Origin of the sequence: Lysinibacillus sp. NPDC056959 (assembly GCF_042674095.1) — a bacterium.
Taxonomy (GTDB): Bacteria; Bacillota; Bacilli; order Bacillales_A; family Planococcaceae; genus Lysinibacillus; species Lysinibacillus zambalensis.
Genome location: NZ_JBHURE010000031.1, coordinates 1 through 47006, shown reverse-complemented (window position 1 = coordinate 47006; position 47006 = coordinate 1). Strand labels below are relative to the sequence as shown.

The following is a 47006-nucleotide window of genomic DNA, read 5'->3' as shown; positions in this document are numbered from 1 at the left end:
ATATTACTTTAAAATAAATATTTGTATTTATGAGTTTTTGATGAAAATGGAGAGAATTAGGTAAATAAATACTTCTATATTTATCGTTATTTCATCTCCAACCAATAGCATATTTAATAGTTCTTTTTAATCTCAGAAAAGTGGATGCAAAAACAAAGAATTCTTTGTTTTTGTTTCTATTATGGCTACTATCTGATTTTTTAAATTTTTACTAATAAATGTTCTGCAATTACACTTTTAGTTATAATATTCTTTACTTGTTTTATTGATTTTGATTGCTTATAAATCTTTTGAAAAATAGTTTTGAAAAGAAACACCTGTATTTATAAACACCCTTTTAGGAAGGCATTGACGCTGTCGTTATTAACTTTCCTTTTATGTGAATTTTTTTGTAATGTTAAGTGTGCAATATGGCGACTGTACCCTATTAAAAAGAAGTGCTCCCTTTTAAACATTTCAATTCAACACTTCACACTCTTATTTGTTTTTTATTGCCAATCATGCATCGAAACTGATTAAGTATTTTATTGGTCAAATTCCAGCTGTCCATACTGATCAATCCAAATATCACCTGGGGAGGTCTCTGTAAATCCTAGAGCAACTCCAATGCTAGCGATTATGGAGTTGCGATAGTTTACCAGGCGATAATTTGTTTGTTATTTTATTCAAAGTATGTTTCTATTTTATGTGTTATAGTATTATAATATAACAAATAACACCATTTATAAAAAATATTGCCGTTTATGAAGGATTTGGGTTTTGCGGATGAAAAAAACGAAGAAAATTTACCTTGGTATTTGAGACAAAACCCTTCTATAGTTTTCGCTACTGTATCTCCACCAATAGCATATTTAATAGTTCTCTTTAATCTCAAAAAAATGGACGCGAAAACCAAGAAAGATCGTTTTGTTTTTGTTACCATTATGGCTGCTATTTGGTCTCTAAAGTTTTTACCGAGAAATGTTTTTGGAATTACATATATTGTTGTATTATATTTATTTTTTCTTTATGTAACGATTTGGGTAGTTTATAAATCTTTAAAAAAATAGCGTTTTGATGTTGTACGTTACAACATTTATTAATTTGATCTACAAATCATGAAAATACAGGCTGATGTTCTTGATAAAGAATTAAAAAAGGTCCTGGATGCAGAAGGATATTATTTTTACAATTACAGTGATGAAACTGCTATTCTAGTAGATGATAGAGGCTTTGAAAAAGAGCTGAATCCAGTCTTTGAAATTGTCAGTGGGTACGGGGATGTCAGTCGTTTAGCAGCAAAGTTATTGTTTGTTCGCAATATAGAAAATGAATACAGTACGGATATTGGAAGTATTAAGAAAGAAGATATCTTTAATTTTAGAATCAACTTAAAAATTAAATTGATTGGAATGCTTAATGCCAAGATAGAAAATTAGATATTGTCATGGTATTCAAACGGGTTATAATAGTTCATGAAGAAGATTTATCCAAACCAAGATTATGTGATGTACAATACCTGGATTGTTTCGAAATTGTTTTCTATCAGCCATATGATTTTTGTAGGTACAATAAACGTAGTCCCTACTAAAAATAACCTTAAAGAGTAAATTAAAAATTCATGATGAAAACCAAACGCTCACTTAGACGTTTGGTTTTTTGTTTTGTTGTATTTTAAAATCAGAAGTTACAAAAATGATATATTGAATATTAATAAAACCCAGCATTAAACTATTTTTTAAACACATTCTTCATCAATAATTATTTATACTTACAACTTGAATTACAAAAAAACTTATCTAAAATATATACATATACCACAAAGAAAAACATTTTATTCCAAATGGGTAGAGGAAAAGAATATGGCAGAAAACAAAAAAGCAATTATCGTAACGTTTGGTAATTTTAAAGGTGGGACAGGCAAAACGACGAATAGTACAATGATTGCGCATGCACTATCGTTGAAAGGATATAAGGTGTTTAAAACATTGGATAAATCGTTTTAAAGGCGTTGATACTAAATACCTCGATAATTACTTAGCGCGGTTTTTATTTGTAGATAGTCATAGCAATGAAAGCACAAAAAAATGACAGAAACATTATCGTAGTTTACGTCTGTCGAAGTTTATTATTTAGTAGTTCAATGACTATTGAAGATACTTTAAATAAAAATTAGAGCCACAGTTTAGTGACTCTAATTTTTATGTCTATTCTTTACAAAAATCTACAAATTTTTTTGCCTGTATTAAGGACATATCTGTTTGTTCTCTCACAAACTTCACCGCTTTAATTTCACCGACGGACTTTATTTTCTCTTTTACTAAGGCAATCAGTTCCTCATTATAGATTTTAGTATAATCCATTTTTCCGACCTCCTCTAATCTATAATACCTTTATACGGCTACTTTAACCATTTAGTTTCAATTAATACCACAAAAAGACCTTTGTGAAAATAAGGAAAAATCGATTGTGAGAGTTCATATTTACTAGATAAAAACAACATTTAAATTTAACAGAGCCTTATGTTTAAATAAGTTCTAAATATTTAAATTATCCAGTATGTCATGCCAATAGCTGTTAGAACAGCTATTCCAAAAGATCCCAGTACTAACCAGCGTGGAACATTATTAGTCTTCTTTATTGTCACATATTCTATCGCTCGAACTACTACGTAAATAAAAGCAGCCGGCATAATAAGTGTATCAAAAGTAATAGGTCCATTAAATGCAATCATTAAAGCAATAAATAGCATCCCATAAACTAATAGTGACATGAATCCATGACTAATTGAATCAAAAATTCCACTTGGCGAGGTCCTAGGGTTCTTCATTTAAACACCTCTCTTATTAAAAGCAATATGTTTTAACCCCATCGATACCTAAAATTTCAGCAGCCGCTCCTCCACCAATTGCTAACCAATCGCTAGTATTTGATGCCTTAGCTAATAATTGAACAGTAGATTTAACTCCGCCTAATGCTTTAATTGATTTATAGGCAGCCGCTCCTGGAACAAATACTGCCGTAATTGCAGCTCCACATTTAGCAACATCCCAAGTTTTACCAGCTACAGTCTTTATGTCGTCCCAAAGTTCTCCCCAAAAACCTAATGCCATAATTTCATTTTCCCCAGATATTGTAGTAGCAACTAAATCACCATTTTCCTCTACTATAACAGATTTGACATCTGATGAAAAATGAACAGGAGATCCAAGTTCTTCAAACATGTCATTTAAAACAGTAACTTCTTCAGCATTTTCTGCTAATACAATATTACTATCTAATTGATCTGTACTAAAATTAGGGTCATATAGTGCACCTAAAAAATCTTCTTGTTGTTTCTCAGTATCTAACCCTATTAATACTTCATTGATTGCTTGAAGTTGTGTAACCACTTCATCTGCATAATTTTGTTGTTCTGGTGTCAACTGTGAAATTTGACTAGCCTCTAAGTTAATATTATCCTTTTTCTCTGCGGCAAATGATGTTGATGTGCCTATTAAACCGAAAGTCATAACTGCGCATGAAACTGAAAGTACTAATTTCTTTAAAACCATGATATCAAACACCCTTCTAATTAAATTATAATAAAATAACGACAGAGTACTATAATATTAGTCTATTGATGTTTTTAGCCTGTCAACCAAATAACTAGACTATTAATATAATTACTTTCACTCGAGTTAAATCAAGATTATCATTATAACAACCGACACTACCACCGAAAATATATACGTCGGTGTCCGTCGGAAAGTCAAAAAAAAGAAACTGGTGTTTATTAATACGCAAGTAAACACCATCAGTAACCCATAACATTAAGTATGTAGTTACGATTACAGCAACTTCAAAAATTAACCGTTATAACCGTAGAGTTTTGATTTGCGTACCAATAATGGCTTTTTCATAATCATTTCCCCCCTTTGCATTTAAGGATGTAATTATAATAATACAAATATTGTAAAAAGACATTTCAATCTGAGATGAAAAATATAAAGATACTTATATTTACGCATTTATCCTTAGAAATGGTTAAGAATAGGATATATGAATGTTTCACTAGGAGGTATATGAATTATGAAGAGTTGGTAAATAAAAAAAAAGCTCCCCTTTTACCTGATTCATAGGGAAGCAATCTTTTTATACATATTATGTGAACAAGTGCCTTTGCTCATTGTAGACAATTTGATAATACAAAGAATTATTAAATAATTTAAAGAAGAATACTGCGTTCTTATAATGCGTGTTTATTAAATCCTTATTTTCCCCAACACGTTCATAACATTTTGCTAAATAATAATTATAGTGACCAAGAAAAGACATATTTTCTAATTTGACAGATCGTTTAATCCCTTCTTGTAGTAAATCTATTGCTTCCTTATAGCCCAGTCGGAACGGAAATCAACCACACGTTATGATTTGATGAATCAAAAAAAGTTGACACTGTACCCTCTTAGTATCCAAACCGTCTACTTTTCCCCGAAATTCCTTTATAAAAAAGCCAAGGAGCATCGGTGCTCGCTTGGCTTTTAACGATATATAGGCATACATCTAGACGTACTTGTGATGTCATAAGGGAAAGGGGGATAACCTTGCATCTTGTCAAGTCGATCGAGAGATGTGTCCCGAGTTTACGAATTATTTTGAACATGTTTTGATAAGTCATATGGGGAATGACTTAAAAATAGCTTGCCCAAATGATCGTTGCATTAATCATGTACCCTAAAATTAGAAATGTATGCTTATTCCCCAAAAAAATTTTTATTTATTTCCTTGCTCTGCTACCATAACTTGATTTCGCCCTGCTTGTTTTGCAAGATATAGCGCACTATCCGCTGCTTCAATTAACTTTTCTGTCGTGTCGGCCATTTGCGGATACACGGCAACGCCTGCCGATAATGTAACTGGACGACCACAAGGACTTATAGTATGCGCCAACATATCCCGTAATTGTTCTGCCACCTGTGCCGCTTCCTCAGCAGTAGTAGTTGGCAGTAACATGACAAATTCCTCACCACCGTAGCGACAGCAAACATCTCCCTCACGAGCAACAGCTTTCATATTTTGAGCTAAAAATTGTAAAACCTTATCACCTACTGCATGACCATACGTATCATTCACACTTTTAAAATGATCTAAATCAAGTAGAATGAGGGCATGTGGCAACTTGTTGTCAAGCCACTCCGTTAGCATCGCATCCATTGTGCGACGATTGGTTACACCTGTTAGCGGATCTGTCGTAGATTGATCTTTAAAAAACGACACCTGTCCCTGTAAAAATGTCAAACTCCGAATGAGAGCACTTTTAAGATAATGCGCTTCAAAATACCAACTACGTACAGATTTCAAGCCTTCTACATTTTTCGAATCCATGCTCTCCTCTGTTAAAGTAGCTAATTGCTGTAAGGGATTCGCAATACGTGCTGCCGCCCAAAGGACAATTAAAATTGAAAAGAGCATAAGCGGAATGGATTTTATAGCAACTTCCTGTACTCTATCAAATGAAGGAGCTAATGCTACATTTAACGGTCGTTGGGCAACTACTCCCCAGCCTGTTAAAGGTACGGTGCTATAACCGGCAAGCATTTCTACTCCTCTAGTATTCAATACTTGCTGAGCCCCATTTTTTCTAGAAATCACTGCTTGGACAACTTTATTATCGATAGCAATATCATTAACACGGCTTGGGTCCTGATGATAAATAACGCGCCCATCCGAATCGACTACATACACATATGACCCATCATGATAATAATGCTCCCCGAGTAATGCATTAAAAACATTTCGTTCTTTTAAATAAATTGTCCCAGCTACCATTCCTAAATATTCATTGGTCTCTGAAAATATAGGATACGATATAAAAATAAGGAGACGCCCTGTTATTCCCTTATAAGGCTTTGAGACAAGAGGTTCCTTTTTAGATAAAGCATCTTTCGCTCCAACAGATGTTAATACTTCGCCTAGTACCTCTTCAGATGGTGGTGAAATAGATAATACAAGACCTTCTGCATTTGTGATCAGCACAGAGTTAAACATGTCATTTTGCATTTTCAAACGTTCAGTTTCCTGAACCAATGCATTGTTATCATGCATTTTTGTTTTTATCGAACCGGCGCTATATCCTAATATCTGAAAAGATTCTTCAAGATAAGAACTAGCGGTTGTAGCTAGTTTTTGTGCATAGACTCGATTCGTTTCAAGCGTATTCTCTTTAATCGAGTCAACGTTCATTCGGTATCCACTCCAAATGCTACCAATACCAGTTAAGATAAAAGCAGCTATCGCAACGCCCATGATTAAATACTTTAGCTTTATCTGTTTTGATTTCATTTTCTATCTTTTACCCCTAATTTATAATTTCTTCTATTATTCTATTAAAACATAAAAAATTTCTTATTAAGAAAATTTCTTACGTCAAAAGTAAAATGTTTGTCAAAGTAGTCCTTCTCAAGGCCCTCTTATAACAAAAGTAATATAGTAGGCTACACCCCAAAACTAAAGATGACATTTGTTAAAACTTATACTTTGTATATTAGTTGATTGGAGTGGAGACTGGGCGACTCCTTGGGGATTAGCAATAGAGGAACGAAGGCTAAAAGCATCACATCCTGTGATTACGCCTTCGTGACCAACATCGTGCTGCTGCCGCTACGTTGCACTCACGCTTTCGCGCAAAAGACATCTGTTGGCCCGAGACCCTGCAGCTAAGCGAAGCGGCTCATCGGACGCCCCCAGGAAGCTCTGCTCTGCACGAAAACGAAGCGTCAGCGGCAAATGTTTTAACTGTGCGAAGCGAAGCGGCAGCAAATGTTTTATCTGTACGAAGCGAAGCGACAGTAACAACAAAGCGCCCAGTCGGAACGGAAATCAACCCTACGTTATGATAGCGAGCCATATAGTAGGGAAAGTTCCATAAATTTAGCATCGTTAACAGAACAAAAATATAGTAATTTATATCTATAAAACTTTTAGTAATTCAATAGACTTTTATTATAAATTCACTTTAAGAAGAGGGTTTTAATATGTTGTTACGTAAAGTAGCTCCAATAATGGTTGGTTTTAGTGCGGCTCTATGGACGAATACCTCTTTCAACCCAAATAAGTCAGCCCGTTCGAATATAACAAATACACAAAAATCTTTGTCACTATCCAGCTTTCAAAGTGACTATAAAATGAAATGGTATCGAGTAGCGACGGACTACGCTCCATTTTCCCTCGTAGGGAAACATAATTCTAATGAAGTTGGAGGATATGAAACACGTATTGGTCATAACGTATTTGGTATTCGTATCGGTGCTAATCGAATAGATGTAAATAGAAAATACGGTCTTCCGCTTAGTGCCATTCACTATGAAAATACAAGCTATTTGCTCAATTACAACGATCATGAAGGTAATACTACACACGGGACCTATTTCATTGATAATCACTACGTTACTTTTTTCTATGATTTACACAAAAACAATATAGTTCGTTCTATTATTTGGATACATGCTAAAACCGAATTAAGTAAACGTGGTTATTATGGTAAGCCATCCAATGAACTACGAACAGGACTTGAAGATTTAATGGTTGATCTTATTAACCATGAGCGAGTTATAGAAGGTTTGCAACCACTCATTTACGACAAAGGGGCTAACCCTATCGCTCGGCAACATAGTAGCAATATGATTACACATCAATTTTTTAGTCATGAAGATCATAAAGGTAGTCATTCCAACGACCGCCTCACTGCTGGGGGAGTTAATTACTATTGGTACGGCGAAAATATAGCGCAAGGTCAGCATAATAGTATATTTGCTCATGAAGCACTAATGAATTCAAAAGGACATCGTATAAATATTTTAAGGAAAGAGTTTACACATATTTTTGTTGGTGTTTGCTTTAAAGATAACGGTGCACCCTATTATACGGTTAACTTTTATTCTAAATAGTTGAACGGTTAAAGTTGATCAACGATATATACACGAAAATCTCTATGCAGAAATCTATAGCATAGAGATTTTTTACACTCTTATAACAACCGTTATCTGGAATATTCAACAAAAATTCTTCTGTAACCACAGAAAATACCTCTGCCCCACGCATCCAACCGGAAACAAGATCATCTCCTCGTTATAGTGATAATTCTATTTTCTGATTTTTTTTACTTTTATCGTTATTCTGACATATAATTTTTTGACTAATTATTTTATAATAAAATTTAACATAGTCAAGCTATCAATTCTTCTGTTATAATACTGATAATTTACATTCTAGCTGTATTAAAACAGACTGAATAAATGCTTTTCACAAAATGGGGATTATGAGAAAAGCGCTGCAATGCATCCTTGAATAGATGGCAATGTAGCCTACACAAAAAGGGGTTGGGAGATTTGGGTATTTTAAAGGGGTTAAAAATTCTCGATTTTTCTGCATTACTACCGGGGCCAATGGCGACAATGATATTTGCTGATTTAGGCGCAGAGGTTATTCACGTTGAATCCTCAAAACGCGTAGATTTAACGCGTATTATGCCTCCTTACGATGATGATCACGAGGCCTATATTCATCAACATTTAAATCGCTCTAAAAAGTCATTAACATTAAATTTAAAATCACCTGAAGCTATAGAAATTGTGAAGTCACTCGTTAAAGAGTACGACATAATAATCGAAGGATTTCGGCCTGGCGTCATGCAACGGCTTGGCATTGGCTACGAAGCTCTAAAAGAAGTAAATCCTGAGGTTATTTATTGTGCTATTACAGGCTATGGACAAACTGGACCATTTAGCAATCGACCAGGACATGACAATAACTATTTATCATTAGCTGGCTTACTCGATTATTCACGCCATAAAGATAAAAAACCTGTCTCCATGGGTGTTCAGCTAGCTGATATTGCTGGGGGCACGATGCATGCGGCAATTGGAGTACTCGCAGCTGCTTTACATCGTGAAAAAACAAGAGAAGGACAATATATTGATATCAGTATGACCGATGCTGTATTTTCGCTCAATGCTATGTATGGGTCTGCCTATATTGGCGGTGGTCGCGTACCTCAGCCCGAGCAAGAAATTTTAAACGGTGGCAGCTACTATGACTTTTACAAAACAAAGGATGGCCGATTTTTCTCAGTAGGAAGTCTTGAACCTCAATTCCGCAAATTGCTTTGTGAAGCGCTTGATATTCCCGAGCTCATTGATAATACGTTTAATGATTCATACTATACACAAATTCGTTTTAAAGAAGCCGTCCATGATGCATTCTTATCGAAGACTTACGAAGAATTGCTTGAAGTGTTTAACGAGGATTTCGAGGGATGTGTCGAACCAGTATTAACGTTTCCAGAAGCGTGCGAGCATCCTCAGCTCAAAGCTCGTGGCATGATTGTTGATATTCCTAAAAGCGACGGTACTACACAAAAGCAAATTGCATCAGCGTTTAAGTTTGACGGCGTTAAGCCGCAGTATAAGCATGTCGGTGCTAAGCTTGGAGAGCATAATGAGGAAGTGTTATCTTCACTTGGCTATAGCGTCGAGCAAATTGCAGACTTACAGAACAAAGGAGTTTTAGAATAAAAAATAAAAAAAGTGTCTAATGTTGTATTTATAACACATTAGACACTTTTTTTTGTTTGTATTTCTAATCAACTACGCCTCGGCATAATTGTGCCCTAAATCGGCTGATAAAAGTTAAACATATGCACTTATAAAGACCCGTAACTTTTCGAAATGATCATCTATGAGTAAATATTTTTTATATATTTCCATTAATTTTTCAAAAAGCTCGTACTGCTCCGTTACAAATAACACCTTTAAAATATTGAGCATATGCAAGGATGCGCTCATTGCCACCAAAGAGTAAGGCGTTTCTGGCTGACGATAATGCTGGCGCCACTCTTCAACAGACAAGCCAATATGCTGTAATGAATTATTTACATGGAGAGCGATATCCTGCTGAACTGACGCTTCAATCGCAATAAATTGCTCATTACTATAATTGTTCTGTACTAAAGCGGCATGTATTTTTTTATTAGACGCTAATACATGTTCCTTTAAAAGTTGAAGCCCCTCTTGATAACGCTCCATTTTTACGTAATGATCCAACAATACTGCATACAAGTTCTCTAAAAAGTTTAGTTCATAATTTTTAATAATTGCAGGAGGTGTTGGCTTACGATTCGGCAATAACTCCTTATATTCCAACAAAATCTCTATCGCGTAATTATTAAGTCGTTCATCTTCTAATAAATACTCACCGTAGTGAATAACAGTTTCAGGATTCTTCTCCTGGTGTGCTATATGAAACTGAAGATAGGCAATCAGAGCTTTTTCTTTCTCTGTCAATGCATACATCGAATAACGCCAATCCGCTTCAAAGGAAGTAATTAAAGCTTTAACGCATGAATAATCTCCTTCAGATAGACGATAATGCGTTACAATTTGGTAAAGATGTAACTGCTTTTTTGCTAAACAAGTAGAATTACAGTTATCCACGTAGGTTATACACTTATCCAGAGTTTTTTTATAATTATCCACAAAGTTATTCACATATCCACAGGTTTTTCTTGTAGATTGTTCAACATGACCCATCATTTCATGGATAAATGTGAATTGTTCTAATGGTTTGTGGATAAACAGTGAATAAACTTTTTTCATGAAAAGCCAATGCCAAAATTGAGTATCTTCTTTATAAATCATATGCACTAAATACTCATTTTCAAATTTATATAAAAATATTGTTTGTAGTTCGTTGACTGGCATTGTAATTTGCATTCGCTTTCCGAAAATTAGCCAGATTAATCGCTCTAAGTCCATTGTGTGCTGTGCAAAAAGTTGTTCAAAAAAGGTCTCCTTGCCTTTTTGCGTATAAAAAAAAGCATTGAGACGTTCATTCACAAATTTAGTATCCAAGCCATACTTGTTAAAAAAAGTTTGCATATCTATCGTCACACGACCCCAATATTTTCGCGCAGTTGAAAACGCAATATTCATCGCAGTTTCCTCATTCACTAAAAATAAGTTCGGTGAAAGTGCAGTACCTAGAATTTTCGGGTCTGCCGGTGAATCACTCTCTGCCTCTAACCATTTTGACAGTAATTTTTCAGCACCCTTTTCACCATTATGTTTATATGTCATGAATAACTGCTCATCACAATCCAACAGCATGCAACTGGAGCCCCCCATCAAATTCAACCAACAACGATCTTCCCCTATTCTGTAAAATACTTGCCAAACCTTTTAACTCTCTTTCTTCAATATAACAAATCTTATCAATCATATGCTAAAGAAATCGAAATATGCATAAAAGAAGATAACAAAAGTATTCGTGCAAAATTGACAACTTTGACTACAATCCCTAAAAAAACATCTAAAAGTCAAATACCTCAAAGATAGGAAAAGATTAATTTCGCAGTTTAAAAGAAGAGCAGCCAAAATAGTTACAAAAAAACATCCTTCAAATTATTGAAGGATGTTTTTGCATCGAAAGCGTAGCGACAATGTTTGTTTTTGCGAAGCACAACACATTTTCACAACTTGCTAAAATTTATTCCTCACCAAAATAAAGGATACTTCCGTGTTTCACGTAGATTATTTATCATAAGACCAAAAAATACGATAATGAGAGCACCAATAAGAACGGGCGTTACTAGATAGCTCCATCCATAGCCTCCTAAAATGATAATAATTGGATTCGCTCCTGCTGGCGGATGAATAATTCCTAAAAAGGCCATAAAAAAAATGGTTAAACCTACGCCAAGGCTAATTGAAACAATGCCCGTCCCTAATAGCGAATACACGGTTAAGCCGATAAAAGCTGAAATCAAATGACCTCCAATAATATTTCGAGGCTGGGACAACGGCGCATTCCAAACGACAAATACGAGTACACAGCTCCCACCAAGTGAAGCCATTAGCCATGGAGCACCTGTATAGTTCGTCAACCAAAGCAAAACAGAAATACATATTAATCCACCGATTGCACCTGTTATGGCATCAGCAAAATTTGTTCGTGAAGGAGCATGTTCCCCACCTTTCATCTTGAATATGTATGTTTTAATAGGTTTTGATTTCCCTTCGTCGTCCCGCAAGCGTATGAAATCTGCCATGAGTCACCTTCCTTTTACTCAAAATTCTATAGAAACCGTATCGATTATTGTTTATTCTAAGCTTGTTCTATTATAACAACTACTAAATAGAATTCAATTTCGCAATGTCAAATTTTGAATCTGCCTTCAGCCAAATAAAAGCTCAATAATTTTTGGCCTTATAACCAATAAAAAAGCAAACTATGAAATCCTCTAGTTTGCTTTCTTTTTGGTTTTTTCAGTATTCATTTAATCATATTGTTTTTTCACTGGTTTATAAATTCGTGCTTTTTTCAGTACTGTTTTAGGTACTTGGAAGGTTGCTGTTACGACACCTGGATGACGACCAATTTCAATCGATCCTGTAATCGTCGCTCGATTCATAACCTCTGGCTCGCTCATTTCAAAAAGCCTTGCAGCTCGGCTGATAGCATTAGTTGTTGCTTCATTTAATGATGTTCCTGAGCCAACAATCGATACCGGGAATGCTTCCTCCACTTGCTTAACGCCAAATTCCTCTGCAAGCTCACGTGCGCGACGTTTTTCTTCCTTTGTAAAAGGTTTAGCCGTATAAGGTAAATCCTCTGTATTTGGCAATAAAATAGGGCCATCCAAAGCTACTTTTTTCAACACACTTACCTGAAGCTGAACTATACCAGCAACATCCGTTGTATGTCCTGCAATTTCTCCGTCCCCTTGCATTGCGTGCATATCACCAATATACACACCACCACCTGGAACCTTTACTGGGCAAATAATGGTTGCCCCTTCACGAACACGACTTATATCCATATGTCCATCTGTACGGTGTGTATCTAATTCCGTCTGCGTAAATGAATATTCATGGGGTGCACCGATTAAAAACGAACCAAAATCACCCGCATTGTGGGAATCTGGCATTGCCTTTGAAGGCGTCGTTCCAAGCTGCCCTAGAAACGGTCGCATTCTTGCCATAACACCTATCAAATCACTTGGCGCTAACGCAACTACAGGATTTTGCACAGAGTTTTCAGGTGTACGCATATAATTTTTCGCATCAAGTGCAATACGGCGAGCCCCCTCTCGCCCAACCGTTACACCAATATTCCCCTTATGATCTAACGCCATCGTATAGCCATTCGTCATGTTAAATGGTGATGTTTCAGTATCACATGTCGAACAGCGAATAGCCTGCCGACCTATCCCTTTGACAACTGTATTCGGATGAAGCTTACCACAGCCTGGGCATTTTACTGATACGAATGGATCACCAATGAAACGATCTGTAATTACCTCATCATGCCCAGATGCTGTTGCTACAGATGTTACCTGTAGTGATTTAATCTTGATAACAATGGCGTCTCCTACCTCTGCACCTTCTACAAATACAGGCTTTGTTACTTCATGCCCACCACGAATCGTCGGTGTTAGCATCGGGCCCCAACATCCTGGTGTCGTATTAGCAATGATTGTTCCACCATCTTTGATAGGTCCAAGCATTTTCTGTTGTGGATCTAAAATACCATCTATGAACTCATTTACGAATAATGTTTCGACGGCTTGCGGCTGCTGTACAAGATCTTCATTTTGTATTACTTCTTTTTCTAGCACATGCAATTCATTTATCATTTTTTCGTCACACTCCTAGTTTTTATTTTATGTATATTGATTTTTGTTCAATTATGATCAGTATAATTCCGTGACACCCGCTAAAAGAAATTAAATTTGATTTCAACACTTTAAAAAACTCTTTGTAGTATATTGTCGATTGTAAAACTAAATTCGACATCAAGTTCGATAGTTCCTTCCATTTTGAGGGGAATATCAGGAATCGTATGTATTGAATAATTATAGTAGCGTTGAAATTCTTTTTTCTTCGGTCATGATTCCCCCTAATAAAATGGCTATTAGATATATGGAAAATTATGACGTTTATTTTACATATTTTCAACCTTTTATACATAAAAAAGCACAGACTCATACAAATGCATTGTAAAATTCTGTGCTTTTATTGTAATTACCTCGAGCACCTTCATTCCTTTTAGATGTAGGCAGTTTTAGGACTATAAAAATAAGCGTCGCAGTTAGTAAGAGCGCTAAAACAATATTGAAAGTATTAGGTGGACCAAGAACTCTGTGAAGTAATTTATCAAATGTTGGTATATCCAAGATAAGAACCCTAAAATAAAAGGCTTCTAATACTCCCGTAGCCCTTTATCACTTTAGTTATTAACATATAAATCAAAAACTTGAGAGAAATCTTCTTTTTTGTATTTGTCCTTATGATCGATCATCCAATCATTCGCAAAACGTGTAATCTCCTCGAATGATGCCGATGGTGTAACATTGTCATTACCGATACGACCAATGGATGAAGAAGCAATCGATAAACTCTTTTCTGCTACCTCTAGCTTGTATGCATTTTGCTTTTGCTCATAGCTAATAGCATGCAACGCTTTATACAAATCTTTAATATCATTAATAAAACGTTTATGAATGTCAATTGAAAATGGCGTATTGTCGATTGTAAATTTAATTTCAACATCAAGGTCAATAGTTCCTGCTGTTTCCAGGAACACTTCACTAATATTGTGCATTGAGTAGTCGTAACGACGTAATAATCGCTTCTTACTTATCGCACTTTCACCGTCTACATGAATAATTGCTCGATTTTAAAGCAATACTCGTCCGCCTTCGTCTTAATTAAGAAATAAATTTTCTCGTCAATTTCATGCAGGATGAAATCATCTGCATCTGCCTTATCATAGTCCTCACGAGCCACAACTACTCCAATATCTGAAAGTCCAAGCGCGTCTGCTGCTATTTTTTTGAACATCTTTTTCCCTCCTAGATGGTTTGATACTCTTATTACGCTTTCTATCTGTAAAAAGTTTCAAAAGAGACTGTTAATCGTGAAAGCTCGAGCGCTCAGTAATGGAACGCTATAGCTAGTTAGTACTCTAATGTAAAAGCTGCTTTGATATAGACTTTTCAAACAAGTATATAAAGTATTATTTTGGATCATCACCAAAAGTATCCACAACTTTTGGTTTTAATCCTAACTGATCGATATTTAAGTAATGTCTCAATTCCTTTTTTAAGCAAGTTTCATTTATAATAAGTCACATAAGACACTTCAATCGGTGGGCAAATCCCAAGCTATGCGACCATTATCTTGGCACTTCTGTTATTAACTGAATAAGGAAATGTTTATCGAGCTACTGCTAAACATATAGCCATACGCAAATCTTAAAATAATAAAGAGAAAGGACGAGTGAACCATGCAAGAACCAACTATTCTAGTGGTGGATGATGAGGCTGATTTAGCAAACCTTCTAAAAGTCAGCCTCCAAAAAGAAGGGTATAAACAAATTCATACAGCTGGCTCCATTCAAGAAGCCTGGACGAGCTTTCAACAAACACAACCCGATATTGTACTTCTTGATGTGATGCTTCCCGATGGCGAGGGCTATGATTTATGTCGGCGTATTCGAGAAGTATCGCATGTACCAGTACTTTTCATGTCAGCGAAAAATGATGAAATTGATAAAATTTTAGGACTTGCTATCGGAGGAGACGATTATATTACGAAACCTTTTAGTCCTAAAGAGGTTGCCTATCGCGTGAAGGCACAACTTCGCAGAGCTGGCTATCAAACGCAAGAAGTAGCACCAGTACCTTCCGAGAAGTCAATTCAAGTTGGCCCATTCTTACTTAATGGTGATGAAACGGAGGTACATAAGGACGGCGTTTTATTGGAGCTAACAGCGAAAGAGATCGGCTTGATGGCTTGCTTTATGAATAATCCTAATCGAATTTTAAGTAAAGAAACACTGTTTGAGCGTGTGTGGGGAGAGGACTTTTTCGGCTCAGACAATACCGTAATGGTGCATATTCGGCGTCTGCGTGAAAAGGTTGAAAATGATGCATCCAAGCCTGTGTATATTACAACTGTAAAAGGGCTTGGCTATAAATTTGTCGTTCCAAAAGAGGAGCAAGTATGAAATGGAAATTAACAGCTAGATTCCTTTTGTCTGTGCTGTCTATTGTTATTATTGTTATTTTCGTAAATACAGCCATTTTAATTGGGCTCCTCTCTTATCAGCTAGATCGGGGAATTGCATATACAGAAGAAATCTTTGTCCGGGACTTCCAGAAGTATATTGAAATCAGTAATGGTACGCCATCAGTAAGTGAAGAGGGACTTCAACGCTTACATCAGCGAAATGCTTGGATTCAATTGCTTGATGTTAATGGTCAGGTCCTTGAATCGCATTATGCACCAGATAAGGCTCAGTCGCATTATGCACCCATCGACTTAATTCAAGTATATAAATATCAAGAATTTGATGCTGATACTACGGTGTATGTAGGCAGTAAGGATGCTGTTAGTTATCTCGTTGGTATTAAGGGTAGCGATACTGCAAGATTAGTCATGCATTTTTCTGGCTCATCAGTATTACAGTTTATTGGCAAGTTTGGGTTATTCATTGTTATTGCCGACTTATTAGTAGCTACACTAGTTGGATGGCTTTTCGGTCGTACGTTGACCAAACCTCTACATGCAATAATCGAACGGATTCGTCATTTAAAAAATCATGAGCATATGCCTAATAAACTGCCTGGTGGTGTGTACAAACCAGTTTTTGAAAATTTAAATGAAGTATCAAGAGAACTAGCTGCACATGAGCAGGAACGTAAAAGATCAGAGGTGATGCGCGAGGAATGGATCAGCAATGTGTCACACGATATGAAAACGCCCCTTTCTTCGATTCGTGGTTATGCGGAGCTACTGAATGATGGAAAATTGACTACTGATGAACAAACAGACTACGCTCACATTATCGAAAAACAATCATTGCATATGCAAGATTTACTCGATGATTTAAATTTAACTATGCGCTTAAGACATCAGCAGCTTCCGCTCAGCTTAACCGAAGTAAATATGGTGCAATTTATTCGTGAAATCGTTATAGATACACTCAATACCCCTCAATATGAGGAAGCCAATATTGAGTTTAATGCAACTAACGCTGTCATCAAGCATCACATTGACGAGCATTTTATGCGACGAGCGATTATGAATTTTTTACACAATGCATTGCTCCATAATCCTTCTGATGTATCAGTTACTATTCTTGTAGAAGATCATTCCATTACGATTTCTGACAACGGTAACGGCATTTCTGCCGAAGATCTTGAACATATTTTCGAACGCTATTATCGAGGGACAAATACTGAGCAAACACACGGTACTGGTTTAGGTACTGCAATTGCTAGAGATATTATTGAAGCGCACGGAGGAACTGTAACAATTACCTCTAAAGAACAACAAGGTACAACTATCAGCATTCAATTTCATGAAGAAAAAAAGGAGTAGCCCGACACTAGGGACTACTCCTTCTTCTTATTTCTTCATTAGCTCCTGTACTTTTTTAGGTAGCTCATGGAATTTTACTTCATCATATGATGAAACTTCTGTTTCCTTTTTTACATAAAGCTTCAAGTATGCATCGTGACGTAAATTTTTCTGAGCTGAGAACTTCAATGTTTGCTCTTCACCATTCTCGTCATAAGCAGGTAGCTCGTACCAATATGACTTCCATATTTCTCCGTCACTTGCCTTAAATTCCTCCATTTCACCATCAGTAGTGATATGAACATAGTATGCTTCTTTATTTAAACGGTTAAAATCTACAGTCATCAGAACAACAAGACCTGCTACGAACAATAAAAACAATGCTCCTATACCTAAGAAAACTTTTTTCATCTTAATTCCCCTGTCTAACAATTTTATAGAATGAACGAACTGTAAAGATATAATATACGCCGTAAATTGCAGAATAAGCAATCATCCACAGTATTACTGGTTTCGTTATATCCATACCAAATAGTTGTGAAAAGGCTATCAGCGCAAATGCACTATGTGCGATACCAACAATGAGTGGTGCACTAAAGATCACGGCAACCTGCCCTGCAACTGTTTTTAATATCTGCTTTTTATTAACACCGATTTTATTTAAAATTGCATATTTAGACTGATCTTCCTCTGCCTCTGTTAAAATTTTAAAGTAAATAATACTTCCTGTCGCTGCTAAAAATACTAATCCTAAAAAGCTTCCTACAAACAATAGTGACCCTACAGTAGCTAAACTATCCTCATAACTTTGCGGAACACTTGAAAACCCTTCCTGCTGTTCAGTAGCTAGTTGATTGGAAATCTCTTTTGAAATCGCCTGTTGCTTCAAGTCATTATCCATACCAACTACTTGCATTTTAACATTTTCTGCATTTGTTGCAGCGAATACTTTATCATTCACAACGAGTACTGTACCGGCTGGAATAAAGTTTAATACACTCTCTGTATACATTTTATCAACATGGAATGATTCCCCGTTCTCCAATTTAAACTCCTCACCCGTAAAATCATGTGAGAAACGTTCATCAAAAGTTGCATCAAGTAACACTGTTGAACCATCTGCAATGTGCAGTTCTTCATCTTTCCCCTGCAATTTTGCTAAACGATTATAGTCGGATTCCTTTAATAATGTATATTCAAAAAACGAATATTCATTATCGACACGTAAATTTTTTACAGAAAGCTCTTCGTTGTATAAGACGTCTTCTTGTGAAAATTTTACTGTCTCACCCTTCCACATAAATGTGTTAGGCAGCATATGACGTACACTGGCTTCCGCATTGTAATACATACCAAAAACGCCGCCACCTGCTGTAATTGTTGTCGCACTTAAAATAGCGATGATCGAAAGCGATTTAGCATTTGCTCGAATACGGTACAATAATTGTGATACACCTATTAAATTTAAACCCTTCCATGACCAAGAAGTTGCTTTTTTCAACGCCGTTAACACAAATACGCTAACACTATGGAATAATAGGTATGTCCCTGCAATCGTTACACCTATTACCATTAGTGGAGTACCTAGCACTGTGAAAAATCGCCAAATCTTGCTCGTAAACATATCTTCAGACGCTGTGTAATAACCAAACGCAATTAGCGCTGTCCCAAGAATAGCTGCTAATAATGATGCACGTGGTATTTTCTCTCCTTGCTTCTCTGCATGGAACAAGTCAATTAGTTTAAATTGATAAATAACACGATAGCCCTGTAAAGATGTGAATAAAAATAGTAGCGCAAAAATGCCTGTTGTATTTACTAGAGCCTCTGAGGAAAAAGTTAAACTTCCTACAACCTCATAGCCCATTAAACGAACTAAAATCATTAATAACCCTTGTGACATAAAGAATCCAAGAACTATTCCTAATACTAGAGAGACAAGCCCAATTACTAAATTCTCGAAAAAGAGCATTAAGCCAATTTTTTGCTTACGCACACCTAGTAAAGAGTAAAGTGCTACTTCTTTTTTTCGTCTCTTCATAAAAAACGAATTGGAATACGCCATAAAGATGATGATAAAGAATAATAGCACAACGGATGATGCACTCATCAATCCTTTAATTTGCTGCGATGATTGTTTCAATGCTGAAAGATCATCATTATATTTCAATGTCACAAACGTAAAGTAGATGACGATACTAAAGACCATCGAAGCGATATATAAAAAGTAATTCGACAAATTGCGCTGAATATTTTTACGCGCTAAACTAAATAACGTCATTTACTCCACCTCCGATGCCGGCAAGCACCTGTAAAATCTCTTGGAAGAACTGCTTTCTTGTTTGAGTACCACGATGAATTTCCTTAGAAAGCTGTCCGTCCTGAATGAATAGAATGCGTTGGCAGAAGCTTGCTGCGAATGCATCGTGCGTAACCATCATAATAGTGGACGCTTGTGAATTATTTAAATCACTTAAACTTTCAAGCAAGTCTGTGGCTGATTTTGAATCAAGAGCACCTGTTGGCTCATCCGCAAAGATTAGTTTCGGCTCTGTAACTAACGCACGTGATGATGCTGTACGTTGCTTTTGCCCACCTGAAATTTGATATGGGTATTTATCGAGTAACTCTTTTATCCCAAACAGTGTTGCTATGCGTTCTACCCTTGCGTTAATTGCCTTTGTTGGCACTTTTGCAATCGCAAGAGGCAGTACGATATTTTCACGAACTGTTAAAGAATCGAGTAAGTTATAGTCTTGGAAGATAAAGCCTAGATTGTCGCGACGAAAATCTGCTAACTCTGCATCCTTCATGCGCGCTAAGTTTGTGTCACCAATAATAATTTCACCAGTCGTTGGCGTATCAATTGTGGCTAACACATTTAATAGCGTCGATTTCCCAGCCCCTGAAGGCCCCATTACACCAACAAACTCTCCTTTTTCTACTTCAAATGATATATTCGATAGCGCTGTAAATGTATTTGCGCCTTTGCCGTAAGTCTTTTCTACATTTTGTACCTTTAATAATGGCGTCATAAACGCTCACCTCTTCTTTCTGACTTTAGTATACGCCCTCAAACTTACAACAAATTTGTCCCAAGCTTACAACAACCTTAAATCAACCTATCCACATGACATACGTTTTAACAAAATGTCACCCAACTTTTTAGTTTTATCGATAAACTTTCAATTTTTATCGGCATCCACCTGCCTAAGAGCAAAAAAGGATTCACACACAAAACTGTGCGTGAATCCTTTCCTCCAACTTTATTATGCTAAAACTTCTTTAATATCGTCCTCAAAGCTACTTGGCTTATCGGCTGATCCATAGCGTCCAACAACATCACCATTACGATTCACAAGGAATTTTGTGAAATTCCACTTTACACTGTTGCCGAGAAAGCCTTTTGAATGCGATGTCAAATGCTCAAAAATAGAGTGTGCATCCTTACCATTGACTTTCACAATTTCATGCATAGGGAACGTCACCCCATATGTTAAACGACATTGGGACGCCGCTTCCTCAGCAGTCGCTACCTCTTGTTTAAACTGATTGGATGGGAAGCCAAGAACAACAAGACCTTCATCCTGATATTTTTTATATAGACCTTCTAATTCTTCAAACTGCGGTGTAAAACCACATTTGGAAGCCGTATTAACAATTAGCATTGCCTTACCCTTATAACGATCTAAGCTATATTCAGTACCATCTTCTAAAGCAACCTGAATATCGTAAATGCTCATTTCTAATAACCCCCTTCGTTATAAACGCGCATTTATTCTGGCCACCTGCTGTAGTGGATCCCAAACACCATTAAATGGAGGCGCGTAGGCTAAATCTAAATCTAGTAAATCTGGTAACGTCATTTTATTGTATAAGGCTGTCGCAAACACATCAATCCGTTTATCAACACCTGCCGGACCAACAATTTGTGCGCCCAAAAGCTGTTGATCTCGTTTACGAACAACAATTTTAATAAACATCCGTTGGGCACCTGGATAATATCCCGCAATATGGCGCGCAGACAATTTAAATGCCTCATATTCAAAACCTAGCTCTTTAGCATTGCGCTCATTAATACCAGTCGTGGCAATCGTTAAATTGAAAAACTTTAAGATCGACGTACCTACAATCCCACGAAACGGCGCGAACTTGCCCGACATATTGAGTCCCGCTAAACGACCTTGCTTATTAGCTGTCGTTCCAAGAGGTATATAATCTAGGCGTTCTTTCACAATATTAAAATGCGTCGCACAATCTCCCGCCGCATAAATATTTTCAACAGATGTCTCTAAATGTCGATTGACGATAACCGCACCATTTTTCTCTAATGCTATACCTGTACCTTCTAAAAATTGAGTATTTGGTTTAATCCCCGCAGCCATAATGACTAAATCCGTATTAAATACGCCATTGTCTGTTATAACACGCTCAACACGGTGATTCCCCTCAAATGCCTCTACTTTTGTATTTAACACAAGTTCGATATCATTCTTTTTCGCTTCTTCATGAACATGTTGTGCAAGCTCTTCATCTAGAATTCTTGCAACATAGCTACCTCGTTGAATCAATCTTACGTTTTTGCCGCAAGCATGGATCGTCTCAGCCATCTCTAGCCCAATATAACCTGCGCCTATAATTGTTACATTTTCTATATCAGACGTTAAATCGGCTAGTAAATCATCTAGCTGAGGTATTGTTTTCACCGTGTGTATACCCGCCAAATCCGAACCCTTCTCCACAGGCATAATAGGATCCGCGCCCGTTGCAATAAGTAGCTTATCATAAGGAATTTCAAATGATTCACCAGATGACTGCGTACCAAAAACAAGCTTCTTGTCTACATCAATTCCGTTAACCTCATGACCAACACGAGCATCAATACCGTACTTATCACGAAACGTTTCTACATCTCTTGCTATGAGACGCTTTGTCGATGAAATACGCCCATCTACAACATAAGGCAAGCCACACTGCCCATATGAATAAATTAATCCACGTTCTACCGATGTAATCGCTGCTCCTGGTACATTTCGATATATTTCCATTGCTGCTGACATACCCGCAGCATCTCCCCCGATGATTACGTATTTCATCCAATAATCCCCCTTATTTTTTTCTCGTTGCTAGTAAGCCTGCATAATAGTCCATAAATAAACGGCGTCTGCCTCCACTTGCGATGACACGTATTACATGAATAGCAATAACCATCATTAGAATAAAGTTCGCTATAAAGGCTAACAATGTAATAACAATTTGTAGTACATAAAATGGTGAATCCATATCTAATTTTATGTTCCCTATAATTGTTATAATCTCCGAAGTACAGACTATCACCAGAATAGCAACGCAACGGCGCCAAGATTGGCTGACAATACTTTTGCCGTTTTCACTGACCATTGTAAAGCGCATAAACTTCATCCCTAATGTTGCGCCGTTTGTAAGGCTTGGAACAACACCAAAGAGCAACATATATAAAGCAATTTTCACTAAAAACTCAAACATACCACTATATCCTGTTACAGCACTAATGATGAACAAAATGATTTGTACGATAAATAAATCTATTGCTAGTGCCAACAAAATTGATAATGGTTTGACAATATCTTTCTCGACCATTTCTGCTGCTTTAGCCGTCACCTTTTCATGAGAAGGAAACAGCGCCCACACAACAGGGGCTAAGAAGAACCCTAATAGCGCACCAACACTGTTAAGTATTAAATCATCCACATCAAAAATTCGATACGCACAATTAAAGATGCCATAAATTCCTGTATATTGGGTTACCTCATAAAACAATGTTAGCAAAAAGCTAAATAGAAATGCACGCTTCCAGTACTTTCTTTTTTTAAGGAAATAACGCAAGTACACGCCAAAAGGCATGAGCAGCAAGAAATTAAAAAATGCCTGAAAAAAAGCAGGCTGCTTCGGTATATAAATCCATGTTGATGGATTCGTCAAAACAATCCCACTATTCTTTAAAATATCCGTAACAAATTGAAAAGGATGTAAATTATAATGGACTGTATCTGGGGCTTGCAAAGAGCAAGTATCACGTGTTTCTGGGAAAGGCAATAAAACTAAGCATAATGCCGATAAAAAGTAAAAAATAAATGAGAACGTAATAATAGTTTTGGATACAGATAAGTAGCCATATTTCCGATACGTATAAATTAGCCAAGGTACAAATAGCATAAAGGATGAGAAAATTGTTATTAAAAAAGCTACCATTATTGAATGTGTATAAACTGACATAGAACACCTCTTCGTTTAAAAATCGGCTTTTCACCATAGGGTTGATTTCCGTTCCGGCTGGCCGCTTTCCTGGGGGCGTCCGATGAGCCGCTTTTGGTGCTGCCGCTACGTTACCACTACGCTTTCGCACAGAAAACACCCGCTTCGCTGCAGGGTCTCGGGCCAACACGATGTTGGTCACGAAGGCGTTATCACAGGATGTGATGCTCTTAGCCTACGTTCCCCTATCGCTAATCCCCAAGGAGTCGCCAACCTCCACTCCAATCAACTATATACATAGTATACGTCTAAAAAAATATCATCCCTTACTTTTGATGATAAACCTAAAAATACCCATTTTTTTATTTCATAAACATAGTTTAACCCTTAAACACAACACTAATATTTCACCAATCTTAAATAATCCTTAATTAGTGATATAACGATAAAATTCCGCTTAGACTCCCAGGAGACAAACAAGAGTACATCAATGTAACTAGTGCCTGTTCACAGAAAGCAAAGCGGAATATTATCGAATAAGAAACTATTTATTTTTGTTGGAAATGCTTTTACGCAGACCTACTACGCTTTTGCGATTTCCTCTTTGCAGAATGTTAAAATCTCTTCTAGCTCTTCATCCTCTAATGCAAAATCTAAATACTCACCTTCTGCTTTTTCCATGATGAAGTAATTTAAAACAAATAACTCTTCACCTTTTTCAGCGATTAGTACACGAATTTCAATTCCTGCTTCGTGATAAAGCTCATCTTCTTCATCAATATCTACATCTAAAATAAATTCGTAACGCTTGCCTTCAATAATGTTTGTTGGATCTAAAATTTCTTCCATTGAGAATTGTGTAATTTCCATTGTACGATCTCCTTTAAGTTAACCTGTTCTTATATATATTAAATCAAATTCAGCATGGGTCAAATAGAAAACTCGTATACACTTGAAAGTAATTATGCCACAATGAAAATAAATTAATCGAGAGACGTGATTCTCTTACATAAAGGAGGCTTTTTCTTGAAAGAGCTACTATATTATCAAGATGTTATGTTACGTGAATTTAATGCAGCAATTGTCAATAAAGGAACCGATGCAGATGGCCGTAACTACGTGGTGCTATCAAATACTGCTTTTTATCCAACAGGGGGCGGACAACCTCATGACACCGGTACTTTAAACGATATCGAGGTTATCGAGGTCGAGAAAATCAATGATGAAATTCGTCATTATATTCAAGGCGACTCTTCTAGCTTAGTTGGAGAAGTGCATGGACAATTGAATTGGCAACGACGATTTGATCATATGCAGCAGCATGCAGGTCAACATATTTTAACAGCGGCCTTTGTCGAGCTTTTTGATACACCAACTGTTAGCTTCCATTTAGGTAGTGAGCAAGTCACAATTGATATTGCCGTAGATGTCCTAACGGAAGAACAGCTTGTGGCCGCGGAAGCCCGTGCCAATGAAATTATTTTAGAGAACCGCCCAATTGAAACGACATGGATTACAGAAAAAGAATTAGAGAACTACAGCCTACGTAAAGATGTAGCCGTTACAGGAGATATTCGACTTGTTATTATTCCAGACTTTGATTACAACGGTTGTGGCGGTACACATCCAACATCAACAGGACAAGTCAGTGCAATAAAAATTCTTGGCACAGAAAAAATGAAGGGCAATATTCGTGTCTCCTTTGTATGTGGTCATCGAGTTTTAGCGGAGCTAGCCATGCGAAAGAAAGTTCTAGCTGACGTTGCAAGACAATTAAGTGTACCTGAAGTTGAAGCAGCTACAGCACTTACAAAAATCTTAACAACACAAAAAAGTACAGAAAAGGCACTTGTGGCGGCAAAAGAAGAGCTGTTAAATTATGAAGCAAAAGCGCTAGTTTCTAGTAAAGAACGTGTTATTACTGCCGTCTTTACTCAGCGTACTATGCAAGAGCTTCAAAAATTAGCTCGAACTGTTGTCACTGAGCAGGTAGAAGCTATCGTATTACTTGTTTCAGAAAATGAAGACAAGCTTCAGTTTGTCGCAGCACGTGGTGCAAAAGTTGAAAAGAGTATGAAGGACATTGCCGCAAAGGCACTGCCACTCATTAATGGAAAAGGCGGCGGCAGTGATCAGATGGTGCAAGGCGGTGGCGAGCATATCATCTCTACCGAGCAACTATTTGAAGCAGTACAAGAAGTACTAAACTGACCTTTTCGAAAATAAATTACAACAAAGGAGCTAATCCATTACTGAGGTAGCTCCTTTATTCATTTATGTACACCATCACTTGCTGCACACTCTATTGCTGCCATCTCCCCATCGATAATTATCCACAGACAATTACTCAGCTAAAGCAATCGATCCCTCAACAAATTATTTTTATCCACATATTATCCACAACTGATACACAAATTACCCACAAATCTTCTCTATTATATTTAATCGATTCACCAGTTCAACAGTTGAATTAAATTGAATAATTTTTCATAGATACCTGATTATAAAAACAGAATAGTTTCTAGTACCACTCGGACTACTCTTTGAATTCCCAATCGTAGTTCTCTTTTTATCGTCCATAGGCATCCTAACAGCCGTATCCATAAAAAAATACGAGGCTGGTCTTATATCGGGATGGGCATTGGTTCTGCTGTGATTACACCACCCAATTTTATTAGTCAGCTACTCGTATTCATTCCAATGATTATTTTATATGGAATACTCATTTATCTTGTTAAACGTATAGAGCGTAAACAAAAATAAGCACCGCGTAGCAAAGACGCAGTGCTTATTTTTTCTTTAATTCCATTACAAGAATTTCTGGTGGATTAAAAATTCGAATAGGTACTGTACTATTACCTAATCCTCGACTAACGGCCATAGTTGTTGTTCCTTCTTCAAAAACACCTGCCGTATACTTCGGAAGTATTCCCTGTCCTCGTGCGAAAAGACCACCAATACCAGGAATTCGAACTTGTCCACCATGTGCATGTCCTGCAAATACTAAATCAATTCCAAAGTCCACATACGTATTAAACACTTCTGGTCGATGCGCTAGTAAAATCGTTAATATATTTGGTGGAACATTTTTTGTTGCTATCTCTAGCATTTCTTTCGTTGTTCTACCCGATAACGGATCTTCGATGCCAACAATCGCCAAGCGCTCCCCGTCGCGCTCAATGACGGCCGATTCATTGGACAATACATGTACACCTAACGATGATAGCTCATTATAAATTACATTCACTTTATTCGTCGCTACTTCATGGTTTCCTAGTACATAATAGACATCCGCTAATTTAACTAATCCCCTAACAGCCTGCAAGCTTCGCTCCAAATTATAACGATTACTATCAACTAAATCACCTGTAATAAAAATCAGGTCAGGATTTGTTGCCTTCACCTTTGCTATGAGTTTCTCTTGATGTTCACCAAAGAGAGCATCCTGTAAATCTGTTATTTGCGTAATGCGTAGTCCATCAAAGCCGGCGGGCGCTTTTTCTGACTCGAATTCATACTTGCTTACAACCAGCCAATGATTGTTTACGTACAAAAAAATGACTATAAAAACAACAAAAAAAGCTACATATAATAATTTTTTCAATCGCAATCGCTCACTTTGTGGCTACTTTTTCATCAGATCAATTTCGCATTGGCGTAATTGTTGCTGTCGCTCCCACTGAAAAGGAACACATCCGCATTCATCTAACCACCTTCAGAGGTGGGAGCTTCTACTGAATGAAGATAAAAATCTGACCCTCCTATTATAAGCATAAAATAAAGTAATTGTAAGCACATACACATAAAATCATTAGATTGAACAAAAAGAGTAATTTAAAATGAAAATCTGACTAGCTACTTTTTCTACAGGCAGACCTCCATGGATGGATACATTAATAAATGAACTTAAGTAAACAAAAAACGCATTTAGACACTCCTTTAAAAGAGTCTAAATGCGTTTTATCACTTATAATACTTTTTCTAGAAAATCTTTCGCACGCTGTGTAGATGGTGATGAGAAGAACTGTTCTGGTGGTGCGTCCTCAATTAACTTTCCGCCATCAAGGAATAGTATACGGTCAGCCACTTCACGTGCAAAGCCCATCTCATGCGTTACGATTAACATCGTCATACCCGTATCAGCAAGATTTTTCATAACGGCTAATACCTCTTTTACCATTTCAGGGTCAAGAGCTGAAGTAGGCTCGTCAAATAAAATTACTTTTGGATCCATTGCTAGTGCTCGAGCAATAGCAACACGTTGCTTCTGTCCACCTGATAGACGACTTGGATATTCATTGCGCTTATCAAATAGGCCTACTTTCGTTAATAAATCTTCAGCCTTTTTGATAGCCGCTGTCTTATCCATTCCTTTTACATTAATCGGTGCGTATGTTAAATTTTCAAGTACCGTTTTATGAGGAAAAAGATGAAAATGCTGAAATACCATACCTACCTCTTCACGGATTTTCATAATGTTTGTCCCTTTGTCCGTTAGAACGTCACCCGCAATTGTAACCTTTCCACTCGTTGGCTCTTCTAATAAATTTAAGCAGCGCAGGAATGTTGATTTACCAGACCCTGATGGACCAATAATAGCAATTACTTCTTTTTCTTTAACTTCTGTTGAAATACCCTTTAGTACTTCGTTTTGTCCATATGATTTGTGTAAATCTTCAATTTTAATCACTTCTTCTCATTCCTTTCTCAATTCGTCTACCAAGGAACGTTAATACAAGCGTCATAATGTAGTAGATTACACCCGCAAATAGTAATGGCTCAAGATAGCGATATGTTGAACCACCTACAATATAAGCACGGCGCATAATATCAAGTGCACTAATAACCGTCACGACAGCCGTTTCTTTATTTAGTGTAATAAACTCATTCACTAAAGATGGTAAAATATTTTTCACGGCTTGTGGGATAATAATATCTTTCATCATTTTCGCATATGGAATACCTAGCGCTTGTGCCGCTTCCATCTGTCCTTTATCAACCGCATTAATACCAGCGCGAATGATTTCTGAAATATAAGCACCTGAGTTTAACCCGAATGCAATAATAGCCGTTGGAACTGGCTCAATTTGAATATCTAATAATTGTGGCACTGCATAATAGATAATCATTAATTGTAGTACGAGCGGTGTACCACGGAAAATTGATGTATAAAAATCTGCAAACCAACGTAAAATACTCACTTTACCGATTTTGCATAACGCTAGTAATATACCAACTATAAAACCGATGATTGATGCACCGATTGCAATTTGAAGTGTAACACCTATCCCTTTTAATATATAAGGAATAGAGGGAATGATAGCTGTAAAATCTAAATTCACAGTGCCCCCTCCTTTCTTGTTCTTTTTTCAGGAAATGAAAGATATAAGCGATAGCTCGAGATAGAGCTATCGCAGTAAACTTACTTATTTAACTTTTAACCATTTTTCTTCTAGCTCTTGAATTTTACCTTCAGCAGCTAATTCTTTTAATGCTTTGTTAATTTTATCTTTAAGATCGCTACCTTTTGGAACAGCGATTGCTTTAAAGTCTTCAGGTTGCTCTTTAACAGGGAACGCTTCTAGTTTATCGTTCGTATCAAGATAGCCTTTCGCTACACCACTTTCTACAATTCCAGCATCTAAACGTTTTGACATCATGTCTTGAACAATTTCAGGAATTCGAGTACGACCTTCAACAGTGGCATCTACTTCTTTAGCAATTTTATTACCTAAAGTTTCTTGGATTGAAGCGTTTTGAACACCAATTTTTTTACCAGCTAAATCAGCCTCTTTTTTAATACCGCTATCCTTTTTCACGATAAACACTTGCTCTGTTTGATTATATTTTTCAGAGAAATCTACAACTTTTTCACGTTCTTCATTAGGTGACATACCAGAGATAACAATATCAATTTTTCCGGCTTGTAGAGCTGGCACTAAACTATTGAAGTCGATATCTTGAACTTCTATTTCTGCACCAATCTTTTCACCAACTAATTTAATTAAATCAATATCAAAACCAATAATATCATCACCTTTTGCAGCATCGACATACTCAAATGGTGCATAATCAGATGAAGTACCTACTTTTAAAACTTGCTTTTGTTCTGCGCCTTCGTTAGCATTTGAATCTTTATCGCTTGCCTTATCATCTTTTGCGCCACATGCCGTTAGGACAGCAATTACTAGCACAAGCATAAGCATGAAAAATTTGTTCTTCATATTCAACAATCTCCTTTTATTTATGTTTTTTTATCTATAAAACTCTTGTTCTTGAAAATAAGTGCATGGATATTTATACACCACAGAGAATAAATATCTATCTGCTAATAAGATATACTCTTTCGAAGTAATAATCAAGCTAATCTGAAAATTTCCCGATAAAATATTATATACATAATTTTCGGAAAAATCAATCCATTTAGATTTACCACCTACAAAATAAGTTCCTCATCATAACGTAGGAGTGATTTCCTTTCCAGCTGGACGCTTCACTTGTACTCCCAACAAACTATACATGGCGTACGTTTTAACAAAAAAAGACCCCGAAAATGGGGGTCTCAGATTATTAACTAACGCTACTCCTGCTGGATAAGCTAGAGCCAATCCCGATATGCCTTTGGATGTTTGCCACTTATTTTATTTTTCATCTGCAAATAACTTTTCCTTTAGCTCATCCTCTCCGGACCCTTCTGCTAAAGGTACGCGAGATCGATACGCAGCTCGACATATTAAATGCCCTGCTACAGGAGCTGTTACAAAAACGAAGCCAATTCCTAATATTAAACGTACACTAACATATCCATCATGAACCCAAAAGTAAATAAATGCACCTAATAGACATGTTAAGACGGACAATGTCGAACTTTTCGTTGCAGCATGTGAACGCGTGTATACGTCTGGTAAACGAATCATCCCAAATGCACTAATAACACTTACAATGGAGCCAATCAATATAAGTATAACTGCCGCCCATTCAATCATTTGATTTACGTTCAACAATCACACCTCTTTCAATATATTTCGTAAATGCAATCGTGCCGATAAAAGCTAAAATCCCTAATATTAATATCGCCTCTAAATACGCCTTTGTTTTCAAAATAATAGAGACGATAGCGATTGCTGAAAGTAGATTAACACCTATTGTATCAAGTGCAATAGCACGATCAGGCAACGAAGGGCCTCGAATCACACGAAATAGCGACAACGCAATCGATACACTGAATAATGCAAGAGCCAAAAGTAAAATTTTATCAATCATTAGCGTGTCACCTCCATGATCGCTTGTTCAAATTTTCCTATTGAACGAATGACAGCTTCTTTCGATTGTTCAATATCCATTGCATGAATATAAAACATATCCCCCTCTTCAGAAACTTCCATCACGACTGAACCTGGAGTCAGCGTGAGCAACAATGCAAGAGCTGTTATTTCCCAATCTCCTTTTAGCGCTGTTTTATACGTAAATATTCCAGGAGTTATAGTGAGCTTCGGCGTCGTAATTTGTCTTAATACGCTGTAACTCGATAATAGTAGCTCCCAATTAAAGAGCCATAATAATTTAATGATTGAAAACACACGTCGTAAATAAAATTGTGTGCCGTAAAAGCGGTGCATCGCATATAAAATCCCTATTCCGACGATAAAGCCCATTAAAAATGTCGAAAACTGTGGTACCACTTCATCCTTTAACAAGAGCCAAAGTGTTGCGATAAATAAATTCAGGATAAATTGCATCGCCATTATTCATTCACCTCACCTTGCCATGTTGTGCCATCTAGCACTGCATCAATATAGATTGATGGCGTATAGAGTGTCTCTGCCGCATCTGTTACATACGGAGCCATCCATTCAGCTCCAATTCCTAAAACAATCGTACAAGCTGCCAATAATGTTAATGGTAAAACCATACGCTTTGGTAGCGGCTTTTCATCTTCTAGACTAATAATCGTTTCCCCAAAGAATGAGGAAAGAAATATTCGTAATAGTGAATACAAAACAATTAAACTAGATAAAAATCCTAGCCCTAGTAGAACAAAATTTCCGCCCTCAATAGCTCCTTGTCCTATTAAAACCTTCCCTAAAAAGCCACTCAATGGTGGTATCCCAGCAAGGGAACACATGACAATAAAGAATAACCAGCCAAAAAGAGGGTAATTTCGAATAAGCCCACTCATTTTATCAATAACCGTTTCACCAGTAACATACATCATCATGCCAACTGCTAAAAACAGCATGGCCTTAGCTACCATATCGTGCATCAAATAGTATGTTACACCCTGTAAGGCAGACTCGGTACCGATCGCTAGACCAGCTACTATAAAGCCAACACCAATAAGGACATTATACGAGGCAATTGTTCTTACATCTCGTCCTGCTAGTGCTCCCATACATCCAGCAATAATCGTCAGTCCTGCCATAATTCCTAGTATCATATGAGTCACTTCAGTATTATTCGGGAAAAGTAATGTAAAAGTGCGGACGAGCGCATAAATTCCAACCTTTGTTAATAATGCAGCAAAAAGTGCGGCTATAGCTGTTGGAGGTGCACTGTATGAGCCTGGAAGCCAGAAGAATAATAATAGGCCAGCCTTCAAGCTAAAGACAATTAAGAAAATAAGAGCCACAGTCGTGATCAGTGGGTCAGCTCCTAGCTCCATCACGCGAACTGAAATATGTGCCATATTCAACGTTCCAACGGTTCCATATAAAAAAGCTAATGCCACTAGGAAAATCCAAGATGCAACAATATTAATAAGGACATATTTTAAAGCCTCTCGCAGCTGAACTTTCTCGCCACCTAAACTAATAAGTGCATAAGAAGCAAGTAACATCACCTCGAAACACACAAACAAGTTAAAAATATCCCCTGTTAGAAATGAGCCATTCACACCCGCTACCATAAGTAGGACAAACGGGTAAAAATACATCTTTTCAAAGCTCTTACCGATTGTAAAAAAGGCATATAACAGACAAATGGCTGCGACAATATTCGCGACTAATACAAGAAGCATTGCGAACGAATCAGCGACAAATAAAATGCCGAATGGCGGTGCCCAGCCACTAAAATCAATACGCATTACACCTTGTTTTTGAATCTCTAGCAATAAAATAACACTAATAAAGGCAACAAAGCTTAATGTCACCAAACTAATGATGCGCTGCAAAAATACATTGTCACGTAAAAACACAAGTAAAATGGCCGTAATAACCGGCACAATTAATGGTAAAACAATCATATTACTCATCCGGCGTACCTCTCAATTCATCAAAATTCGCCGAACTGTTCGTTTTATAAGCTCGGTAACCGAGAACAAGCACAAACGCCGTCACCGCGAAGCTAATCACGATTGCAGTTAAAATCAAAGCTTGCGGCAGAGCATCTGTGTAAGGACCTTCTGATTCCTCTAAAAGTGGTACATTCCCCTTCTTCAGTCCACCCATCGTTAAAATCAGTAAATGTGCCGCATGCGATAATACCGCCGTTCCTAAAATCACACGTAATAACTGTTTCGAGAGGATTAAGTACGTCGCAACAGCTACTAATACACCAACTAACACTAGTATTAAAGACTCCATTGGCTACTCATCCTCACTTATACTTAAAATAATTGTGACTACAACACCAACTACTGTTAAAGCTACGCCAGCCTCGAAAATGGTTACCGTCGAAAAGCCCATCTTCCCGAATATCGGTACATTTATATAGCTATGTGTCTGCGTTAAAAACGGAACATCAAAAAATAGTGAGCCAATTGCTGTGCCCGTCGCAAGTAATACGCCAAGCGCAGCAACTTTTTTAAAATCAAAAGGCATCCCTTTATGCACTGTTTCAATGTCATACGCTAAATATAGTAGAACAATGCCGGAGGCTAGCACGAGACCGCCTATAAAACCCCCACCTGGAGCATGATGCCCTGCAAAGAACAAATAAATTCCAAGGGTTAAAATTATGAATACGACTGTCTTTGTGACAGTACGTAAAATAACGTCATTGATTTTCATGATCCGTTTCCTCCTTTCGTGGCTTTAGCTTCGTTAATGTATATACTCCTAAGCCAGCAATCAGAAGAACGACAACTTCTAGCATCGTATCAAACGCACGAAAATCGCCTAATATGGTGTTGACGATATTTGAACCACCCGCCAGCTTGTAAGAATCATTGAAGTAAGTAGCTACTGGCTCAAAGCGATCGAAATGGACAACCGCTAAGCCTACTAATGTAACTGTGGTACCAACGAAAATGGATATAATGACCTTAGACCATTGCATTTTTTTGCGGGAGGATTCAGGCATTAAATCAGGTAAATATTTAAAGCATAGAAGGAATAAAGCAGTTGTCACAGATTCAACGACTAATTGCGTTAATGCTAAATCCGGCGCACGGAAAATCACAAAGAAAAATGCGATTGAATAGCCAAGTACGCCATTTAATAACATTGCTGTTACGCGTCCCTTAGCAAAAATTATCCATACGGCAGCAAACATCATGACAAACACTAAAATGAGCTCATAGGACTCAATTGCGGAATCCTTCGCAAAATTAAATGCAATAGCATCCGACCATATAAAATATCCTGCGATAAGGGCAACAAAGAATACATATATATAGACAAAATAATGTGTTAAATTACCTGTCATATAACGGTTCGTAAGCTTTGCAGAACTATTTTCACCAAACTCAATCAAACGATTGTAATACATATTAAACGTATATCTTTGTGGGAATATCCGATACAAAGGCTTCCAGCTTTTTAACGTTTTAAATAAAATAATACCCAGAATAATGACACCAACAGTCATTAACAATTCAGCATTAATGCCATGCCAAGCATGAATATGTGGTGTTAATTCACCAGTCGATGGGAATGCTGGATAAATACTTGCCATAGCAGGCTCTAAAATATAATGCCCTAGCACATTTGGGAAGAAGAAGATCACAACTACAAAGACGCACAAAATGATTGGCGAAAGTAGCATACCTAACGGAGCCTCATGCGGTTTTTTATCCAACTTATCAAGCTGTAGTTTTCCGAAAAACGTTCGACTGATTAAAATCATACAGTAAACAAATGTAAAGATACTCGCTACCCATGCCACTATTGGAAATAATAGTCCCAAATCAGAAATTGAAAATGCCTCTACATTGCGAATAGTTAATACTGCAGCGAAAAACATTTCCTTACTTAAGAAACCGTTAAATGGAGGTAAGCCGGCCATAGAAAATCCACCAATAACTGCAATGGTGAAAGTTATAGGCATTAAAGCCATTAACCCTCCAAGACGACGAATATCACGTGTGCCCACCTCATGATCGACAATACCGACCATCATGAAAAGTGCACCTTTAAACGTGGAGTGATTAATAAGATGAAACAACGCCGCAAAGCTTGCCTGCGTGTAAAGAACAGTATCTGCAGCATAGCCGTAATAATGTGCAACTGATCCTAGTCCAAATAAACTCATAATCAAACCGAGCTGACTAACCGTTGAAAAGGCCAGTAACGCCTTTAAATCTGTTTGCCGCACAGCATTAAATGAACCCCAGAACAACGTTACAAGGCCAATCACACTGACTAGCCAGAACCAAACAGCCTCTCCTCCAAACACTGGTGAAAAACGCGCAACTAAATAGATCCCAGCCTTTACCATTGTTGCCGAGTGTAAGTAAGCACTGACAGGAGTTGGCGCCTCCATCGCATCTGGAAGCCAAATATGGAAAGGAAACTGTGCAGATTTTGTAAATGCACCGATTAGAATAAGGATTAACGCTGGAATAAACAATGTATGATCTCGTATAACCTCTACTTCGGCTACGATTTCACGAATACTAAATGTACCCGATGCTACATACAGCATCAAAAAGCCTGCAAGCATTGAAAGGCCACCAAAAACGGTAATAGTCATCGCTTTTCTTGCACCAGCACGAGATGCTTTTCGATGATGCCAAAATGCAATTAACAGGAATGATGACACACTTGTTAGCTCCCAAAATGTGTATAATACCATTAGATTATCTGAAAAGACGACGCCAAGCATTGCACCCATGAATAGTAATAAATAGCAGTAAAAATGGTGAAGAGATTCTTTCGTTGATAAATAAAATATAGAATATAAAATGACTAAACTACCCACACCCGTAATCAGCAAGCCAAAAATCATACTGAGTCCGTCGAGGTAAGTTGTGAAATTTATATTAAAAGAGGGAATCCACTCATATGTATGAATAAACGTTTTACCCTCGGCAATTTGAGGAATATAGCGCGCGAGTAAAAGAAATAAGATGAATGGAACGAATAAAACAAACCAGCCAAGATGTGCAACACGCCTTAGTCGCCTATAAAGTAGTGGAATAAGTGCAGCACAAACAAATGGTAAAAGTATCGTAATGAGAACTGTAACCAAGTGAAAACCTCCTACTATCAATTTCGTTCAGCAACTGTTTACTATAGTGAGTGCGAAAAACTCCGATAATAAAGTATTCCCAAATCTACTGAAGTTACTACTGTTTATACTTTATTTCGAACACAAAAATTCTATAGCAATTGCTGGAGACTCTAACTTTATTCAGCAAACGTTTACACCGAAAAAAAGTTAAGCCTTTTTGCCTCCCACCAGGAAGATATAAGATCAATAAAGCTAATTAACATATCAGAAATTTTCTTGAAATTTGATTTTTTCACGTAATAAACTTGAATTGGAAAGTAAGCGGCATGTGTTGTAATAATAGACATTAAAAATAAGACCAATCTAGATCATTCAACATTCAACACATACTTTATGCAGAGAGAAGCTTTTGATGGTACACTGCATAAAACCTGGGGAACTTTTTTAGCTATTTAGCTTCATATCCTGAGAAGCCAAAATAACCAATATCGCCTTACTCCTATAGAGAATGGCATGATTTTTAAACGAGATAATATGTACACACACAATGGCGTACCAAGTCACTTGACTATCTATTTAACTAACTGCATAATAGTGTGGCATATAGAGGCAATTGGTTTAAATGCACGCAATGCATAAATCAAATAACTGTAAAGTATAAAGATAACCTAGTTTTCTCAAGGTTTTCCCGATATATTGTCATTAACTTTTATACGTTTTTTAGTATACAATATAAATGAGCATAATGCACTGTATCAGCATCGATTTTAGCTGTTTTAGGATATTTTTTTCAAAATCGACAGTGAAATTAATAAAATAACAACATGATAAGAGGTGTTAATTTTTATGAAGCATGTAAAAGGGCGTTTAGACGAAAGTATATTAGTTTGTGTTTACTATGGGCTTAACGGCGAGCGATTAATACGACGCGGTCATAAAATGGCTACAATGCTAGATTGTCCACTCTATATCCTTTCAGTCGATTCGCAACCCCTTGATGCCTTTGACGCAGAGAAGTCTAGCTACATTGAGCAATGGAAAAAGTTATCTGATGAGCTTGAAATTGAAGAGTTCATATTACAAGATAATGAAAAGCGTCCAATACAAAAAGTTATTGCAGAAGTGGCAAAAAATTACGGAATTTCTCAAATTATCGTAGGCCAAAGCGCACAAAGCCGCTGGGAAGAGATTACAAAAGGTTCTTTCCTAAATGTTTTATTAAAAGAGGTTCCTTTCGTTGATTTTCACATCGTGGCTGTCCAACGTCCAACTGACGATGATGATGCAAACGATACATATGAGAAAGGTGTACGTGCTTATTTAATTCAAGAACATGGAGACTTTAAAGTAGCATTTACATGTCCTAAATATGTATCCATTGAAGGGATATTCTTCAAAGAGATTGGTACTGACTTTGATAATGGTATTTTTAAATTCACTTACAATGATAAAATGCATGAAGTTCACATATCAGAGGGATATATACTAGATAAGGGAAAACTTCCTTCTGAATTTTTATCACCATTACGTCAATAATAAAAACGCGTTTCTCTAATAATAAGAGAACGCGTTTTTGCTTATCGATAAAGTAATGAATACCTTTCACTTTGGAGGAAACAAACTCGGGTGCTCCTCGCGATCTTTATGATTACACCGCTGAAGCTGGCTTATCCTTAGGTAAGAAAAAGGCTACTAGTAATAATAATGGTAGCAAAGATACAACCATCATTGTAAAATCAATCCCCCTATGATCCATCAATACACCAATGACCATCGCACCTATTGCCCCCATCCCAAAAGCAAAACCAGTTGTTAAACCAGCCATTGTACCAATTTTTGTTGGAACAAGCTCCTGTGCGTAAACCACCGTTACCGAGAAGCTAATCATAATGAGTGTACCGATAATTATTAAAAATATAATGGCTGCCCATAATGGTACATATGGCAACGCTAAACAAAATGGCATCGGTACAACAACGGACAGTAAAATAACATTTTTTCTACCAATTCGATCTGATAGTGAACCTCCGAAAAATGTACCAATAACGCCAAATGCCATAAAGGTGAATATTAAAACTTGGCCTAGTTGAAGGCTAACCTCATAATGACCCATCAAATAAAACACATAAAAACTTGTAATATTAGTAGTATAAAATGATCGCGCAAAAATAATAGTAAACAGTAACGTCAACGCAATGCCTACTTGTTTCTTCGTTAATGGTGGCAAGTTAGAAACTAATACTCGCTTTTTCTTTGCCATACGTTCTTGCTCCAACTGCTTCTTATACCACTTTGCAATTTTACTTAATAGTAGAATACCTAGTGCTGCCACTACTAAGACCATTGCTGCACCACGTTGTCCAAAGATAGCGAAAACATAAGCGCTAATTAATGGTGCCAGTGCTTGCCCAGAGTTACCTCCGACCTGATAAATCGATTGAGCAAGTCCTCTTTTTGAGCCTGCTGCCATAAATGAAACACGTGAACCCTCGGGATGGAAAATAGCTGAGCCAAACCCTAAAAATAATACTGCAATAATTATTATCCAATATTGTGATGTGAACGCTATAATAGCTATACCAATAAATGAACTAATCATACCAATTGGTAATGCATAGGGCATCGGCTTTTTATCACTAACAAAACCTACAACCGGTTGCAAGGCAGATGCAAACATATTTAATACAAACGAAATAAGACCTATTTGGGTAAAAGTTAACCCTAAATCGCTCTTTAATATTGGGAACATCGCTGGTATAACAGCTTGCATCGTATCATTGATAAGATGGGCAATAGCTATTGCTATCATAATTGGATACACTGGGTTATTTAAATTTCCGACTTGTTTCATGCTGCCACCTCACTTTTTAAATTATCTCAAAATTTGGTTACAAATGATTGTCGCATACTATCGACCTTTTTGCACAAGCTATTTTCAATAGCGGTTTAAGGAGTTGATTTATGTATGGACAATTTTTTTCACGCTCATTTTTGGGAAATGATACTTAGAGCAACACTTTCTTTTTTCACACTACTAATGGTAGCCCGAATTCTTGGAAAAAAGCAGCTTGGTCAGCTTACATTCTTCCACTATACGACAGGTATCACATTTGGTTCGATTGCCTCTGAAATAGCGGCGCAGGCAGAAACACCCTTTTTAGACGGGCTTATTGCATTAATTTGGTGGGGCGTTTTAACTTATTTGATGACTATTCTTACTATTAAATCTAAAAGAGCTCGTGTAATTGTTGATGATAAGCCAACAATCCTTATTCAAAATGGACTTATTTTAGAATCTGCCTTAAGGAAAAATCGTTTGCATATGGATGAGTTAACGATGATGCTACGAGAACAAGCTATATTTTCTGTACAAGATGTGCAATATGCACTACTTGAAACTACCGGTAGGCTTAGTGTGCTACCAAAGCCTGCTGAACAATCGGCTACAAAACAAGATGTAAAGGCCGATGTAACACCACCAACTTATATTCCAACAGAAGTGGCTTCAGATGGACAAATTATTTATGAAAACTTAGTTGAGCTTGAGTTGACGGAAGAGTGGCTTATGAAGAAGTTAAAAAAACAAAATGTCCAATCCGTTACAGATGTCTTTTTTGCCCAAGTTCAAGCAAACGGCTCCTTATATATAAGCTTGAAGGATAAAGCAAGACGATCAAGCCCTTAACAGCTTGTCTCGTCTTGCTTTATCTATTTTTACAATATCTGACGGTTTACAATGCCGATTCGTTTTCGAGCCGGCGTTACCTAAAAAAACACCAACCCGATAAAAATCTACCAAGTTGATGCTCTTGAATATAATTAAGTTATTTAAAAACAAAGTACAGACATGGAGTTCTCGAGGGCCGATTCGATGTCGATCATTTTCGTTTTTAGACTGTGCTCCTCTATTCCAACCGGTGTTTGGACACCCGCTGAGAAAAGTTAAATTTTCGTCATCGGTGCGTTTCTCTTCATCGTCAAAGCTCCGATACTCATACAAATTATCGTGATCACTAATGTAATAGATAGACTCCACCAATAATCCGACATCTCCATCGTGCCCCTCATTAATTGAACGCCATATACCGGTAATTTCCACGGTGATATTGTCCAAAATGCCCCTATTAAAGCATCCACTATTTGCCCAATAAATATGACAGCGAATGCACATGCTGTTGCTACCACTGTTGTAAAAGCCGCACTCATCATTAATGTCACTGCTATTACGAAGAGTAGCCAAGAAAAATACGTGAAAAAACTTGCCATCAGTGTCCCTATCTCAAATGTCCCATAAAGCACGACCGTATAGTATACGCTCGCCGCAAAACCAGCTAAAATGCTAATTAAGCTAACCGTACTCATGACGACAAATTTGCTCATAAAATAAGCGCTGAACGATATAGGACGGACATACAATAAAGTAGCCATCCCACTTGCTCTTTCTTTACTAATGGCTCCTACAAAAGAAGCTATTAATACGAGTAAACCGATCGTTTGAAATTGCCCAACGGAAGCTTGTAATAGGTCAACTGGCATTAGTTCCGGCATCAACATTTCAAAGCCTTCTGGTAAGTTACCAACAGCATTTAAAATATCCATCATGTAATAGTTTGTTAGTGGATCACTCATACCGAGCAATGCAAATACAAGAGGTATCCATAAAAACTTCCAGCTTCTCCAAGCTTCTCTAAATTCCTTTTGCAGAAGTACAGTAAATCCTCTCATATTTTTCTCGCCACCTTCATGAAAATCTCTTCAAGCGATGCTGTTTGCCGCTCCACTTTTCGTATTTTATAAGGACTACTACTTAAATATTGAAGGAGCTCTTGCATACTCGGCCTTTCTTCAATAATTTCTATATATACATTACGACCTTTTGCTTCCCCAACAAGTTCAGATTGACTGGCAAAAAGTTTTGCCTCTTTTTCATTGCTAAATTCTACAACATAATTTGGTTCATCGAAACGTTGTCGAACTTCACGTAATGTCCCCTGTTCTACTAACTTCCCATCGCGTAAAAATAATAATTGATCGGTCATCTCTTCGGCATCATTTAAAATATGCGTCGAATATAAAATAGTCGTTTCTTGTTGTAAACCCTTTAACAAATCAAGAACTTCTCTACGACCTACCGGATCCAATGCAGACACAGGTTCATCCAATAACAGTAATTTAGGCTTATGCACAATTGCCTGGGAAATTCCAAGCCGTTGCTTCATGCCACCAGAAAATGTAGCAATTTTTTTATTTACATCATTACCTAGACCAACAAACTCAAGTGTTTTTTGTGCCTCTACTATTGCTTTTTTTGCAGGCACACCATTTAACTTTGCAGCCATTTCAGTAAACTCTAACGCACTTAACCAAGGATGGAATTGCGGATATTGTGGCAAGAAACCAATATTGGCTCTTACATCACCATCCAACATTTTCACACTGCCAGAAGTTGGTTTTAATAAACCCGTTAGCATCGATAATGTCGTTGTTTTACCAGCGCCATTAGGTCCAATTAAAGCTGTCGATGTGTTTTTTTCTAACGTGAACTCGATTCCATCTACAACTACTCTTTCTGCAAATTGCTTTGTAAGTCCTGTTACCTGAAGTAATACTGTCATGATTGTTTTCTCCCCACTATAAAGTACGCAATCGAACCAATATAACTAGTAAAAATAATAAGAAACACCCATAAAATTTTTGGCCCATTTGTTGCATGAATTTTTCGTAAATCAACTAGAGCTATAATCATCAAAATAAATTGAACCACAATTAGTGGTGCTATGACTGCCCATGGAACTTCCGCTAACTCCTCCATCATAGAGATCACCTCACCTTTGTTATATCATTACTATAACAAAAAACTGTTCTAATGTGCATAGCACAATTTTATGTATGTTGAGAATGGTCAACCTATGCACATGACATACGTTTTAACAAAATGTCATCCAACTTTTTAATTTTATCGGCATGCTTGCAGGAATTATCGCCTCGATTAACTTTCACGTTTTATCTCCCAACTATTAATGTTTATCGACTAACTAAAAAAGAAGATGTACCAAAATCCGGTACACCTTCTCATTTATTTATATAACTTCTGTAAAGCATCTGCCATTTTTGGTCGAATTGTTACTTGTGGACGCGCGTTCTTTACAGCCTCTTCCGCTTCCTCTAGAGAATCCGTCATGCCAAGCTCCATTAGTACAGCAGTGGCTGCCACTCCTGCGCGGCCTCCTCCGCTTCCACAATGGAAGTACACTTTCTGCCCATTCTCATAGGCAGCAACAATTTCTTTTGCAACGTTTTGAATAGATGGCGCTACTGCTATGTCCTCATCAGCAATTGGCATATGCTTGTACACATACGAAACCGCTTCCTGCTCCTCATTAGATAAACCGTTTACGCGAACATCAATCACAATATCCACCGTTTCTTGTTCAAAAGCTACATCTGCATCTTTTGCACCGCCAAAGAATAATCGATCCTTCACTAATACATCGTAATTTTTCTCCATTGTGTGCACACTCCAAACAACTATTTAAGTAAATGCTTAATATCATCATAGTACGGAAGAGCTGTTAATGCCCCTGCTTTAGTAGCTGCCAAAGCACCTAGCTTATTGCCAAAACTTGCACAACGAGCAAGTTCTTCCTCTGTTGTAGGTAAACCATTGTAATGAACATCGCGTAATACACCAGCCATAAATGCATCTCCAGCTCCTGTAGTATCTACTGGCACAACCTTTTCTGTCGGTACATGGATAACCTCACCATTTAATACCGCATATGTGCCATTTTCCCCTACTGTTACTAAAATAATAGGCACTAAATAGCTGTTTAATTGCTCAATTCCCTCTTCCAAGCTAGTTGTTTCTGTCAGGAAAAATAATTCCTCATCAGTGACCTTTAAAATATCTACGTTCTCGAAAAATGACGTGATCGTCTCACGGCAAATCTGCTCACTGCTCCAACGTAAAGGGCGAATATTCGCATCCATTGCGATAATTGCGCCTTTTTCCTTTGCCATTTCTACAGCAGCACGTGTTGTATCAAGGGCTGTAGGATGGAACATAGTCCCCGAGCACACTGTTAAAGCAGATGCATGTTTAAAAGCTGCTTCGTTTAACTGTGTTGCTTCTACTTGTAAATCTGGCGTCTCATCGACATAATCTTTAAAAATCCGCTCACATGCTTCTGTTAAATGAACATAGACACCACTAACACGCTTCGCAGGGTCAAATACCGCATAATCCAGGTTTACCCCTTCTTGTGCAAGGCCATCTCGAACGAATTGAGAGCCTTCGTCGTCTCCAGTAATCGTAATTAATGCAGATGGGGCACCAATACGGCTAATTCCCGCAGCAACATTTACCGTCGCACCACCCATATATTTAGTAAAAGATGTATTTGTTACATCATCGGCGATATAGTCAATAAAAGCATCTCCATAAACTAAAATATAATCTTTATCTTCCTTTGTCATTGTTGTCCTCCTGAAACTCTAGTCATTATAGAGTAACACGAAATCAGATATCGTATAAAGTTTTAAACTTTCGGAAAAATAATCAATTATGCCTTGGCATAATTGCGTCCGGAGGGTTTACCTTCTTTCAGCGGGTGTTTGGACACTCGTTGAAAGAAGGTAAAGATGCCGTCAGAATATCACCATTTATTCAAAAACTTGAGTCATCCTTTATCTTTGTTATACTTGCCTATAGAAAGGTAGGGATTTTGACAATGAGTATTACAATTCGACAAGCGCAACCACAGGATGCCCATGCCGTTATACCACTAATTATTGATGCGATTGGTGAAATTGCCAACCGTTTAACAGGAGAACAGACAACTGAAGCAGTAGAACAAGAACTTACTGTACTATTCAAGCGTGAGGATAATCGACATTCCTATTTAAATACTTTTGTTGCTGTTGAGAATGAGCAAGTACTAGGAATTCTTGTTTACTATAATGGTGTCGAAGCCATTCAAATGGATGCAAATCTCGTAAAATGGCTTGAAGAAAAAAATGCGCCATCCGTCATCATCGATAAAGAAGCCCATGAAGATGAATATTATATTGATACTATTTGTGTATCACCAGAAGCACGCGGTAAAGGAATAGGAACATTATTACTACAATTCGCCTTAGAGGAAACGCAAAAACGAGGCTATTCAAAATTATCATTAAATGTTGAAACGGAAAAAAAGGACGCTCGTCGTCTTTATGAACGTATGGGCTTTGTTATTACAGAGCCATGGTCCATAATCGATGAACCATTTCATCATATGGTCAAGCAATTTTAGGAAGTGAAATAAAAAACATGAAAAAGAATTTAATTTATCCTCTATTGATTGTCATTGCTTCTAGTAGCTACGGAATACTATCGACAATTGTCAAAGTAGCTATGCAGCACGGCTTTACAACAGGAGAGGCAGTATCAAGTCAATATATTATTGGCTTTATGCTTGTTGCAACTATTTTTATAGTGACACAAAGACAATTACCGAAGCTTTCTAAAAAGGGACTGCTAATTTTAGTGTGCGCCGGGATACTTACCGGTACTACAGGGATTGTATACGGGGAATCATTAAAGTATCTTCCCGCATCTCTTGCAGTAGTCATGCTCTTCCAATTCACGTGGATAGGCTTATTAATAGATTGTGCACTTCATAAACGCTTACCAAGTCGGACTGAAGTGATTTCTATCATTGTATTATTTGCTGGAACTATTTTAGCGGCTGGTGTACTAAATGTAGATTTAAGCGGTATCGCTATTCAAGGCTGGCTTCTAGGTTTTGCTGCTGCCTTTACTTTTGCTTGCTTTATCCAATTTAACTCTCGCCACGTGGAGGGTATTACAACTACATCACGCGTGTTGATTGTTTCCTTTGTCGCCCTTATCATTATTAGTATTTTCCTAAACCCTGAAGTTCTTTGGAACGGTAAATTATTCGCCGGTGGTTTATGGAAATTCGGACTAGCACTAGGACTCTTCGGTATTATTTTGCCGATCTATTTATTCTCTATAGCTGTCCCGAAAGTAGGAGGAGCCCTTGCTTCTATTTTAAGTGCTATCGAGTTACCCGTGGCCGTAACCGTTTCTGTTATTGTTCTACATGAACCATTAACTTCTTTACAAATAGCGGGTATTATTTTAGTTATTGTCGGTATGATGCTACCGACAATACTTTCGCAGCGACGACAAAAGGATAAATCTTTAGAGTCGATCAGTAAGTAAATTTTAATCTAAATTAGAAAAGGAGATGTATCATTTTTTTGATATATCTCCCTTATTTATTAACTTTTATACACCCAGAGCTCGATACATAACCAAACGTTAATCAGGCGTTTGATTTTTATTTTAGAGAATTTTTAATTGGGATGGTTATTCATACAATAGCAACACCTTATTTTGACCAACTTAATTGATAGAATAGAATTTTTTTAAATACGTGTCAGAAAAATACTGAGGTGAATCCGAGTTTGTATTAACATTTATCAAGTCAATAGATACATCTTTAGACGTATTTACGAGTATATAGAGGGAAATTCCTTGTCTCGATTTTGTCTGAGAGTTCTTTCAAAAAAATTAATTGTATAATGTTTATTCTTAAAAACATAATTAATTTTCAAGGTAATAATTTATACTTTGGAAATCCCTGTTTTCAACAAATAAGTTCATATTAATTAGTAGATTTCTCCCCCTCCTTTCAAAAAACATTTCATTTCTATTCATTTCTATAATATTTTCTCGCAAATCCTCCATATACATTTTACTTTTTTCCACATCATCTAACATGTAATGTAAGTGCATAATTCCTATTGAAACAACAGCAGCATGAAATGATCTATCTAAGGGTCTTTGAACACCACGTAGGATGGAGGTGATTTCCGGCATATCCAACTGTTCATCATTTGTATCAACAAATAAACCATGTATCATATCCTCTAAAAATATACTTAAATGTATAAATTCATGATATATAGCTTCAGCATAGTCTATAATGGTCCAGGTATCATCTGGATTCAAAAAAACAATACCTAAATGGGTGGGAGCTGTGGCACTCGAAAAATTTCCTGCCTTAGAAACAAAAATTATTCCAACTATTTTAGTAACTAGATTGTATAGACTAGGATTTAAAGATTTTATTAAATCTAAAGCATATATAATATTATTTTCTATTTCTTTTTTTTCTTTGATTGAAGCATTTTGACTTAAAATCATATCTTCTTTACTAATTAAATTTTTTTCGAGTAAAAATAATAATAACTTTTCATTAGAAAAATCAATGTATATTTTCTCTTTTACTATAGAAAGAGAATTGTTTTGTAATTGATTTAAAGTAGTAATATATTTTTCTCTCTGTGATAAATCGTCTTGTCCTTGATAGAAGTATTCTAAAAGACTTTCAATATTGTCATAAATATTCTGCTTATTCAAGACTGATAAATTCGATTTTATTTGAATTGTTTCTCTCATCTTATTTCCCCTCTCTATAAATGTTTTAGCTTTATAGTTAATTGGTATGGATGTTCTTACTAATGCAATATAAGAAATCTACGATGCAAGTCGGGCCGCCCTTCATCCCCGATTAATCTTCTAATAGAAATGCTCTTAATAAAAATAACAATCCTACAAATTTAATAGGATTGTTATTTTTAATGATTATGTTATTTTTTTTCAGTTGGTCTTATTCCTACAAATGGTAAATCTGCTTTTTTTAAAAATTTTTCAATATTCTTTTTTGTATTTTTCATGGTATCACCTCCGTTACTTATAAAACTTTAAACTAATTGTTTATCTTCAAAGTAAAACTCTTAAAATAGGAATAACTCTTTTAAATACATTTCGTGAGCTATTAAATATTATTAGCCATTGATAAAGTTCCTCCACCTACAATAATTAAAATGCCTAAAATAGACCAGAATATACGTTTATACATTTACTTTCTACACCTCACTTTCTGAAAATTATATGTTAAATTAACTTTTCGTTAGTTTATTTATAAT

At 36.8% G+C, this 47006-nt stretch carries 45 protein-coding genes and 2 pseudogenes; 13 read left to right on the top strand and 34 right to left on the bottom strand.

The window, feature by feature from the left end:
- Positions 1-743 precede the first annotated feature (743 nt).
- The 4 genes and pseudogenes from ACFTQ7_RS22485 to ACFTQ7_RS22470 form a co-directional block, all read left to right on the top strand.
- Positions 744-1049, top strand: coding sequence for a hypothetical protein (locus tag ACFTQ7_RS22485; RefSeq protein ID WP_386831292.1), 306 nt, complete (start codon positions 744-746; stop codon positions 1047-1049).
- A 48-nt stretch (positions 1050-1097) separates the two neighbouring features.
- Positions 1098-1418: a hypothetical protein gene (locus ACFTQ7_RS22480; RefSeq protein ID WP_386831290.1), complete on the top strand. Its 321-nt coding sequence runs from the start codon at positions 1098-1100 to the stop codon at positions 1416-1418.
- 423 nt (positions 1419-1841) lie between these two features.
- Positions 1842-1985: an AAA family ATPase gene (locus tag ACFTQ7_RS22475; protein WP_386831288.1), complete on the top strand. Its 144-nt coding sequence runs from the start codon at positions 1842-1844 to the stop codon at positions 1983-1985.
- Positions 1960-2064, top strand: a pseudogene (locus tag ACFTQ7_RS22470) (IS1595 family transposase); the annotation flags it as partial. The gene ACFTQ7_RS22475 and the pseudogene ACFTQ7_RS22470, both read left to right, overlap by 26 nt.
- 122 nt (positions 2065-2186) lie before the next feature.
- Here ACFTQ7_RS22470 and ACFTQ7_RS22465 read toward each other — a convergent pair.
- From ACFTQ7_RS22465 to ACFTQ7_RS22445, 5 genes are all read right to left on the bottom strand, one after another.
- Positions 2187-2342: a hypothetical protein gene (locus ACFTQ7_RS22465; protein WP_162832712.1), complete on the bottom strand. Its 156-nt coding sequence runs from the start codon at positions 2340-2342 to the stop codon at positions 2187-2189.
- A gap of 182 nt (positions 2343-2524) precedes the next feature.
- Positions 2525-2809 carry a hypothetical protein gene (locus ACFTQ7_RS22460; protein ID WP_386831286.1) on the bottom strand — a complete coding sequence of 95 codons (285 nt, stop codon included), beginning with the start codon at positions 2807-2809 and terminating at the stop codon, positions 2525-2527.
- A gap of 16 nt (positions 2810-2825) precedes the next feature.
- Complete coding sequence (locus ACFTQ7_RS22455) at positions 2826-3533, bottom strand: hypothetical protein (RefSeq protein WP_386831284.1); 708 nt, start codon at positions 3531-3533, stop codon at positions 2826-2828.
- 589 nt (positions 3534-4122) lie between these two features.
- The gene (locus tag ACFTQ7_RS22450) at positions 4123-4344 is read right to left on the bottom strand and encodes a hypothetical protein (RefSeq protein ID WP_386831296.1); all 222 of its coding nucleotides are present in this window, start codon (positions 4342-4344) and stop codon (positions 4123-4125) included.
- A gap of 390 nt (positions 4345-4734) precedes the next feature.
- Positions 4735-6303, bottom strand: coding sequence for a sensor domain-containing diguanylate cyclase (locus ACFTQ7_RS22445; protein WP_386831282.1), 1569 nt, complete (start codon positions 6301-6303; stop codon positions 4735-4737).
- A 692-nt stretch (positions 6304-6995) separates the two neighbouring features.
- Between ACFTQ7_RS22445 and ACFTQ7_RS22440 the strand changes: the two genes are divergently transcribed.
- Both ACFTQ7_RS22440 and ACFTQ7_RS22435 read left to right on the top strand, forming a co-directional pair.
- Positions 6996-7907 carry a CAP domain-containing protein gene (locus tag ACFTQ7_RS22440; RefSeq protein ID WP_386831280.1) on the top strand — a complete coding sequence of 304 codons (912 nt, stop codon included), beginning with the start codon at positions 6996-6998 and terminating at the stop codon, positions 7905-7907.
- Positions 7908-8348: 441 nt separating this feature from the next.
- Positions 8349-9533 carry a CaiB/BaiF CoA transferase family protein gene (locus ACFTQ7_RS22435; protein ID WP_386831278.1) on the top strand — a complete coding sequence of 395 codons (1185 nt, stop codon included), beginning with the start codon at positions 8349-8351 and terminating at the stop codon, positions 9531-9533.
- A 114-nt stretch (positions 9534-9647) separates the two neighbouring features.
- Here the strand turns inward: ACFTQ7_RS22435 and ACFTQ7_RS22430 are convergent, their stop codons facing one another.
- The 4 genes and pseudogenes from ACFTQ7_RS22430 to ACFTQ7_RS22415 all read right to left on the bottom strand — a co-directional run bounded on the left by ACFTQ7_RS22430 (position 9648) and on the right by ACFTQ7_RS22415 (position 14858).
- Positions 9648-11123, bottom strand: coding sequence for a hypothetical protein (locus ACFTQ7_RS22430; RefSeq protein WP_386831276.1), 1476 nt, complete (start codon positions 11121-11123; stop codon positions 9648-9650).
- A 386-nt stretch (positions 11124-11509) separates the two neighbouring features.
- Positions 11510-12064, bottom strand: coding sequence for an HPP family protein (locus tag ACFTQ7_RS22425; RefSeq protein ID WP_386831274.1), 555 nt, complete (start codon positions 12062-12064; stop codon positions 11510-11512).
- A gap of 228 nt (positions 12065-12292) precedes the next feature.
- A complete protein-coding gene (locus ACFTQ7_RS22420) occupies positions 12293-13651 on the bottom strand; it encodes an acetamidase/formamidase family protein (protein WP_386831272.1) in 1359 nt (452 codons plus the stop codon).
- Between the two features lie 593 nt (positions 13652-14244).
- Positions 14245-14858 (bottom strand): annotated as a pseudogene (locus tag ACFTQ7_RS22415) (PH domain-containing protein).
- Between the two features lie 445 nt (positions 14859-15303).
- Between ACFTQ7_RS22415 and ACFTQ7_RS22410 the strand changes: the two are divergent.
- A complete protein-coding gene (locus ACFTQ7_RS22410; RefSeq protein WP_386831270.1) occupies positions 15304-16026 on the top strand; it encodes a response regulator transcription factor in 723 nt (240 codons plus the stop codon).
- A complete protein-coding gene (locus tag ACFTQ7_RS22405; RefSeq protein ID WP_386831268.1) occupies positions 16023-17402 on the top strand; it encodes a sensor histidine kinase in 1380 nt (459 codons plus the stop codon). Before ACFTQ7_RS22410 ends, ACFTQ7_RS22405 begins: the two co-directional genes overlap by 4 nt.
- Positions 17403-17429: 27 nt before the next feature.
- Here ACFTQ7_RS22405 and ACFTQ7_RS22400 read toward each other — a convergent pair whose 3' ends face one another.
- From ACFTQ7_RS22400 to ACFTQ7_RS22370, 7 genes are all read right to left on the bottom strand, one after another.
- Positions 17430-17792 (bottom strand): YxeA family protein, encoded by a 363-nt coding sequence (locus tag ACFTQ7_RS22400; RefSeq protein WP_386831266.1) that lies wholly within the window; start codon positions 17790-17792, stop codon positions 17430-17432.
- A 1-nt stretch (position 17793) separates the two neighbouring features.
- Positions 17794-19662 carry an FtsX-like permease family protein gene (locus ACFTQ7_RS22395; protein ID WP_386831264.1) on the bottom strand — a complete coding sequence of 623 codons (1869 nt, stop codon included), beginning with the start codon at positions 19660-19662 and terminating at the stop codon, positions 17794-17796.
- Complete coding sequence (locus ACFTQ7_RS22390) at positions 19649-20416, bottom strand: ABC transporter ATP-binding protein (RefSeq protein WP_323650654.1); 768 nt, start codon at positions 20414-20416, stop codon at positions 19649-19651. Before ACFTQ7_RS22390 ends, ACFTQ7_RS22395 begins: the two co-directional genes overlap by 14 nt.
- Positions 20417-20650: 234 nt before the next feature.
- Positions 20651-21124: a glutathione peroxidase gene (locus ACFTQ7_RS22385; protein ID WP_386831262.1), complete on the bottom strand. Its 474-nt coding sequence runs from the start codon at positions 21122-21124 to the stop codon at positions 20651-20653.
- Between the two features lie 18 nt (positions 21125-21142).
- On the bottom strand, positions 21143-22477 hold the full coding sequence (locus ACFTQ7_RS22380; RefSeq protein WP_386831260.1) for an FAD-dependent oxidoreductase: 1335 nt from the start codon (positions 22475-22477) through the stop codon (positions 21143-21145).
- Between the two features lie 13 nt (positions 22478-22490).
- Complete coding sequence (locus ACFTQ7_RS22375) at positions 22491-23636, bottom strand: VanZ family protein (protein WP_386831258.1); 1146 nt, start codon at positions 23634-23636, stop codon at positions 22491-22493.
- 561 nt (positions 23637-24197) lie between these two features.
- Positions 24198-24485: a DUF6509 family protein gene (locus ACFTQ7_RS22370; protein ID WP_386831256.1), complete on the bottom strand. Its 288-nt coding sequence runs from the start codon at positions 24483-24485 to the stop codon at positions 24198-24200.
- Positions 24486-24641: 156 nt separating this feature from the next.
- On the opposite strand from ACFTQ7_RS22370, the gene ACFTQ7_RS22365 reads away from it, so the two are divergent.
- Entirely contained in the window at positions 24642-25826 is a 1185-nt protein-coding gene (locus ACFTQ7_RS22365) for an alanyl-tRNA editing protein (RefSeq protein ID WP_386831254.1), read from the top strand.
- A 577-nt stretch (positions 25827-26403) separates the two neighbouring features.
- Here the strand turns inward: ACFTQ7_RS22365 and ACFTQ7_RS22360 are convergent.
- The 11 genes from ACFTQ7_RS22360 to ACFTQ7_RS22310 all read right to left on the bottom strand — a co-directional run bounded on the left by ACFTQ7_RS22360 (position 26404) and on the right by ACFTQ7_RS22310 (position 36023).
- Positions 26404-27219: a metallophosphoesterase gene (locus ACFTQ7_RS22360; protein WP_386831252.1), complete on the bottom strand. Its 816-nt coding sequence runs from the start codon at positions 27217-27219 to the stop codon at positions 26404-26406.
- 363 nt (positions 27220-27582) lie between these two features.
- A complete protein-coding gene (locus ACFTQ7_RS22355) occupies positions 27583-28305 on the bottom strand; it encodes an amino acid ABC transporter ATP-binding protein (protein WP_386831250.1) in 723 nt (240 codons plus the stop codon).
- Entirely contained in the window at positions 28298-28957 is a 660-nt protein-coding gene (locus ACFTQ7_RS22350; protein ID WP_386831248.1) for an amino acid ABC transporter permease, read from the bottom strand. The genes ACFTQ7_RS22355 and ACFTQ7_RS22350 overlap by 8 nt, the downstream gene beginning before the upstream one ends.
- An 84-nt stretch (positions 28958-29041) precedes the next feature.
- Complete coding sequence (locus ACFTQ7_RS22345; protein WP_386831246.1) at positions 29042-29839, bottom strand: transporter substrate-binding domain-containing protein; 798 nt, start codon at positions 29837-29839, stop codon at positions 29042-29044.
- 417 nt (positions 29840-30256) lie between these two features.
- Positions 30257-30616: a Na+/H+ antiporter subunit G gene (locus ACFTQ7_RS22340; protein ID WP_079562765.1), complete on the bottom strand. Its 360-nt coding sequence runs from the start codon at positions 30614-30616 to the stop codon at positions 30257-30259.
- On the bottom strand, positions 30594-30878 hold the full coding sequence (locus ACFTQ7_RS22335) for a Na(+)/H(+) antiporter subunit F1 (protein ID WP_079562764.1): 285 nt from the start codon (positions 30876-30878) through the stop codon (positions 30594-30596). The genes ACFTQ7_RS22340 and ACFTQ7_RS22335 overlap by 23 nt, the downstream gene beginning before the upstream one ends.
- Positions 30878-31360 carry a Na+/H+ antiporter subunit E gene (locus ACFTQ7_RS22330; RefSeq protein WP_349661493.1) on the bottom strand — a complete coding sequence of 161 codons (483 nt, stop codon included), beginning with the start codon at positions 31358-31360 and terminating at the stop codon, positions 30878-30880. Before ACFTQ7_RS22330 ends, ACFTQ7_RS22335 begins: the two co-directional genes overlap by 1 nt.
- Complete coding sequence (locus ACFTQ7_RS22325) at positions 31360-32865, bottom strand: Na+/H+ antiporter subunit D (protein ID WP_349661494.1); 1506 nt, start codon at positions 32863-32865, stop codon at positions 31360-31362. Before ACFTQ7_RS22325 ends, ACFTQ7_RS22330 begins: the two co-directional genes overlap by 1 nt.
- Positions 32858-33196 carry a Na(+)/H(+) antiporter subunit C gene (locus ACFTQ7_RS22320; protein ID WP_386831243.1) on the bottom strand — a complete coding sequence of 113 codons (339 nt, stop codon included), beginning with the start codon at positions 33194-33196 and terminating at the stop codon, positions 32858-32860. Before ACFTQ7_RS22320 ends, ACFTQ7_RS22325 begins: the two co-directional genes overlap by 8 nt.
- A gap of 3 nt (positions 33197-33199) precedes the next feature.
- On the bottom strand, positions 33200-33622 hold the full coding sequence (locus ACFTQ7_RS22315; protein WP_349661496.1) for a Na(+)/H(+) antiporter subunit B: 423 nt from the start codon (positions 33620-33622) through the stop codon (positions 33200-33202).
- Positions 33609-36023, bottom strand: a complete 2415-nt coding sequence (locus ACFTQ7_RS22310; protein ID WP_386831241.1) for a Na+/H+ antiporter subunit A — start codon at positions 36021-36023, stop codon at positions 33609-33611. The genes ACFTQ7_RS22315 and ACFTQ7_RS22310 overlap by 14 nt, the downstream gene beginning before the upstream one ends.
- Before the next feature lie 828 nt (positions 36024-36851).
- On the opposite strand from ACFTQ7_RS22310, the gene ACFTQ7_RS22305 reads away from it, so the two are divergent.
- Positions 36852-37541, top strand: coding sequence for a histidine kinase (locus tag ACFTQ7_RS22305; protein WP_386831239.1), 690 nt, complete (start codon positions 36852-36854; stop codon positions 37539-37541).
- A gap of 112 nt (positions 37542-37653) precedes the next feature.
- Here ACFTQ7_RS22305 and ACFTQ7_RS22300 read toward each other — a convergent pair whose 3' ends face one another.
- Complete coding sequence (locus ACFTQ7_RS22300) at positions 37654-38856, bottom strand: MFS transporter (protein ID WP_386831237.1); 1203 nt, start codon at positions 38854-38856, stop codon at positions 37654-37656.
- A gap of 114 nt (positions 38857-38970) precedes the next feature.
- On the opposite strand from ACFTQ7_RS22300, the gene ACFTQ7_RS22295 reads away from it, so the two are divergent.
- Positions 38971-39690: a YetF domain-containing protein gene (locus ACFTQ7_RS22295; protein ID WP_386831235.1), complete on the top strand. Its 720-nt coding sequence runs from the start codon at positions 38971-38973 to the stop codon at positions 39688-39690.
- Positions 39691-39947: 257 nt separating this feature from the next.
- Here the strand turns inward: ACFTQ7_RS22295 and ACFTQ7_RS22290 are convergent, their stop codons facing one another.
- From ACFTQ7_RS22290 to ACFTQ7_RS22270, 5 genes are all read right to left on the bottom strand, one after another.
- On the bottom strand, positions 39948-40730 hold the full coding sequence (locus ACFTQ7_RS22290; protein WP_386831233.1) for an ABC transporter permease: 783 nt from the start codon (positions 40728-40730) through the stop codon (positions 39948-39950).
- Positions 40727-41620: an ABC transporter ATP-binding protein gene (locus ACFTQ7_RS22285; RefSeq protein WP_386831231.1), complete on the bottom strand. Its 894-nt coding sequence runs from the start codon at positions 41618-41620 to the stop codon at positions 40727-40729. The genes ACFTQ7_RS22290 and ACFTQ7_RS22285 overlap by 4 nt, the downstream gene beginning before the upstream one ends.
- A complete protein-coding gene (locus tag ACFTQ7_RS22280; RefSeq protein WP_079562753.1) occupies positions 41617-41820 on the bottom strand; it encodes a PLDc N-terminal domain-containing protein in 204 nt (67 codons plus the stop codon). The genes ACFTQ7_RS22285 and ACFTQ7_RS22280 overlap by 4 nt, the downstream gene beginning before the upstream one ends.
- A gap of 261 nt (positions 41821-42081) precedes the next feature.
- Complete coding sequence (locus ACFTQ7_RS22275) at positions 42082-42513, bottom strand: protein-tyrosine phosphatase family protein (protein ID WP_386831229.1); 432 nt, start codon at positions 42511-42513, stop codon at positions 42082-42084.
- Between the two features lie 20 nt (positions 42514-42533).
- Positions 42534-43481: a carbohydrate kinase family protein gene (locus tag ACFTQ7_RS22270; protein WP_386831227.1), complete on the bottom strand. Its 948-nt coding sequence runs from the start codon at positions 43479-43481 to the stop codon at positions 42534-42536.
- A gap of 254 nt (positions 43482-43735) precedes the next feature.
- On the opposite strand from ACFTQ7_RS22270, the gene ACFTQ7_RS22265 reads away from it, so the two are divergent.
- A complete protein-coding gene (locus ACFTQ7_RS22265; protein ID WP_386831294.1) occupies positions 43736-44299 on the top strand; it encodes a GNAT family N-acetyltransferase in 564 nt (187 codons plus the stop codon).
- A gap of 17 nt (positions 44300-44316) precedes the next feature.
- Positions 44317-45234: an EamA family transporter gene (locus ACFTQ7_RS22260; protein ID WP_386831225.1), complete on the top strand. Its 918-nt coding sequence runs from the start codon at positions 44317-44319 to the stop codon at positions 45232-45234.
- A gap of 384 nt (positions 45235-45618) precedes the next feature.
- Here the strand turns inward: ACFTQ7_RS22260 and ACFTQ7_RS22255 are convergent, their stop codons facing one another.
- Positions 45619-46476: an aKG-HExxH-type peptide beta-hydroxylase gene (locus ACFTQ7_RS22255; RefSeq protein WP_386831223.1), complete on the bottom strand. Its 858-nt coding sequence runs from the start codon at positions 46474-46476 to the stop codon at positions 45619-45621.
- Positions 46477-47006 lie beyond the last annotated feature (530 nt).

Bases quoted from the DNA above. Each gene is read 5' to 3' on its own strand.
- ACFTQ7_RS22255 (WP_386831223.1), bottom strand. From the start codon at position 46,476: ATGAGAGAAACAATTCAAATAAAATCGAATTTATCAGTCTTGAATAAG.
- ACFTQ7_RS22285 (WP_386831231.1), bottom strand. From the start codon at position 41,620: ATGACAGTATTACTTCAGGTAACAGGACTTACAAAGCAATTTGCAGAA.
- ACFTQ7_RS22485 (WP_386831292.1), top strand. From the start codon at position 744: ATGAAGGATTTGGGTTTTGCGGATGAAAAAAACGAAGAAAATTTACCT.
- ACFTQ7_RS22480 (WP_386831290.1), top strand. From the start codon at position 1,098: ATGAAAATACAGGCTGATGTTCTTGATAAAGAATTAAAAAAGGTCCTG.
- ACFTQ7_RS22270 (WP_386831227.1), bottom strand. From the start codon at position 43,481: ATGACAAAGGAAGATAAAGATTATATTTTAGTTTATGGAGATGCTTTT.
- ACFTQ7_RS22295 (WP_386831235.1), top strand. From the start codon at position 38,971: ATGGACAATTTTTTTCACGCTCATTTTTGGGAAATGATACTTAGAGCA.
- ACFTQ7_RS22460 (WP_386831286.1), bottom strand. From the start codon at position 2,809: ATGAAGAACCCTAGGACCTCGCCAAGTGGAATTTTTGATTCAATTAGT.
- ACFTQ7_RS22265 (WP_386831294.1), top strand. From the start codon at position 43,736: ATGAGTATTACAATTCGACAAGCGCAACCACAGGATGCCCATGCCGTT.
- ACFTQ7_RS22380 (WP_386831260.1), bottom strand. From the start codon at position 22,477: ATGAAATACGTAATCATCGGGGGAGATGCTGCGGGTATGTCAGCAGCA.
- ACFTQ7_RS22425 (WP_386831274.1), bottom strand. From the start codon at position 12,064: ATGGCAGATTTCATACGCTTGCGGGACGACGAAGGGAAATCAAAACCT.
- ACFTQ7_RS22260 (WP_386831225.1), top strand. From the start codon at position 44,317: ATGAAAAAGAATTTAATTTATCCTCTATTGATTGTCATTGCTTCTAGT.
- ACFTQ7_RS22390 (WP_323650654.1), bottom strand. From the start codon at position 20,416: ATGACGCCATTATTAAAGGTACAAAATGTAGAAAAGACTTACGGCAAA.
- ACFTQ7_RS22275 (WP_386831229.1), bottom strand. From the start codon at position 42,513: ATGGAGAAAAATTACGATGTATTAGTGAAGGATCGATTATTCTTTGGC.
- ACFTQ7_RS22405 (WP_386831268.1), top strand. From the start codon at position 16,023: ATGAAATGGAAATTAACAGCTAGATTCCTTTTGTCTGTGCTGTCTATT.
- ACFTQ7_RS22440 (WP_386831280.1), top strand. From the start codon at position 6,996: ATGTTGTTACGTAAAGTAGCTCCAATAATGGTTGGTTTTAGTGCGGCT.
- ACFTQ7_RS22400 (WP_386831266.1), bottom strand. From the start codon at position 17,792: ATGAAAAAAGTTTTCTTAGGTATAGGAGCATTGTTTTTATTGTTCGTA.
- ACFTQ7_RS22290 (WP_386831233.1), bottom strand. From the start codon at position 40,730: ATGAGAGGATTTACTGTACTTCTGCAAAAGGAATTTAGAGAAGCTTGG.
- ACFTQ7_RS22345 (WP_386831246.1), bottom strand. From the start codon at position 29,839: ATGAAGAACAAATTTTTCATGCTTATGCTTGTGCTAGTAATTGCTGTC.
- ACFTQ7_RS22300 (WP_386831237.1), bottom strand. From the start codon at position 38,856: ATGAAACAAGTCGGAAATTTAAATAACCCAGTGTATCCAATTATGATA.
- ACFTQ7_RS22370 (WP_386831256.1), bottom strand. From the start codon at position 24,485: ATGGAAATTACACAATTCTCAATGGAAGAAATTTTAGATCCAACAAAC.
- ACFTQ7_RS22375 (WP_386831258.1), bottom strand. From the start codon at position 23,636: ATGTCAGTTTATACACATTCAATAATGGTAGCTTTTTTAATAACAATT.
- ACFTQ7_RS22320 (WP_386831243.1), bottom strand. From the start codon at position 33,196: ATGGAGTCTTTAATACTAGTGTTAGTTGGTGTATTAGTAGCTGTTGCG.
- ACFTQ7_RS22280 (WP_079562753.1), bottom strand. From the start codon at position 41,820: ATGATGGAGGAGTTAGCGGAAGTTCCATGGGCAGTCATAGCACCACTA.
- ACFTQ7_RS22410 (WP_386831270.1), top strand. From the start codon at position 15,304: ATGCAAGAACCAACTATTCTAGTGGTGGATGATGAGGCTGATTTAGCA.
- ACFTQ7_RS22335 (WP_079562764.1), bottom strand. From the start codon at position 30,878: ATGATTGATAAAATTTTACTTTTGGCTCTTGCATTATTCAGTGTATCG.
- ACFTQ7_RS22325 (WP_349661494.1), bottom strand. From the start codon at position 32,865: ATGAGTAATATGATTGTTTTACCATTAATTGTGCCGGTTATTACGGCC.
- ACFTQ7_RS22330 (WP_349661493.1), bottom strand. From the start codon at position 31,360: ATGGCGATGCAATTTATCCTGAATTTATTTATCGCAACACTTTGGCTC.
- ACFTQ7_RS22395 (WP_386831264.1), bottom strand. From the start codon at position 19,662: ATGACGTTATTTAGTTTAGCGCGTAAAAATATTCAGCGCAATTTGTCG.
- ACFTQ7_RS22305 (WP_386831239.1), top strand. From the start codon at position 36,852: ATGAAGCATGTAAAAGGGCGTTTAGACGAAAGTATATTAGTTTGTGTT.
- ACFTQ7_RS22385 (WP_386831262.1), bottom strand. From the start codon at position 21,124: ATGAGCATTTACGATATTCAGGTTGCTTTAGAAGATGGTACTGAATAT.
- ACFTQ7_RS22315 (WP_349661496.1), bottom strand. From the start codon at position 33,622: ATGAAAATCAATGACGTTATTTTACGTACTGTCACAAAGACAGTCGTA.
- ACFTQ7_RS22475 (WP_386831288.1), top strand. From the start codon at position 1,842: ATGGCAGAAAACAAAAAAGCAATTATCGTAACGTTTGGTAATTTTAAA.
- ACFTQ7_RS22430 (WP_386831276.1), bottom strand. From the start codon at position 11,123: ATGCTGTTGGATTGTGATGAGCAGTTATTCATGACATATAAACATAAT.
- ACFTQ7_RS22445 (WP_386831282.1), bottom strand. From the start codon at position 6,303: ATGAAATCAAAACAGATAAAGCTAAAGTATTTAATCATGGGCGTTGCG.
- ACFTQ7_RS22455 (WP_386831284.1), bottom strand. From the start codon at position 3,533: ATGGTTTTAAAGAAATTAGTACTTTCAGTTTCATGCGCAGTTATGACT.
- ACFTQ7_RS22420 (WP_386831272.1), bottom strand. From the start codon at position 13,651: ATGATAAATGAATTGCATGTGCTAGAAAAAGAAGTAATACAAAATGAA.
- ACFTQ7_RS22465 (WP_162832712.1), bottom strand. From the start codon at position 2,342: ATGGATTATACTAAAATCTATAATGAGGAACTGATTGCCTTAGTAAAA.